This is a genomic window from Mycobacterium sp. GA-2829 (assembly GCF_001499965.1).
In the GTDB taxonomy this organism is placed as follows: domain Bacteria; phylum Actinomycetota; class Actinomycetes; order Mycobacteriales; family Mycobacteriaceae; genus Mycobacterium.
Genome location: NZ_LQIT01000046.1, coordinates 1 through 42,096, shown reverse-complemented (window position 1 = coordinate 42,096; position 42,096 = coordinate 1). Strand labels below are relative to the sequence as shown.

Annotated in this window: 42 protein-coding genes; 25 read left to right on the top strand and 17 right to left on the bottom strand. The window is 68.4% G+C overall.

What is annotated here, in order from left to right:
• On the bottom strand, window positions 1–581 hold a 581-nt coding region (locus tag AU194_RS24320), incomplete at its 3' end, for a DUF222 domain-containing protein (protein WP_157576496.1).
• A gap of 108 nt (window positions 582–689) precedes the next feature.
• On the opposite strand from AU194_RS24320, the gene AU194_RS24315 reads away from it, so the two are divergent.
• From AU194_RS24315 to AU194_RS24265, 11 genes are read left to right on the top strand one after another with little or no spacing between them, the layout of a single operon-like run.
• Complete coding sequence (locus tag AU194_RS24315) at window positions 690–1,532, top strand: alpha/beta fold hydrolase (RefSeq protein WP_059091832.1); 843 nt, start codon at window positions 690–692, stop codon at window positions 1,530–1,532.
• Window positions 1,532–2,362: an SDR family NAD(P)-dependent oxidoreductase gene (locus tag AU194_RS24310; protein ID WP_059091831.1), complete on the top strand. Its 831-nt coding sequence runs from the start codon at window positions 1,532–1,534 to the stop codon at window positions 2,360–2,362. The genes AU194_RS24315 and AU194_RS24310 overlap by 1 nt, the downstream gene beginning before the upstream one ends.
• Complete coding sequence (locus AU194_RS24305; RefSeq protein WP_059091830.1) at window positions 2,359–3,069, top strand: TetR/AcrR family transcriptional regulator; 711 nt, start codon at window positions 2,359–2,361, stop codon at window positions 3,067–3,069. The genes AU194_RS24310 and AU194_RS24305 overlap by 4 nt, the downstream gene beginning before the upstream one ends.
• Window positions 3,066–3,260: a ferredoxin gene (locus AU194_RS24300; protein ID WP_059091829.1), complete on the top strand. Its 195-nt coding sequence runs from the start codon at window positions 3,066–3,068 to the stop codon at window positions 3,258–3,260. Before AU194_RS24305 ends, AU194_RS24300 begins: the two co-directional genes overlap by 4 nt.
• Window position 3,261: 1 nt before the next feature.
• On the top strand, window positions 3,262–4,500 hold the full coding sequence (locus AU194_RS24295) for a cytochrome P450 (protein ID WP_059091828.1): 1,239 nt from the start codon (window positions 3,262–3,264) through the stop codon (window positions 4,498–4,500).
• A 33-nt stretch (window positions 4,501–4,533) separates the two neighbouring features.
• On the top strand, window positions 4,534–5,715 hold the full coding sequence (locus AU194_RS24290; RefSeq protein WP_059091827.1) for an amidohydrolase family protein: 1,182 nt from the start codon (window positions 4,534–4,536) through the stop codon (window positions 5,713–5,715).
• Between the two features lie 8 nt (window positions 5,716–5,723).
• Window positions 5,724–6,953, top strand: coding sequence for a M24 family metallopeptidase (locus AU194_RS24285; RefSeq protein WP_369804209.1), 1,230 nt, complete (start codon window positions 5,724–5,726; stop codon window positions 6,951–6,953).
• Window positions 6,954–6,958: 5 nt separating this feature from the next.
• Window positions 6,959–8,095 (top strand): Xaa-Pro peptidase family protein, encoded by a 1,137-nt coding sequence (locus AU194_RS24280; RefSeq protein ID WP_059091825.1) that lies wholly within the window; start codon window positions 6,959–6,961, stop codon window positions 8,093–8,095.
• A 10-nt stretch (window positions 8,096–8,105) separates the two neighbouring features.
• Window positions 8,106–9,071 carry an enoyl-CoA hydratase/isomerase family protein gene (locus AU194_RS24275; protein WP_059091824.1) on the top strand — a complete coding sequence of 322 codons (966 nt, stop codon included), beginning with the start codon at window positions 8,106–8,108 and terminating at the stop codon, window positions 9,069–9,071.
• Between the two features lie 4 nt (window positions 9,072–9,075).
• Window positions 9,076–11,463 (top strand): CaiB/BaiF CoA-transferase family protein, encoded by a 2,388-nt coding sequence (locus AU194_RS24270; protein WP_059091823.1) that lies wholly within the window; start codon window positions 9,076–9,078, stop codon window positions 11,461–11,463.
• Window positions 11,464–11,465: 2 nt separating this feature from the next.
• Window positions 11,466–12,272, top strand: coding sequence for an SDR family NAD(P)-dependent oxidoreductase (locus AU194_RS24265; RefSeq protein ID WP_059091822.1), 807 nt, complete (start codon window positions 11,466–11,468; stop codon window positions 12,270–12,272).
• Here AU194_RS24265 and AU194_RS24260 read toward each other — a convergent pair.
• Window positions 12,269–13,330: an NAD(P)-dependent oxidoreductase gene (locus AU194_RS24260; protein ID WP_059091821.1), complete on the bottom strand. Its 1,062-nt coding sequence runs from the start codon at window positions 13,328–13,330 to the stop codon at window positions 12,269–12,271. The genes AU194_RS24265 and AU194_RS24260 overlap by 4 nt on opposite strands.
• 109 nt (window positions 13,331–13,439) lie before the next feature.
• Here AU194_RS24260 and AU194_RS24255 point away from each other — a divergent pair, with 109 nt between their 5' ends.
• Complete coding sequence (locus AU194_RS24255; protein ID WP_059091820.1) at window positions 13,440–14,258, top strand: lysophospholipid acyltransferase family protein; 819 nt, start codon at window positions 13,440–13,442, stop codon at window positions 14,256–14,258.
• A 50-nt stretch (window positions 14,259–14,308) separates the two neighbouring features.
• On the top strand, window positions 14,309–15,895 hold the full coding sequence (fadD12, locus tag AU194_RS24250) for an acyl-CoA ligase FadD12 (protein ID WP_369804210.1): 1,587 nt from the start codon (window positions 14,309–14,311) through the stop codon (window positions 15,893–15,895).
• Here fadD12 and AU194_RS24245 read toward each other — a convergent pair.
• The 3 genes from AU194_RS24245 to AU194_RS24235 form a co-directional block, all read right to left on the bottom strand.
• Complete coding sequence (locus AU194_RS24245) at window positions 15,892–17,337, bottom strand: wax ester/triacylglycerol synthase family O-acyltransferase (RefSeq protein ID WP_059091838.1); 1,446 nt, start codon at window positions 17,335–17,337, stop codon at window positions 15,892–15,894. The two genes, fadD12 and AU194_RS24245, sit on opposite strands and share 4 nt — an antisense overlap.
• 139 nt (window positions 17,338–17,476) lie before the next feature.
• Window positions 17,477–18,313, bottom strand: coding sequence for a mycofactocin-coupled SDR family oxidoreductase (locus tag AU194_RS24240; protein ID WP_059091818.1), 837 nt, complete (start codon window positions 18,311–18,313; stop codon window positions 17,477–17,479).
• Between the two features lie 185 nt (window positions 18,314–18,498).
• Window positions 18,499–19,215 carry a TetR/AcrR family transcriptional regulator gene (locus AU194_RS24235; protein WP_082698828.1) on the bottom strand — a complete coding sequence of 239 codons (717 nt, stop codon included), beginning with the start codon at window positions 19,213–19,215 and terminating at the stop codon, window positions 18,499–18,501.
• 121 nt (window positions 19,216–19,336) lie between these two features.
• Here AU194_RS24235 and AU194_RS24230 point away from each other — a divergent pair, with 121 nt between their 5' ends.
• Both AU194_RS24230 and AU194_RS24225 read left to right on the top strand, forming a co-directional pair.
• On the top strand, window positions 19,337–20,515 hold the full coding sequence (locus AU194_RS24230) for an acyl-CoA dehydrogenase family protein (protein ID WP_059091816.1): 1,179 nt from the start codon (window positions 19,337–19,339) through the stop codon (window positions 20,513–20,515).
• Window positions 20,516–20,523: 8 nt separating this feature from the next.
• Window positions 20,524–21,306 (top strand): enoyl-CoA hydratase, encoded by a 783-nt coding sequence (locus tag AU194_RS24225; protein ID WP_059091815.1) that lies wholly within the window; start codon window positions 20,524–20,526, stop codon window positions 21,304–21,306.
• Here the strand turns inward: AU194_RS24225 and AU194_RS24220 are convergent.
• Window positions 21,299–22,483 (bottom strand): MFS transporter, encoded by a 1,185-nt coding sequence (locus AU194_RS24220; protein WP_059091814.1) that lies wholly within the window; start codon window positions 22,481–22,483, stop codon window positions 21,299–21,301. The two genes, AU194_RS24225 and AU194_RS24220, sit on opposite strands and share 8 nt — an antisense overlap.
• A 71-nt stretch (window positions 22,484–22,554) precedes the next feature.
• Here AU194_RS24220 and AU194_RS24215 point away from each other — a divergent pair, with 71 nt between their 5' ends.
• Window positions 22,555–23,472, top strand: a complete 918-nt coding sequence (locus AU194_RS24215; protein WP_059091813.1) for a LysR family transcriptional regulator — start codon at window positions 22,555–22,557, stop codon at window positions 23,470–23,472.
• On the opposite strand, the gene AU194_RS24210 is transcribed toward AU194_RS24215, so the two are convergent.
• The 7 genes from AU194_RS24210 to AU194_RS24180 form a co-directional block, all read right to left on the bottom strand.
• Window positions 23,473–24,252, bottom strand: a complete 780-nt coding sequence (locus AU194_RS24210; RefSeq protein ID WP_197417728.1) for an acyl-CoA dehydrogenase family protein — start codon at window positions 24,250–24,252, stop codon at window positions 23,473–23,475.
• Between the two features lie 23 nt (window positions 24,253–24,275).
• On the bottom strand, window positions 24,276–25,403 hold the full coding sequence (locus AU194_RS24205; RefSeq protein WP_059091811.1) for an acyl-CoA dehydrogenase family protein: 1,128 nt from the start codon (window positions 25,401–25,403) through the stop codon (window positions 24,276–24,278).
• Complete coding sequence (locus AU194_RS24200; RefSeq protein ID WP_059091810.1) at window positions 25,400–25,846, bottom strand: nuclear transport factor 2 family protein; 447 nt, start codon at window positions 25,844–25,846, stop codon at window positions 25,400–25,402. The genes AU194_RS24205 and AU194_RS24200 overlap by 4 nt, the downstream gene beginning before the upstream one ends.
• Window positions 25,830–27,059: an amidohydrolase family protein gene (locus AU194_RS24195; protein ID WP_059091809.1), complete on the bottom strand. Its 1,230-nt coding sequence runs from the start codon at window positions 27,057–27,059 to the stop codon at window positions 25,830–25,832. Before AU194_RS24195 ends, AU194_RS24200 begins: the two co-directional genes overlap by 17 nt.
• An 82-nt stretch (window positions 27,060–27,141) precedes the next feature.
• Complete coding sequence (locus AU194_RS24190; RefSeq protein ID WP_059091808.1) at window positions 27,142–27,471, bottom strand: hypothetical protein; 330 nt, start codon at window positions 27,469–27,471, stop codon at window positions 27,142–27,144.
• The gene (locus AU194_RS24185) at window positions 27,464–28,804 is read right to left on the bottom strand and encodes an SRPBCC family protein (RefSeq protein ID WP_059091807.1); all 1,341 of its coding nucleotides are present in this window, start codon (window positions 28,802–28,804) and stop codon (window positions 27,464–27,466) included. Before AU194_RS24185 ends, AU194_RS24190 begins: the two co-directional genes overlap by 8 nt.
• 5 nt (window positions 28,805–28,809) lie before the next feature.
• The gene (locus AU194_RS24180; RefSeq protein ID WP_059091806.1) at window positions 28,810–29,340 is read right to left on the bottom strand and encodes a carboxymuconolactone decarboxylase family protein; all 531 of its coding nucleotides are present in this window, start codon (window positions 29,338–29,340) and stop codon (window positions 28,810–28,812) included.
• A 224-nt stretch (window positions 29,341–29,564) separates the two neighbouring features.
• On the opposite strand from AU194_RS24180, the gene AU194_RS24175 reads away from it, so the two are divergent.
• From AU194_RS24175 to AU194_RS24140, 8 genes are all read left to right on the top strand, one after another.
• Window positions 29,565–30,863, top strand: a complete 1,299-nt coding sequence (locus AU194_RS24175) for an amidohydrolase family protein (RefSeq protein ID WP_157576490.1) — start codon at window positions 29,565–29,567, stop codon at window positions 30,861–30,863.
• A 102-nt stretch (window positions 30,864–30,965) separates the two neighbouring features.
• Window positions 30,966–32,144 carry an acyl-CoA dehydrogenase family protein gene (locus AU194_RS24170; protein ID WP_059091836.1) on the top strand — a complete coding sequence of 393 codons (1,179 nt, stop codon included), beginning with the start codon at window positions 30,966–30,968 and terminating at the stop codon, window positions 32,142–32,144.
• Window position 32,145: 1 nt separating this feature from the next.
• The gene (locus tag AU194_RS24165) at window positions 32,146–32,913 is read left to right on the top strand and encodes an SDR family NAD(P)-dependent oxidoreductase (protein WP_059091805.1); all 768 of its coding nucleotides are present in this window, start codon (window positions 32,146–32,148) and stop codon (window positions 32,911–32,913) included.
• A complete protein-coding gene (locus AU194_RS24160; protein ID WP_059091835.1) occupies window positions 32,913–34,130 on the top strand; it encodes a CaiB/BaiF CoA-transferase family protein in 1,218 nt (405 codons plus the stop codon). Before AU194_RS24165 ends, AU194_RS24160 begins: the two co-directional genes overlap by 1 nt.
• A 25-nt stretch (window positions 34,131–34,155) precedes the next feature.
• Window positions 34,156–35,307, top strand: coding sequence for a thiolase family protein (locus AU194_RS24155; RefSeq protein ID WP_059091804.1), 1,152 nt, complete (start codon window positions 34,156–34,158; stop codon window positions 35,305–35,307).
• Window positions 35,308–35,329: 22 nt separating this feature from the next.
• Window positions 35,330–36,478: an acyl-CoA dehydrogenase family protein gene (locus tag AU194_RS24150; protein ID WP_059091803.1), complete on the top strand. Its 1,149-nt coding sequence runs from the start codon at window positions 35,330–35,332 to the stop codon at window positions 36,476–36,478.
• A gap of 126 nt (window positions 36,479–36,604) precedes the next feature.
• Entirely contained in the window at window positions 36,605–37,240 is a 636-nt protein-coding gene (locus AU194_RS24145) for a TetR/AcrR family transcriptional regulator (protein ID WP_059091802.1), read from the top strand.
• 14 nt (window positions 37,241–37,254) lie between these two features.
• On the top strand, window positions 37,255–37,767 hold the full coding sequence (locus AU194_RS24140; protein ID WP_059091834.1) for a hypothetical protein: 513 nt from the start codon (window positions 37,255–37,257) through the stop codon (window positions 37,765–37,767).
• Here AU194_RS24140 and AU194_RS24135 read toward each other — a convergent pair whose 3' ends face one another.
• The 4 genes from AU194_RS24135 to AU194_RS24120 are packed head-to-tail and all read right to left on the bottom strand — an operon-like array spanning window position 37,768 to window position 41,719.
• Window positions 37,768–38,736 carry a zinc-binding dehydrogenase gene (locus tag AU194_RS24135; protein WP_059091801.1) on the bottom strand — a complete coding sequence of 323 codons (969 nt, stop codon included), beginning with the start codon at window positions 38,734–38,736 and terminating at the stop codon, window positions 37,768–37,770. It abuts the gene before it with no gap.
• Window positions 38,733–39,716 carry a phosphotransferase family protein gene (locus tag AU194_RS24130; RefSeq protein WP_059091833.1) on the bottom strand — a complete coding sequence of 328 codons (984 nt, stop codon included), beginning with the start codon at window positions 39,714–39,716 and terminating at the stop codon, window positions 38,733–38,735. The genes AU194_RS24135 and AU194_RS24130 overlap by 4 nt, the downstream gene beginning before the upstream one ends.
• A 32-nt stretch (window positions 39,717–39,748) precedes the next feature.
• On the bottom strand, window positions 39,749–41,050 hold the full coding sequence (locus AU194_RS24125; RefSeq protein WP_059091800.1) for an acyl-CoA dehydrogenase family protein: 1,302 nt from the start codon (window positions 41,048–41,050) through the stop codon (window positions 39,749–39,751).
• A gap of 18 nt (window positions 41,051–41,068) precedes the next feature.
• Window positions 41,069–41,719 (bottom strand): TetR/AcrR family transcriptional regulator, encoded by a 651-nt coding sequence (locus AU194_RS24120; protein ID WP_059091799.1) that lies wholly within the window; start codon window positions 41,717–41,719, stop codon window positions 41,069–41,071.
• 75 nt (window positions 41,720–41,794) lie between these two features.
• Here AU194_RS24120 and AU194_RS24115 point away from each other — a divergent pair, with 75 nt between their 5' ends.
• Complete coding sequence (locus AU194_RS24115) at window positions 41,795–42,073, top strand: VOC family protein (RefSeq protein WP_082698825.1); 279 nt, start codon at window positions 41,795–41,797, stop codon at window positions 42,071–42,073.
• Window positions 42,074–42,096 lie beyond the last annotated feature (23 nt).

Sequence of the window (42,096 nt, the reverse complement as noted above, 5' to 3'; positions counted from 1 at the left end):
AGCGCGGCTTCGAATTTCGCCGACTCGGCGTGGGTGAGTTGGATCCGCCAGAAGGTGTACTGGTCATCGGAGGTCTGGGTGATCGCACAGGCAGGTTCGAGCTCCGGTTCTGGCTCGTCCTCATCGACCTCAGGTGCGGGTTCGGGCGTGGGTTTGGGCTTGGGTTCCTGCCGGATCGCGGTGCGGAGTTGGTTGACGCTGGCGCACTTGGCCAACTCGGCGTAATGCTCATCGGATCCGGGGCCGGCTTTGTCGGCGATGACGCCGACCTGATCCAGTGACAGCCGGCCTTCCCGCAAGGCCTGCACGCACAGCGGGAACTCCTCGATGCGGTCGGCGATCGCGGTGATCGCTTTGGCGTTGGTGGTCGAGCAGCCGACCTTCCAGGCCACCAGCGCGGTGACCGACCGCGCCCCGGTGGCACCCCACAGGCGGTCGCCGTCGATTTCGGCGGCGATCTCCACCAACCGCGCATCGATCGCGTTGCGCTGCCCCGCCAACTCCGACATCTCGTCGAACAACGCCTCCAGCTGCGCTTCCCGAGGCGTGCTCGGGATGAAAGACGGTGCGCTGGAGACCATGACCACATACAAACAGAAGGGTCCGACAGGATTGGTCCGACGCCAACTAAGCACTCTGGTGATGAGAATCCGGTTCTCCAATCACGAAAATATCAGTATCGTGAGGGCGTGAGCTTCCACCGGAAGTCGGTCGCCGTCGACGGTTTGACCACCGGCTATCTCGAAGCGGGGCAGGGTGATCCGGTCGTGCTCCTACACGGCGGCGAATTCGGCGCCTCGGCCGAACTGGGCTGGGAGCGGGTCATCGACGCCCTCGCCGAGCGATACCACGTCCTCGCCCCCGACATGCTCGGGTTCGGTCGCTCGGCCAAGGTCGTCGACTTCACCGACGGCCGCGGGATGCGGATCCGCCACGTCGCCCGCTTCTGCGAGGTCCTCGGCGTCCGGTCGGCGCACTTCGTCGGCAATTCGATGGGCGCGATCAACCTGCTCGTCGACGCCACCTCCGGCGCGCCCGTCCTGCCCGCACGCAGTCTGGTCGCGCTGTGCGGCGGCGGCACCATCGAACGCAACGAGCACGCCAACGCTCTCTACGACTACGACGCGACAGTCGACGGTATGCGCCGCATCGTCACCGCACTGTTCGCCGATCCGTCCTATCCGGCCGACGACACCTACGTCCAACGGCGCTACGACTCGAGCATCGCTCCCGGAGCGTGGGAGTCGTTGGCGGCGGCGCGGTTTCGCCGCCCCGGCCTCGAACCGCCACCACCGCCGTCGTCGACCAGGCCCTACGAGCGCATCGACGTCCCCGCGCTGATCGTCGAGGGTGAGCGCGACAAACTCCTGCCGTCGGGCTGGGCCGCCGAGATCGCCGCGCAGATCACCGGCGCGCGCTGGGCCGTCATCGCCGAAGCGGGGCACTGCCCGCAGATCGAACAGCCGGAAGCCGTCATCGATCTGCTGCTCGAGTTCTTCGCCGAGGTCTCCGAACGAGAGGTGTCCGCCTGATGTCCGACGCACTGCGCGGGAAGGTCGCGATCGTCACGGGAGGGGCGTCGGGGATCGGCCGCGGCATGGTCGAACGGTTCGTCGCCGAGGGCGCCAGGGTGGTCATCGCCGACGTCCAGGACGAACTCGGCCAGGCGCTGGCCGAACAGTGCGGCCCGAACGCGGTGTTCCAGCACACCGACGTCGGCGAACAGGCGCAGATGGCTGATCTGATCAACGGGACCGTCGAGCGGTTCGGCGCACTCGACGTGATGGTCAACAACGCCGGCATCTCCAGCCCGCTACGGCGCGGACTGTTCAACGAGGACCTCGAGGAGTTCGACCGCGTCATGCGGGTGAACTTGCTCAGCGTCATGGCGGGCACCCGCGACGCCGGGCTGTACATGTCCGAACACGGTGGCGGGTCGATCATCAACCTGTCCTCGATCGGCGGCATCCAGGCCGGCGGCGGGGTTCCGGTGTATCGCAGCTCCAAGGCGGCCATCCTGCACTTCACGAAGTGCGCGGCAATCGAGTTGGCACACTATGAGATTCGCGTCAACTGCATCGCCCCCGGCAACATCCCGACACCGATCCTGCAGAGCTCGGCCACGGGCGCCGACCGGGAGCGGCTCGAGAATTTCGAGGCCAGGATCCGCACCCAGATGCGCAACGACCGTCCGCTCAAACGCGACGGTACGGCCGACGACGTCGCCGAGGCGGCGCTGTACCTGGCCACCGACCGGTCCCGTTACGTCACCGGCATCGTGCTGACCGTCGACGGCGGCACGGTCGCGGGCAAGGTCATCCCACGCAAACCGGATGCGGAGGTCAACGGGTCGCAGCGATGACGTTAAATCAGTCGCTTGACTTAACCGCGCCGACCGCGTTGACTGTGAGCGTGACCACAGCCAGGGCTGCGCGCGCCGAGCGTGCCAGTAGCACCCAGGAGGCGATCCTGCGGGCCGCTGAGCGGCTCTACGCCGAACACGGCGTGTTCGCGGTCTCCAACCGTCAGGTCAGCGAGGCCGCCGGCCAGGGCAACAACGCCGCGGTGGGCTACCACTTCGGCACCAAGACCGACCTGGTGCGCGCCATCGAGTTCAAGCACCGCGGACCGATCGAACGGCTGCGCGAGAAGATGGTCGCCGATCTGGGCCCCGTCCCCGACATGCGCGACTGGGTCGGGTGTCTGGTCCGGCCGCTGACCGATCACCTGGCCGAACTCGGCAACCCCAGCTGGTACGCGCGATTCGCAGCGCAGGTCATGACCGATCCGGCCTACCACAGCATGATCGTGCGGGACGCGCTGTCGTCGCCGTCGCTGGTCGAGGTGATCAACGGGATCGCCGGCTGCCTGCCGGACCTGCCGCCCTACGTGCGCGCCGAACGCAACGTCATGGGCCGAAACCTGTTGATGCACAGCTGCGCCGAACGTGAACGCGGTCTCGCCGAAGGCGCCGCCGTACCGCGCCCGACGTGGTCGGCTGCCGCGTCGGGGCTCGTCGACGCGATCGTCGGTCTCTGGCAGGCACCCGTCACCGAGGTACGCGGGTGAAGGTCACCGTCGATCAGGACAAGTGCGTGTCGTCGGGGCAGTGCGTGCTCAACGCCTCCGACGTCTTCGACCAGCGGGACGACGACGGGGTCGTCGAACTGCTCGTTCCGCAACCAGCCCCGGACCGGGAGGCAGACGTCCGCAACGCGGCCGCCGCCTGTCCAGCCCTAGCCATCCACCTCGAGGAGTGATGTGTCGGACACGTTGACCGGAACCGCCGAAGTCTCCGCGGACATCCCGGAGTACCCGATGGAACGCGCGGCGGCCTGCCCGTTCGCGCCGCCGCCGCAGATGCTCGAGATGGGTGCGGCCAAACCCCTGTCCCGCGTGCGGATCTGGGACGGCAGCACCCCGTGGCTGATCACCGGCCACGCCGTGGCCCGCGAGTTGTTCGCCGACTCGCGCGTCAGCGTCGACGACCGCAGGCCGGGCTTCCCGCACTGGAACGAGCACATGCTGTCCACGGTGGAGAAGCGGCCGCGTTCGGTGTTCACCTCCGACGCCGAAGAGCACACCCGGTTCCGCCGGATGCTGTCGAAGCCGTTCACGTTCAAGCGCGTCGAAGGCCTGCGGCCGGTGATCCAGCAGGTCACCGACGAGTGCATCGACGAGATCCTGGCCGGCCCGCAGCCCGCCGACATGGTCGCCAAACTCGCACTGCCGGTGCCGACCCGGGTGATCAGCGACATGCTCGGCGTGCCCTACGAAGACCACGAGTTCTTCCAGCACCACGCCAACGTCGGGCTCGCCCGCTACGCCAGCGCCGCGGACGGTCAGAAGGGTGCGATGAGCCTGCACCAGTACCTGATCGACCTCGTCAAGAAAAAGATGGAACACCCCGCCGAGGACGCGGTGTCCGATCTCGCCGAGCGCGTCACCGCGGGTGAGATCAGCGTCAAGGAGGCCGCCCAGCTCGGCACCGGCCTGCTGATCGCCGGGCACGAGACCACGGCCAACATGATCGGCATCGGCATCCTGGCGCTGCTCGAGAACCCCGAGCAGGCCGATTTCCTGCGCGACACCGACGATCCCAAGGCGATCGCCAACGCCGTCGAGGAGTTGATGCGCTACCTGTCGATCATCCAGAACGGACAGCGCCGCATCGCGATCGAGGACATCGAGATCGCGGGGGAGACCATCCGCGCCGGCGAGGGGATCATTCTCGACCTCGCACCCGCCAACTGGGATGCGAACGCCTACCCCGAACCCGACAAGCTGGACCTGCGCCGCGACGCCGGCCAGCAACTGGGCTTCGGCTACGGCCGCCACCAGTGCGTCGGGCAACAACTCGCCCGCGCCGAACTGCAGATCGTGTTCCACACCCTGCTGCGCCGCATCCCGACGATGCGCCTGGCCATCCCGTTCGACGAGGTGCCGTTCAAACACGACCGCCTCGCCTACGGCGTCTACGAACTTCCCGTGACCTGGTAACAGGTTCTCTCCCAGCCCGATTGGAGTGCCACCGTGTCAACGCCTACGTCCAGCCCCACACAGACCCTGTATCCGCCCGAAGGTTTCGGCGCCCCGAAGCACCGGCACGGTCACTCGACCGGTCAGGTGACCGGTTTGCCCGCCGACACCGAGATCTTCTCCGCGGACAACCACATCTCCGTCGCCGACGACATCTTCTACGACCGGTTCCCCGACGAGCTCAAGGGCGCCGCACCGCGGATCTGGTACGAGGACGGCGCCTACATGGTCGGGATGAAGGGCAAGGCCTGGACCGGTGGGGATTTCGGCCGCGTGCTCATGCAGTACGACGACCTCGCCGGTGCGGCGTCGAACAACATCGAGGCCCGCATCCGCGAACTCAAGGAAGACGGTATCGACAAGGAACTCGCCTTCCCCAACGCGGTACTCGCACTGTTCCACTACCCGGACAAGGCGCTGCGCGAGCGGGTCTTCCGTATCTACAACGAGCACATCGCCGATCTCCAGGAGCGGTCCAACGGCCACTTCTACGGTGTCGGGCTGATCAACTGGTGGGATCCGAAAGGCACCCGTAGCACGCTCGAAGAGCTGAAATCGTTGGGGCTCAAGACCTTCCTGCTGCCGCTGAACCCCGGCAAGGATGACGACGGCAACATCTACGACTACGGCAGCACCGCCATGGACGCGGTATGGGACGAGATCGAGGCGTCCGGCATCCCGGTCAGCCACCACATCGGGGAGACCCCGCCCAAGACGCCGTGCCAGAACAACAGCGTCGTGGTCGGCATGATGGTCAACGTCGACAGCTTCCGCGAACAGTTCGCCAAGTACGTGTTCTCCGGGATCCTGGACCGCCACCCGTCGCTCAAGATCGGCTGGTTCGAGGGCGGTATCGCGTGGGTGCCGACGGCGCTGCAGGACGCCGAGCACATGCTGGCCTCCTACCGCCACATGTTCAATCACGAACTGCAGCACGATGTTCGCCACTACTGGACCAACCACATGAGCGCCTCGTTCATGGTGGACCCCCTCGGCCTGCAGCTGATCGACCGGATCGGCGTCGACAACGTGATGTGGTCGAGCGACTATCCGCACAACGAGTCGACGTTCGGGTACTCGGAGAAGTCGCTGGCCACCGTCGTCGACGCGGTCGGACCGGAGGCAGCCGTCAAGATCGTCAGCACCAACGTCAAGAACTTCCTGGGGATCTCGTGACAGCGACGATGACAGCCGGTTCGGCGCTGCTCGACATCCCGGACGTCCCCGACCGCGCCAGGATGTACCGCGAATGCGGTGCGCGGCTGCGTGCGTCGATGCGGGAGAAGGGCGTCGACGCGCTCATCCTGCTCGGCAACGGCAACGTGGTCTACGCGACCGGCGCCAGCTGGCCGCTCCTTGACGCCGGGCTGTCGCACGTCGAGCGTCCGGTGGCGATCGTGCTCGCCGACGACGAGCATCCGCATCTGTACATGCCGTTCCGCGAGGGCAGCGCATTCGACTCCGAGGTCCCCGATGACCACGTGCACGGCCCGCTGTACCTCGAATTCGACGAGGGCGTCGACCATTTCGCGAAGATGCTGGCCGATCTGATCCCGGCGGGCGCCACAGTGGCGGTCGACGAGTTGACCGGGGCGATGCGGCGCGCCGCGGGCCGGTTGTTCCCGGCCGGTCCGCCGTCCGACGCCGCGCAGGTGGTCGGGCCGGCCAAACTCGTGAAGACCATCGACCAGATCGCCGGTGTCCGACGGGCCTGCCGCATCACCGAGCAGGCGCTCCTCGACGTCCAGCCGGCGGTCGCCCCCGGCGTGAGCCAGATGGACCTCTCGGCGCGGTTCGTCCGACGGGCATTCGAACTCGGTGCGACCACGAACATGATCGAGGCGATCTGGCAGGTCATGCCGACGACGCGCAGCAGCGGTGCGGTCTGGACCACCACCGGTGACCTGGCGCTGCCCCTGCTCCCCACGGAGAAGCCCCTGGACAAGGGCGACGTGTTGTGGACCGACATCAGCATCACGTTCGAGGGGTACTGCTCCGACTGGGGCCGCACCTGGGTGGTGGGCGAAGACCCGACACCCGAACAGAACGCGAACTTCGCCAAGTGGCGCGAGATCCTCGACGCCGTACTGGCCGTGACGAAGGCGGGCGCCACGTCGGGAGACCTGGCGCGCGCCGCGATCGCCGCCAACGGGGGCCGCAAACCGTGGCTGCCGCACTTCTACCTCGGCCACGGCATCGGCACCAACGCCGCCGAGATGCCGATGATCGGCACCGATCTCGGCGAGGAGTTCGACGACAACTTCGTGTTCCCGGCCGGCATGCTGCTGGTGCTGGAACCGGTCGTCTGGGAGGACGGCACCGGGGGCTACCGCGCCGAGGAGATCGTGGTCATCACCGAAGACGGCTACCAGTCGATCACCGATTACCCCTACGCCCCCTACAAACTGAGCTGAGCGACATGGCAATCGAAATCGTCTGTGACGACCTCGCCCTCCGCACCGGCAGGCGCGAACGCGCACTGGCCCAGATGGCGGCCCACGACCTCGACGTGCTCGTGCTCGGCCGCCAGGCCAACGTGCGCTACGTGACCGGCGCGCCGCAGCTGTGGGTCGCGGGCACCCGCCCGTTCGCGCCGATCTGCGTGCTGGTCCGGGCCACCGGGGAGATCCACCTCAACAGCACCTGGGACGAGGGCATCCCGGAAGAGATCGGCCACGATCACCTGTACGGGCTGGCGTGGAATCCGATGACCCTGATCGCGGTGCTCAAGGGCATCAAGGGCGCCGCCGAGGCGAAGCGCGTCGGGACCGATGCGATCTCACCGACATTCGCGCAGCTGCTGCCGATGGCGTTCCCGAATGCCGAACTCGTCGACGCCGAGGTCGCGATGAAGGCCGCCCGCCGCACGAAGACCGCCGACGAACTGCGCGTGCTGCGCGGCGCGCTGAGCGTCGCCGAACGCGGCCTGGCCGCGGCCGTGTCCGAACTCGCGGTGGGCGCCACCGAACAGGCGCTCAACGGCGTGCTGATGGAGGCGATGACCGCGGGCGGGTACAGCACCTCGGCCACCCAGGACGGCGCGTGGATCACCTCCCGTGAGCACGCCTGGCGGGTGGGACGGCGCGACCGCCGGATCGCCGAGGGTGACCTCGTGGCGTTCGCGGCGGGGGCGCTGGCCGACGGCTACGTCGGCGAGGTCGGCCGCACCTGGCCGGTCGGTGACGTCCCCTGCGCCGACGCGCTGTTCGGCCGCGCAAATGACCTGTGGGAGCGCCTGATCGACGTGTGCCGCCCGGGCGCGTCGGCGGCCGACCTGCTCAGCGCCTACCAAGCCGCCGGTGAGGCGCTGCCGCCGATCCCGGTGGCGCACGGCCTCGGCCTCGGCTTCGATCCGCCGGTGATCTCGGCGGACCTGCCGCAGACCTCGGCCGACGAGCGCCTCGACCCCGGCACGGTGCTGGCGGTCACGGCGTACGTGTGGGAGCCGGGCGTCGGCGCGGTGTTCCACCGCGACGCCGTGCTGATCGGCGACGACGGACCCGAAGTACTGACATCCAGCCCGGGGTGGGCACCGACAACCGCCGGAATCGGCTGAGAGGACATACGTGTCGGAGAGCAGGCGGCCGTCTCCCGAGGAGATCATCCTCTACGAGAAGGACCCCAGGACCAAGATCGCCACCATCACGTTCAACCGGCCGGAGTTCCTCAACGCGCCGACCTCGCTGGCTCGGCTGCGGTACGCCGACGTGCTGCGGGCGGCCAACGCCGACAACGATGTCAAGGTCGTGGTCATCCGCGGCGTCGGGGACAACCTCGGCAGCGGTGCCGATCTGCCGGAGTTCATGGAGGGCAACGACGATCCCGCGGCGCGGCTCGCGGAGCTGCGCCTGGAGGATGACGGCGTCGGTGAGGTGACCTATCCGCCGAAGGGGACGTTCCGAAACGGGGCCACCATCAGCGCCTGGTACGCCAACTCGCAGGCGGGGAACCGTGCGCTACAGGACTTCAAGAAGATCAGCATCGTCGAGGCCAAGGGGTACTGCTACGGCTGGCACTTCTACCAGTGCGCCGACGCCGATCTGGTGATCTCCTCCAACGACGCCCTGTTCGGGCATCCGTCGTTCCGCTATCACGGCTGGGGTCCGCGGATGTGGACGTGGGTGCAGATGATGGGGCTGCGCAAATTCCAGGAGATGGTGTTCACCGGCCGCCCGTTCACCGCCGCCGAGATGTACGACTGCAACTTCCTCAACAAGGTGGTGGCGCGGGAGGACCTGGAGGCCGAGACCCAGAAGTACGCGCTCGCCTGTGCGCGAAACCGGCCGGTGGACACCGTGTTCCAGCAGAAGATGTTCTTCGAGATCTTCAAACAGCAGCAGGGCGAGTACATGGGCAGCCTGCTCAGTGCGTTCTTCGAGTCGATGGGCAACGGTGTCGCCAACGACAGCGACGAGGACCTGGACATGTTCGAGTCGATCGACTCCGGACTGTCGGCCGCGGTCAACGACAACGACAGCAAGTTCCCGCCGGAGTTCCGGTTGAGTAAGCGCAACCGCGCGAAGACGGACTAGTCGGATGGCCACACCGCCGCTCGAGGGCTTCCGTGTGGTCGAACTGTCGACCGGTATCGCGGGCGCCTACTGCACGAAACTCCTCGCCGACGGTGGCGCCGAGATCGTCAAAGTGGAGACCCCCGACGGTGATCCGCTGCGCCGGTGGTCGGCCTCGGGCGCCGACACCGGTGGCGACGGGGCGCTGTTCGCCTACCTGGCCGGTTCGAAGCACAGCGTGGTGGCCGATCCCGACTTCGCCGACGGGCTGCTGGCCTCGGCCGACGCGGTGGTGTGGTCGCGTGGTTCCGCGATCGCCGAGCACACCGACTTCTCGCCCGCGGCGATCCGCGAGCGGCATCCGCACCTCACCGTCACCGCGATCACCCCGTTCGGCCTCGACGGACCCTGGACCGACCGGCCGGCAACGGAATTCACGCTACAGGCCTGGTCGGGCGGGATCGTCGGGCTGGGCCGCGGCGCCCCGGACCGGGCGCCGGTCTACGTCGGCGGGCAGATCGGCGAATACCTCGCGGGGGCGTACGCGAGCGGGGCGACGCTGGCCGCCCGGATGCGCGGCGGCGCCGAGCTGATCGACCTGTCGATGCTGGAGACGGCCATCCTCGGCCTGACCTACTACCCGGTGAGCTACTTCGAGATGCTCGGCAGGCCGTGGCGCAACGCCCGCAAACTCACCGTCCCCGGAATCGCCCGCGCCAAGGACGGTCTGGTCGACATCGGCTGCGGCACCGCCCAGCAGTGGTTCGACCTGTGCGCGATGACCGGTCACGAGGAGTGGATCGACGAGGACTCGCCGCTGTCGATCACCCAGCAGGCCAACGAGAAGGCCGACGAGCTCTACGCCTGGGTCGCCGAGCAGACCGTCGACGAGATCCGCGACCTGGCCACCGCGTTCCGCATCCCGAACGCGCCGGTGGCCAACGGCGCCAACGTCGCCGACCTCGACCACTACGTCGAACGTGGCTCGTTCACGAAGAACCCGCGCGACGGGTTCACCCAGCCCGCCGCGCCCTATCGCATGTCGCCCCCGCTGCTCCGTCCGCCCGGGCCCGCACCCCGACTCGGTGAGCACACCGAGCTCTACCGCCGAAACCGCATTCCCTGTCGTCAAGGTGACGACTTGACCGCAGGGAATGCGGTTTCGCGGGAAGCGCTCCCGTTCGCGGGCCTGCGGGTGGTCGACATGACGACGTTCTGGGCCGGTCCCAGTTGCACCCATCTGCTGGCCATGCTCGGCGCCGACGTCATCCACGTCGAATCCACCCGCCATCCCGACGGCACCCGGCTGATCGCCGGCATCCCCGTCACCGAGGACACCTGGTGGGAACAGTCGCCGATCTTCTCCGGCCTGAACACCGACAAACGCGGCATCACGCTGAACCTGTCCAGCGACACCGGCCGCGATCTGCTCAAGCAACTGATCGCGACGGCCGACGTCCTCGTGGAGAACTTCACCCCGCGGGTCATCGAGAGCATGGGGCTGACCTACGACACCGTCAGGCAGATCAAACCCGACATCGTGATGGCCCGCATGCCCGGCTTCGGGCTCGACGGCCCGTGGCGCGACAACCCGGCGTTCGCTTACGTCATCGAAGCCGCTGCCGGGATCAGTTGGCTCACCGGCTATCCCGACCTGAACCCCTTCGAGCCCTATTCAGTCGGCGACCCCAACGCCGGCGTGCACGCGTTCAATGCCATCCTGCTCGCGCTCGAGCACCGTCGGCGCACCGGTGAGGGGTCGATGGTGGAGGCCGCGATGGTCGACGCCGCGCTCAGCGTGGCCGCCGAGCAGGTCATCGAGCACTCCGCCTACGGCGCGGTGTTGCAGCGCAACGGCAACCGCGGACCCACCGCGGCGCCGCAGAACCTCTACCTGTCCAACGAGATCGACGAGTTCGGCCGCACCGACAGCTGGGTCGCCGTCGCCGTGGCCACCGACGTGCAGTGGGCGGGTCTGCGCACGGCGCTCGGCGAGCCGGACTGGGCGGCGTCCGACGACCTGGCCACCGCGGCGGGTCGACACGCCCGCCACGACCTCATCGACCGGTATCTGGCGGCGTGGTGTGCCGAGCGCACCCGCGACCAGATCGTCGACGCGTTGTGGGACAACGGCGTTCCCGTCGCCAAGGTGCTGCAACCGCATCGCCAGACCGAGATCCCCCAGCTGGCGACGCGACACTTCTTCGAGACCGTCGAGCATCCGATCAACCCGCCGACCCCGCACAGCACCGTGCCGTTCCGCAGCAGCCGCGGACCGCAGCGCGTGCACACCGCCCCGGCGCCGCTCCTCGGCGAGCACAACCACGACGTGCTGCGCGAACTCGGCCTGGACGACGACGAGATCGCCCGGCTCGAAGCCGACGGTGTCATCGGATCCGAGCCGGCGCGCTGACCATGGCCATCGCACCGTCGGACATCCTGCTCACCGGCCGGGTCGCCGTGGTCACCGGCGGCGGCGCCGGCATCGGCAAGGGAATCGCGCGGGGGCTCGCGGCCTTCGGCGCATCGGTCGCGATCTGGGAACGCGATCCCGACACCTGCGCGGCGGCCGCGTCCGAGATCGGCGCGCTCGGCCTGCCCACCGACGTGCGCGACTCCGGCGCCGTCGACGCGGCCCTCGAACGCACCGAGCGTGAGCTCGGCACCGTGTCGATCCTGGTCAACAACGCAGGCGGCACATTCCGCTCCGGCCTTCTGGAGACCTCGGAGAACGGGTGGGATGCGTTGTACCGCAGCAATCTCCGCCATGTGCTGCTGTACACCCAGCGCGTGGCGCGGCGACTGGTCGACACCGGGCGACCCGGCAGTGTCATCAACGTGACCTCGATCGAAGGCACCAGAGCCGCACCGGGATACGCGGCGTACGCCGCGGCCAAGGCCGGCGTCGTCAACTACACCAGGACCGCATCCTACGAACTGGCCCCGCACGGGATCCGGGTCAACGCGCTCGCCCCGGATCTGACCATGACCGAGGGTCTGCAGCAGCTCGCGATGGGCGACCTCTCCGGAACGCTGGCCCAGATGGTGCCGATGGGACGCGCCGGACATGTCGACGAAATGGCCTCGGCGGCGGTGTTCCTCGCCTCGGACATGGCCACCTACATCACCGGGCAGACCATCCACGTCGACGGCGGCACCCAGGCCGCGGGCGGCTGGTATCCGCACCCGGAGACGGGTGCGGCCACCCTGGGTCCGGCTTAGCGATCGAGGGAGGGGTCGCCCAGGCGCGAGCGGATCGCCGCCCACGGGTCGGCGTATCTGCCGGGTTTGTCGCGGTAGGCGCCCTGGCGGGCGACGAAGAGCCGCGCCAGCGGGGCGAGCACCTGCAGGGGATAGCGCAGCACCCCGATCTGGTTGCTCATCTCGGCGAGCATGTCGGGCCACGAATGGTGCTGGAACTGCAGCGCTTCCTGCGCGCGCGTCGCATCCATCCAGTCCGTGATGAACCAGGCGTCGTCGCGCTCGGGGTCGCCGGGGCGCCCCGGCGGCAGCGCGGCGGCCATCCCTCGGGCGCCGGCCAGTGCGGGTCCGACCTCACCCTGGCGCAGCTTGTGGGTGTCGTCGCCGGCGATGAGCAGGATCTCGCCGACCACGTCGGCGGTGGTGGCCGCGGCGAACGCCCATGCGACGTCGCGCACGTCGACGCTGTGCAGTCGGCCGTCGGTGGGCAGCGCGCTCTCGAAGAACAGCGCATCGGTGGTGAACGGCATCGCCTTCGGATCGGTGCTCAGCACGCCGCCGAGGCGCAGCACCACCCAGTCGAGACTCGACGCGCGCACCAGTTCCTCGGCCTCGAGTTTGTGGCCGCCGTACAGCTCGGTCGGATTCGGCGGCGTGTCGGCCGTGACCGGGCCCGCGTGGCGGTGCGGGTTGCGGGCGCCGTACACCGCATTGCTGGAGGCCTGCACGAACCGGGGCGACGACGGCAGCGCCTCGGCCGCACGCACCAACGTCGCGGTGGCGTCGACGTTGACCTTGCGCGCGACCTTCCGGCTCCGGTAGATCGGCGGAGGGATCACCGCGGCGAGGTGGATGATCGCCGCGGGGGCGACGTCGGTGAGCAGCTCGGAGACCTGGCCGGCATCGGTGAGATCGGCCCACCGGACCTGCACATCGGGGGGCAGCGCCCGCGCCGCTTTCAGGTTGGCGTCGGTCTGCAGATCGGTTGCCACCACCGTCCTGCCGAGTTCGGCCAGCCGGCGCACCGTCTGAGAACCCACCAAACCGAAACCGCCGGTGACGAGCACCGCGTCTGACATGGTTCTCCTTGAGAGCTCAGCACGCACGGGGACGCGGTTATCGTGTTCTCCGTTAGCGAGAGTAACGTATCCGCAACGCTGCGACGAGGCAGCCGCCAGGGGGAAGCCGATGAGCGAGAACGACGACCGGATGTCGCCGGACCGGCCCGAGGTGGCCAAATGGGACCCGGAGTTCACCGCGACGATCGCGAAGACGGCGGGGGCGGCGATCAGGCGCTACTTCCGTTCCGACGTCCGCAACCTCGACGCGATCCCGCCGGCCGGTGGCGCGTTGGTGGTGGCCAACCACTCCGGCGGCATGCTGACCCCCGATGTGCTGATCTTCGCACCGGCCTTCTACGAGAAATTCGGGTACGACCGGCCGGTGTACACGCTGGCGCACTACGGGGTGTTCGTGCCGCCGCTGGGCAGCTTGCTGCGCCGCGCCGGCGTGATCGAGGCCAGCCGCGAGAACGCGGGCAAGGCCCTGCGTTCGGGCGCGGTTGTGCTCGTCTTCCCGGGCGGCGACTACGACTCCTACCGGCCGACGTTCGCCGAGAACAAGATCGACTTCGCCGGTCGCACCGGCTACGTGCGCACCGCGATCGAGTCCGGGGTGCCGATCGTGCCGATGGTGTCGATCGGCGGACAGGAGACCCAACTGTTCCTCGCGCGCGGCGATGCGCTGGCCCGCAGGCTCGGGCTCAAGAAGGTCCGCATGGAGATCCTGCCGATCAGCATCGGCTTCCCGTTCGGGCTGTCGCTGATCTTCCCGCCCAATCTGCCGCTGCCGTCGAAGGTCGTCACCCGCGTGCTCGAACCCATCGACGTGACCGAACAATTCGGCGAGAATCCCGATGTGGCCGAAGTGGACGCGCATGTGCGCGCAGTAATGCAGAAGGCGCTCGACGAACTCGCGCGTGAGCGCCGATTCCCGGTGCTCGGATGATCCCGCTCCTGGGGGACACCGTCGCCAAGCTCGGCGCGAGTGTCGGGCTGATGCAGACGCTCGTGCGGTCGGGGCTCGTTGCCCCGCTGCGGCCGGACCGCTACCTACGGATGGGTGCTGCCGTGCGCCGGGTCGGCATGACCGCGACGGTCGGCTTCGCCACCGCCGCGCAGCGCTGCCCCGACCGGCCGGGGCTCGTCGACGAACGCGGCACCCTGACATTCCGTGAACTCGACGACACCTCCGATGCGCTGGCCGTTGCGCTGCAACGGCTTCCGGGCGGCACCCCCCGGACGGTCGGCATCATGTGCCGCAACCACCGCGGCTTCGTCCAGGCACTGCTGGCCGCCAACCGCATCGGCGCCGACGCGCTGCTGCTCAACACCTCCTTCGCCGGGCCCGCGCTGGCCGAGGTCGCCGAACGCGAAGGCGCCGACGCCATGATCTACGACGAGGAGTTCACCGAGATCGTCGACCGGGCGTTGACCAACCTGCCCGACGCGGTGCGCATCGTCGCCTGGGCCGACCACCGGCACGACGGACGCACCGTCGACAAGCTGATCGACGGGCACCGCGGGCAACGGCCCGGCCCGGCCGAGCGCAGCAGCGAGATCATCCTGCTCACCTCGGGCACCACCGGAACCCCCAAGGGCGCCAAGCGTTCCGCGGGCAGCGGCGGCGCCGGTGACCTCAAGGCGGTCCTGGACCGCACGCCGTGGCGCGCCGAGGAGACCACCGTCATCGTCGCGCCCATGTTCCATGCGTGGGGTTTCTCGCAGCTGCTGTTCGCCGGACTGCTGGCCTGCACGATCGTCACTCGTCGGCGCTTCGACCCGGAGGCCACGCTCGCGCTGGTCGACGAGCACAAGGCCACCGGGCTGATCGTGGTGCCGGTGATGTTCGACCGGATCATGGATCTGCCCGACGAGGTGCGGGCCCGCTACAGCGGCCGTTCGCTGCGGTTCGCGGCGGCGTCGGGGTCACGGATGCGGCCCGACGTCGTCACCGCGTTCATGGACCAGTTCGGCGACGTCATCTACAACAACTACAACGCCACCGAGGCCGGCATGATCGCCACCGCCACCCCGGCGGATCTACGCGCGGCGCCGGACACCGCGGGCACTCCCGCCGACGGCACCGAGATCCGCATCTTCGATCCCGAGTTCCGCCAACTGCCACCCGGGGAGACCGGCAGCATCTTCGTGCGCAGCGGCACCCTGTTCGACGGGTACACCTCGGGGTCGACGAAGGACTTCCACGACGGTTTCATGGCGTCGGGCGACGTCGGCTACCTCGACGAGAACGGCAGGCTGTTCGTCGTCGGCCGCGACGACGAGATGATCGTCTCCGGCGGCGAGAACGTCTACCCGATCGAGGTCGAGAAGACGCTCGCCGCACACCCTTCGGTCGCCGAGGCCGCGGTGCTCGGTGTCGATGACGAGAAGTACGGGCAGCGGCTCGCGGCGTTCGTCGTCCCCGTCGACGGAAAATCGGTCACCGCCGACGAGCTCAAGGACCACGTCCGGGCCAACCTCGCGAATTACAAGGTGCCCCGCGAAATCCTGGTCCTCGACGAACTACCCCGCGGCGGCACCGGCAAGGTGCTGCGCAACGACCTGCTGGCCCGCCTCGACTAGACCGCGGTCGCCGGCGCCATCGCGCTGTCGACCGCGCGCAGATCGGCGGGCAGTCCGGCGGCGCGGCGGATCTCGGTCAGTGCGTGCAGCATCGCATCGGTGGCCTCGTGGATGTCGTCGAACGTCTGGTCGTCGGAGAGCACCGAGATGTCGACCTGGTCGACGTAACTCCACACGGTCATGTTGAACGCGCTCGCGGCGGACAGCACTCCGACAGAGTAGATCTCGGTGACGTCGGCGCCGCCGATGTGGCCGCGTTCGCGTGGGCCGGGCACGCTGGAGATCGCCACGTTCATGATGCGGTTGTGCGCGGCGTGTTCGGACTGCCAGCGGAATGCGGTGGGCGCCACCGGCGGTGGCAGGTACTCCATCATCCGGCCCTGCAGCCGCGGGCCCATCAGATCGTGGATCTCCTTCGCGCGTTTGGTCGCCAGTGCGGTGAGCCGCACCCGCCGCAACGGATCGTCGACGTGGACGGGCAGCGAGACCGCCAGCCCGCTGATCTCGTTGCCGGTGACGCGGTCGGGGGAGCGGTCGGTGGCCACCGGCACCGAGGCCAGCAGCGGCCGGTCGGCGCGGCCGTCGTAGCGCAGCAGCAGCTCCCGTAGTCCACCCGCGCTGACCGAGAGCACCAGATCGTTGAACGTCACGCCGAGTGCCTTCGCCGTCTCCTTCACGTCGGTCAGGGCGACCGAGGCGGTGGCGAACGTCCGCCCCGGCGAGACGACGTGATTGAGGAACGTCGGCGGGGTGCGGAACATCTTGGCCATGTCGTCGGCGCCGCGCATGTCCTGTGCCCGCCGCCGGACCCGGACCGCCCCGCGCACCGCCTCGCCGAGCAGACCGGGGAACTCGGCCACCTTCTGCAGGTGGTCGCGGCCGGCCTCGGCGAGCAACTGCGACCGCGTCGGCGGGCTGCAGGTCGTGTACTCGTCGCGTTCGGTCACCTCGGCGCCGGCCAGATCCATCAGCCGGGCCAGTAGGTTCGCCGACGCCAGACCGTCGGCCAGGGTGTGGTGCACCTTGCCGATCAGCGCGAACCTGTTGTCCGCCATACCTTTTGCGAAGTAGAACTCCCACAGCGGCCTGCTGCGGTCCAACGGTGTGCTCGCGATCTGCCCGATGACCTCGTCGAGTTCGCGGCGTCCGCCCGGTGCGGGCACCGATGCCGTGCGCACGTGGTAGTCGATGTCGACGTCGCAGTTCTCCAACCACATCGGGTGGTGGAAGCGGAACGGGATGTCGACCAGTCGGTAGCGCAGCGGTTCCAGCAGGTACAGGCGGCGGGCGATGGTGCGGCGGAACACCTCGAAGGTGTACGGGGCCCCGTGGGTCTGCTCGTAGGAGGCGCCGTCGATGATCGCGATTTTCAGCGTGTGGGTGTGCAGGTTGGGGGTCTCGCTGTAGAGCAGCATGGCGTCCATGCCGTTGAGTCGCTTCACACCCACCCCCTGTCCCCGCATTCGCGCGAGTCCATGCAACCACCCGGATCCTCCGGTGCGGCGGCTTTCGCGTGATTGCCTTCTACGCGAACCGGGGACCTCACCAGCGGTGAGGTCCCCGGTCTGCGCGGAGTGTGTGCTACTTCAAGCAGCTGCCGCCGTCGACGGGCAGCGTGACACCGGTGATGTAGCGGGCCTCGTCGGAGGCGAGGAACAGCACCGCGTTGGCGATGTCCTCGGGCTCCACCCAGCCGATGGGAAGGGTGTGCATCAGCTGTCCGACGACCTTCATGTCCTCGGGCCCCGGGTTCTCCAGATCGGGGCGGAACAGCTTCATGGTGCCGTCGTTCATGAACAGCGGGGTGTTGACGTTGGTCGGGTGCACGGAGTTGACGCGGATGTTCTGGGCGCCGAGTTCCACCGCGAACGTCCGCATCAGGCCCACCACACCGTGTTTGGCCGCGACGTAGTGGCCGGTGTGCGGGTAGGCCTTGAGCCCGCCGACGGAGCTGGTCAGGATGATCGACCCGCCGCGGCCGCCGGCCAGGATGTGGGGGACACCGGCCTTGACGGTCTTCCACACCCCGCCGAGGTTGACGTCGATCATGTCTTCCCAGTCGCCCTCGCTGGTCTTGTCCAGCGTCTCGCCGCCGTTGCCGATGCCGGCGTTGGCGACGATGATGTCGAGGCGGCCGAGTTGTTCGACGCCGGCGTCGACGGCGGCCTTGAGCGCGTCGAAGTCACGGGTGTCGACCTCGGCCGTGTAGATCCGGCGGTCGAGGTTCTTGACCATGTCCGCGGTCTCAGCGAGATCTTCCGGCGTCGACAGGGGGATCCGGACGCTGTCGATCTGCTTGCAGATGTCGACGGCGATGATGTCGGCACCCTCCTGGGCGAGCCGCACCGCGTGCGCCCGGCCCTGGCCGCGCGCCGCGCCCGTGATGAACGCGACCTTTCCCTCTACCCGTCCTGCCATCGGTTCCTCGATTCTGGTTCGTGGGCTTCGCTGTGCACTTGCTCAGCACCTTCCCACCGGTAATCGATTGTGTCAACGCCACACTCGCTTCGGGCGATTTCGACTATCCGCTTAGAAGAACGGCATTTTCACGAGAATGCGCCGATGCGCCCCGTGGCGACGCCGCGGGGCGGGAAGTGGGTGCGCTAGATCTTGGCGAAACCGTGCGCGACGAAGTCCCAGACCTCGTCGGCGGTGATGGGATGGACGGCGTCGTCAGTGCCGCCGCTGCTCTGCGCGACGAACATGACGGTCTGCATCGTCATCGCGGCCATCCGCTTGGCATTGATGCCGTCACGCAGTTGACCTGCGGCGCTGGCCTCTTCCATCAACTCGGTGAGCAGTACGAGCAGGGGTGCGTGCGCGATCTTGACCTCGGCCGGATGCGAGACCAGCAGGCGGGGTGCGAAGTCGGTGAACAGGGGCCGCTTGGCGGCGGGGTCCGGCCGTGAGGTCTCGAAGAGCAGCTGGATGGCGACCTTGAGGCGTTCGATCGGGTCGGTGTGGCTCGCGGTCGCGGCGCGGATCTGGTCGGCCGAGCGGCTCAGCGCATCCTCGAACAGCGCGAGCAGCAGTTCGTGCTTTCCATCGAACTGCAGGTAGAAGCTGCGCAGCGACTGACGCGAGCGGTCGACGACCTCTTGGACGGTGAAGTCGGTGCTGCCCTTCTCGATGATGATCGCCTGCGCGGCGTCGAGAAAGCGCTGGACGCGTTGCGCGGCGCGCAGTTTGGCGGTCTTGATGGACCGCTCGACGGCGCGCTGCTTCCAGGCAGGCTCTTCGCTGGGGGTGCTCACCGGCAGCTCGGTGCCTGGCCGGTTCGGGAGAACATGCATGAACTGTACCGGAGAACGCCTGGGCATTGCGGTCCGAGCCCCCCTCGCGGCCAACGTGTCGGAGATTGTGCCTTCCTCATGACGAGAATAGTATTCTCGGATTACGCATTAGAGAAGCGTTTCCCCTGAGAACAGACCCGGGAGTGCCGTGCAGCTGACTGTCGACGACGACGTCGAAGCCTTCCGGGACGAATTCGTGGCGTTTCTCGACGCCCACCAGCCCGCCGAGGCCGACGCCAGCGAGCGCCCCCGGTCCTCCGCCGATCTGCCTGAGTGGGCCCGCCGCTGGCAGCGACTGCTGTTCGACAACGGCTGGCTGCTGCCCGGCCACCCGCCCGAGTTCGGCGGTCGCAACGCCACGATCCTGCAGCAGTACGCCTACCAGCTCGAACTGTCGCGGCGCCGGATCTACCACAGCTTCAACCCGCAGGGTGTCGGCATCATCGCCGCCTCGCTGATCTCGTTCGGCACGCCCGAACAACAGCGCACGTGGGCGGTGCCGATCCTGCGCGCCGAGATCACCGCCGCGCTGGGGATGAGCGAACCCGGCGCCGGTTCGGATCTCGCGTCGCTGCGCACCAGGGCCGTGCGCACCGACGCCGGCACCTACGTCGTCAACGGCCAGAAGGTCTGGACGTCGGGCGCCAGCGAGGCCGACGTGATCCTGACGTTCGTGCGGACCGATCCCGACGCGGCCAAACACCGGGGGATCAGCGTGCTGATGATCCCCACCGATTCACCCGGGGTGGTGCGGCGGCCGTTCGCCTCGATCTGCGACGCCGACGAACTCGACTTCAACGAGGTGTTCTTCACCGACGTCGAGGTGCCCGCGGAGAACCTCATCGGCGCCGAGAACGACGGCTGGCGGGTGGCCAACGGATCGTTGGGTCACGAGCGCACGATGCTGTGGCTGAGTTACGCCGACCGGCTGCAGGATCTCGTCGAGGACTTTCCGGCGCGCACCGCGCTGGACCGCGACCGCTACGCGACGATGGCGATGGACTCGGTGGCGGTGCGGCTGCTCGGGTCCGTGGCGTTGGCGCGCGCGGCCAGGGGAGTCGAGGACGCCGGGGCGCTGTCGGTGCTCAAACTGCTCGGCTCCGAAGCCGGGCAGCGCGCCACCGAACACGCACTCGACGCGGTCGGCGCCGACGGTCTGGCGCACCCGACCACCGTCGGCCCGTGGACCCCGCTCAACCTCGACGCCTACTCATGCGGCTGGTTCGAGCGGTACACCCGTACCTTCGCCGGCACCATCGCGGGCGGGACGTCGGAGATCCAGCGCAACATCATCGCCCAGCGCACGCTCGGGCTGCCCAGGAGTTAGGGGAAGACGTGTACATCGACTACGAGGTCGCCGACAAGATCGCGACCATCTCGCTGAACCGGCCCGACGTGGCCAACGCGCAGAACACCGAACTGCTCGACGAGCTCGACGCGGCGTGGACCCGCGCCGCCGAGGACCCCGAGGTGGTGGTGATCGTGTTGCGGGCCAACGGGAAACACTTCTCCGCCGGGCACGACCTGCGGGGCGGCGGGCCCGTCCCGGACAAGATCACGCTCGACTTCATCATCGCCCACGAATCCAAGCGCTACCTCGAGTACACGCTGCGGTGGCGCAACGTGCCCAAACCGTCGATCGCCGCGGTGCAGGGGCGCTGCATCTCCGGCGGGTTGATGCTGTGCTGGCCGTGCGACCTGATCATCGCCGCCGACGATGCGCTGTTCTCCGACCCGGTGGCGCTGATGGGGATCGGCGGCGTCGAATACCACGGCCACACTTGGGAATTGGGGCCGCGTAAGGCCAAGGAGATCCTGTTCACCGGCCGACCGCTGACCGCGGAGGAGGCCGAGCGCACCGGGATGGTCAACCGCGTCGTGCCCCGCGACGACCTCGACGCCGAAACCCGCGCACTGGCCGAGCAGATCGCCACGATGCCGCCGTTCGCGTTGCGCCAGGCCAAGCGGGCGGTCAATCAGACGCTCGACGTGCAGGGGTTCTACGCGGCCATCCAGTCGGTGTTCGACATCCACCAGACCGGACACGGCAACGCGCTCAGCGTCGGCGGCTGGCCGGTGCTGGTCGACCTCGACAAGATGAAGAGCACGGTCAAGTAGCCCGCACGCGCAGGGTCAGCCAGAGCGCGACGGTCCCGAGGCCGACCACCATCGCGGCGACGCCGACCCATCCGGCTGACAGCCACATCAGCCCGCCCAGCCACCCGAACACGCTGGACCCCGCGTAGTAGCTGATGTTGTACAGCGCGCCGGCCTGGGCGCGGCCGCGGTCGGCCCGGGCGGCCACGAGGTGCGTCGCCACGGCATGGCCGAGGAACAACCCCGCGGTGAGCGCCACGACACCGAACGCGACGACGGGCAGCGGTGCGGCGATCGTCGCCGCCGCACCCCCGGCGAGCAACAGACACCCGAGCGTCAGCACGGGGACCGCGCCGAGACGCCGGGTCAGGCGTCCCGCGGCGCGGGACCCGGCAGTGCCGCCGAGGTAGGCGAAGAAGATCAGCGACACCACCGTCGGGCTCAGCGCGTATGGCGGCGCCTCCAGCCGGAAGGGCAGGTAGTTGAAGACCGCGACCATCCCGCCGATCAGGGTGCTGCCGATCGCGAACAACGCCAGCATGCCGGGGTCGCGCAGATGGGCCAGCGTGCTGCCACCCGGGTCGTCGCGCCGGCTGGGGTGCGGGCTCGGGGGCAGCGCGGCGGCCATCACGATCATCAGGACCGCACACGCCGCGGCGAGCGCCATCAGCGACCACCGCCAGCCGAGCTGCTGGGCCAGCGGGACCACCACCAGACGTCCGCTGAGCCCGCCCAGCGAGGTGGCGGCGACGTAGCGTCCCGCGGCGGCCGCCGTGCGGGCGGCCGGCGCGGTCTCGTGGACGAGTGCGATCGCCAGTGCCGGGATCCCGCCCAGCGCGACGCCCTGCAGGAACCGGCCGGCCAGCAGCGCGTCGAAGGTGGGCAGCCACGGCACGGCCACCGCGGTCACGGTGGCGCCCGCCGCCGCGACCCGCATGGCCGTACGGCGACCGATCCGGTCGGACAGCCACGCCCACGGCAGCACCGAGGCCGCGAGCCCCAGCGTCGACGCCGACACCAGCAGCGACACCCGGGACGCGTCGAGGCCGGTGTCGCGCACGATCTCGGTCAACAGCCCCTGCGGGGCGTACATCAACGAGAACGCCGCAAGGCCCGCGCACCACAGCGCCACCGACAGCCGGCGCTCGGCGCCCGAGACGGCGGGGCGCACCGCGGTGGGGGAACCGGACGAGCGCATGGCCCCGACGGTAGGAAGCCCGGAATCATATGTCCAATGCATGTGAGTGCGCTGTCCCATACGCTATCGACATGAGAAACGGCGGGCCCGGCGACACGGTCGGCGCGGTCCTGCCGTATCTGCCGGTCCTCGTCGCCCTCGGCGAGGTCGAACACGTGACGACGGCGGCGGCCATGCTCGGCATGCCGCAGCCGACGGTGAGCCGGATCGTGCGCCGGCTCGAGGACCGGCTCGGCGTACCGCTGGTCGAGACCGCGGGCCGGGGCATCCGGCTCACCGACGCCGCCAGGGCGTTCCTCCCGCATGCGCAGCGCGCGATCGACGCGGTGACCGATGGGGTGGAGGTGCTGCAGGCCCGCCACGAGCTGGCCCGCGCGACGGTGCGGCTGGCGTTCCAGACCTCGTTGGGGGAGCGCTACGTGCCCGAGCTGATCCGGACGGTCCGCCGCACCCACCCCGGCGTGCGGTTCGTGCTGTCCCAGGGCGCCCGGCGGATCTGCCTGGACAAGCTGACCGACGGCGAGACCGACATCGCGCTCGTCTCGCGGCTTCGCCCGCCGCCGAAGGGGCTGCAGGTCCTGCACCTCTTCGACGAACCGCTGTGCGTGCTCGTCGCCGAGGACCACCGCTGGGCGCACCGATCCTCCGTGCGCACAAGCGAACTCGCCGGTGAACCGTTCATCACGATGAAACCGGGCTGGGGTTTGCGCGGAACGGTCGACGAACTGTTCGCCGCCAGTGCGGTGAGCCCGGACATCGCGTTCGAGGGGGAGGATCTGCACACGGTCCGCGGTCTGGTGGCCTCTGGCCTGGGCGTGGCCATCGTGCCGCCCGAGACCACGCCGCCGCAGGGCTGTCGGCAGATCACGCTCGCCGACCCCGCGGCCGTGCGGGACATGGGCGCGGCGGTGCTGCCCGGCGCGGACCGGGCCGGCCCCGCCGTCGCCGTGGTACTGCAGACCCTGCCGACGGTCGGCGGGCGACTCTAGTTAGAGCTCGACCAGGCGAGGGGCCGAACCCCGCGCCCGCAGCCCCGCACCCGCGCGGCGGGTGAGTTCCCGTGAGCTGCCCAGCAACCCGTCGAGCACCAGCGCGCGCTTCACGTGCACGTGCAGGTCGTGCTCCGCGGTGAACCCGATACCGCCGAGCACCTGCTGGCAGTTCTTCGCCGCCGTCAGCGCGGCCTTACCCGCTGCAGCCTTGCCGAGCAGTGCGGTCAGGTCGGGGTTCTCCGAACCCGGCAGCGTCAGTGTCGCCTCGGCGCCCTCGATGGCCACCAGCGTCTCGGCCAACCGGTGCCGCACGGCCTGGAACTGTGCGATCGGCTTGCCGAACTGCACCCGGTCCAGTGCGTGCTGACGTGCCAGTGCGAGCATCGCCCGCGCCGATCCGACCAGCCACCAGCCCACCGCAACCCGGGCCTCGGCGACCCGGATCGGGTAGCCCTCCTCCTCGCGGCGCAGCGGCAGCCCGCCCAGGGTCGGATCGATGCTCTCGGCGCTGATCCTGTCCCACACGACCCACTGGTTGCCCGCGTACGGCAGCGGCAGTTCGACGGTGTCGCCGATCGTGTTACCGGTCGCGTGCAGCACCACGTCCACCAGAACCGATGCATGCGAACCGGTTTCGCCGAGCAGGCGGAAGACCAACGGTACCGCGGTATCGGGCTGCAACGACAGCATCTCGGCCCAGCCCAGTTCGGTCAGCGCGGCGTCGAGTTCGGGTCCCGACGTCGACAGCATGGTCTTGCGCAGCGACGCTTCGAGCATGTCGAGTGACTGCTGGTCCACGATCACTCCTTCCCGAGGTCGAGCAGCCGGCGGGCGATGATGTTGCGCTGCACCTCGGCAGTGCCGCCGTAGATGGTCGCCGCACGCGAATACAGGTACTCGGTGCGCCATTCGGTGTCGTCGAGTTCGATGACACCGGGCAGCAGATCGCGCGCGGTGTCGTAGAGCAGCTGTTCGGCGTTGGCCAGCAGCACCTTGTCGATCGACGTGTCCGGGCCGAGCTTGTGGCCGTCGGCCAACCGGTGCTGGGTGGCCCGGGAGCGGCACCGCAGTGTGTGCAGGGCGAGGTACACGTCGCCCATGTCGGCGTCGACGGCCTGCCCCACGCGCTTGACCTCCTCCACCAGCGCGTCGAACCGCGAGTACAGGTAGGCGATCCGCTGCCAGAAGCACGTCGAGCGTTCGTAGGGCAGCAGATCCATCGCCAGCCGCCAGCCCTCACCGGGTTTGCCGAGCATGCGTGAGGCGTCGACGGCGACGTCGTCGAAGTAGACCTCGCAGAACTCGTCGACGCCGTGCATGGTGCGCAACGGGCGCGCGCTGATCCCGGGGGTGTCGAGGTCGACGAAGAACGCCGTGATCGCCTCGTGGTTCGGGGTGTCGGGGCCGCCGGTGCGGGTGAGCAGGATGCAGCGGTGCGAGTACTGGGCGAAACTCGTCCACACCTTCTGGCCGTTGACGATCCACTGGTCGCCCTGCTGCACCGCGCGGGTGGTCAGCGACGCCAGATCGCTACCCGATCCGGGTTCGGAGAAGCCTTGGCACCATTGCTCTTCGCCGCTGAGCAGTTTGGGCACCATCTCGGCGGCCAGTTCGGGGGAGGCGTAGTCGATCATCGTGGGCGCCAGCACCTCGAGCATCGAGTACGGACCCGGTTCGGCCAACCGGCGGCCGACCACCTCTTCGCCGACGATGGCCCGCAGGATGTCCGGTCCGCCCAGCCCGCCGGCCCGCTCCGGCCAGCCGTAGCGCATCCACCCGGCGTCGTACAGCGCGCGCTGCACCCGGGCGAACTGGCGGATGTGGCCCTCCAGCGAGTGGTCGCCGTCGGGGGAGAGGTCGTTGGCGTCCAGCCAGGCCGCCAGCTGGGACCGGAATTCCGCGGGGGTCGCCTGTGCGAGGTCGGTCATCCGGCTTCGGGCCTTCCGATCGCGTGGGGACGGCCGGAGTCGTGGTCGCCGTTGCGCCGGATGAACGTCATGGCGCGGGTCTTCAACCGCCAGCCGCCGTCGGTGCGCACATACGTGTCGTTGTAGTAGCCGATGCGCATATCGTGCTGCGAGTGCTCGATGAAGCACAACGGCTGTGTGCCCGTGGCCTTGTCGGGATCGTCCGGGTCCAGCGTGACCAGCGAGGTCCCGGTCATGAACAACCCCTTCGGGGCGGCGTCGACGAGTTCGGGGAACCGCGCCAGCGTGTAGGTCGAGCCGAAGGCGCTGTAGGTGCCGTCGGGGGTGAACACCGACACCAGCCCGTCGATGTCACCTTGGGTGATGGTGACTGCGTACTTGGCCAGCAGTTGCTGGATCTCGATGTGGTCGGCGAGGCGCTTCTCGCTAATGGGCGCTGTCATTCTTGAAGACCTTTCCGCCTTTCATGACGAAGTTCACGTCCCGGGTGACGGTGATGTCGGACAACGGATCTCCCGGGACGGCGATGATGTCGGCGAGCAGACCCTCGGCCAGCCGGCCGCGGTCGGTGACGTTGATCAAGTCGGCGGCGACCACGGTGGCCGCTCGCAGCACCGCCGCGGGCGGCATACCCCATTCGACGAGCGTGACGAGTTCATCGGCGTTGCGCCCGTGCGGGATTGCCGGTGCGTCGGTACCGACGGCGATCTTCACCCCGGCCTCGTAGGCGGCCTTGATCGACGTGCGCGCCTTGGGGAACATCTCGGCCGCCTTGGCCTGCAACTCCGGTGGGGCCTTGGAGACGTCCATGTACTCGGCCAGTCGCCGGGTGGTCACCAGGAACCGGTCGTTGTCGACGAGCATCCGAATGGCCTCGTCGTCCATCAGGAAGCCGTGTTCGATGCAGTCGATTCCGCACGCCACCGCGTGCTTGACCGCTTCGGCGCCGTGGGTGTGCGCGGCCACCCGCAGCCCGCGGCGGTGTGCCTCGTCGACGATCGCCCGGAGTTCCTCGTCCGAATAGTGTTGTGCGCCTGCCTCACCGGTCAGCGACATCACGCCGCCGGACACGCACACCTTGATCAGCTGGGCACCGTGCTTGATCTGGTACCGCACCGCCTTGCGGATCTCGTCGACCCCGTTGGCGATGCCCTCCTCGACCGTCAACTCCAGCGCGCCCGGCATGAACGCGGCGAACATCGTCGGATCGAGATGCCCGCCGGTGGGCGTGATCGCATGTCCCGCGGGCACGATGCGGGGTCCGTCGATCCAGCCGGCGTCGATGGCCTTGCCGAGTGCGACGTCGAGCAGATAGCCGCCGGTCTTGACGAACAGCCCGAGGTTGCGCACGGTGGTGAACCCGGCGCGCAGGGTGCGCCTGGCGTTGCCCACCGCGCGCAGCACGCGGGTCGGTGGATCGTCCTGCACCTGGGACAGGCCGGGGTTCTCCCCGCGCCCGCCCATCAGGAGGTTGACCTCCATGTCCATCAGACCGGGCAGCAGGATCGCGTCGCCGAGGTCGATCACCTGATCGTCGGGGCCAACCGCTCCTTTGCCCACACCGACGATCCGGTCGCCCTCGACACGGACGATGCCGGGCCGGACGATCTCGCCGGTGTCGACGTCGACGTAGCCGGCGGCCTTCAGTGTCAGCATGTTCGCGCCGAGCCTACGGTTGTTGACGGTTTCCGTGGGATTTTCGTCAGGTTCCGTAGGCTCGGCGATTCGTCACGCACCGCTAGACCACCGGCTCCTTGACCAGTTGGATGTAGGCCGCGCCGCTGTCGAGCACCCGCGGCTGCTTCCACACCTCGACCGGGAAGCTGACCATGACGATCGACTGTCCCAGGTGCACCAGGGCTTTGGCGTCCTCAGGCATGCTCGACAGCGGGAAACGCGCGTCGACGTAGACCATGATGTCCTCGAGCCGGGCCATGCCTGCGTCGTAGAGCTCCTGCATCTCCTCCATGGTGGAGTTCAGGCGCTTCTGATAGCGCTCCTCCTCGGTGGGCAGGCACCAGTCGGCGAACCGCTCCAGGTCGGCGAATTCCTCGGGCAGCTTAGGCATGTGCGTGATCCTTCTCCGAAGTGGTGGCGGCCTGGCCGTTGGTGCCGGCCCCGTTGGTGCTCGCTAGCGACTCCTTGTACCGGTCGACGTACTTGTGCGCGGTGTGGTGCAGGTGGCGCAGCAGGATCTCCTGATCGCACAGCGGGAAGTCGAGGACCGCCCGGGTGCCGATCTGGGTCTGGGTCGCCTCCAGGGTGTTGGCATCCTGGAATGCGTACTCCTTGAACGTCACCGCGGCCAGCTCCTGGGACAACCGCTCCCGCAGGTTCTTCGGCGGTACGAAGTAGAGATCGGCCTCGAAGATGTGTGAGTCCACCCCGGTGGGCCAGTAGTTGTAGGTGAGGTACCACCCCGGCACCCAGAACAGCAGCGTGAAGTTCGGGAAGAACTCGAAAGAATCCTGGCCCCAGGTCTTGTGGCGTCCGGGGTTGATCGCCGGGGGCAGCTCGTCGGGCAGGATGCCCTTGATGGCCGGGCGGTCCCACGGCCCGAACAGGCCGCTGTGCAGGATGCGCTCGATGGGCTTGACCATCTTGAGGTCCTTCGGCGGGCTCATCCCACCCCAGGACGAGATCATCGAGTGGTCGCCCTTGATGTCGTAGTGCAGCGCCTCGAAGCCGAACTTGGCCAGCTTCTCGGCCTCCTCCTTCTCGGCCTGCTTCATGTGCAGGATCGGCGCGTGGTAGAACTCGACGAACGCGTCGATGAACAGCTTCCAGTTCGCCTTGACCTCGGAGCGGTAGCTGTAGTGCTCGGTCATCTCGTGGAAGGGATAGCCCTTCAGACCCTGGCCGAACTCGCCCAGGTACTCCTCGAGCGAGACCGCGTCGTCGTCGAAGTTGACGAAGATGAAGCCCTCCCACACCTCGCAGCGCACCGGCTTGAGCGGGTAGTCGGCCTTGTCGAGGTCGAAGAACTCGCCCTCCTGCTGGACGAACGTGAGATCGCCCTTGAGGTTGTAGCGCCAGGCGTGGTACTTGCAGACGAACTGGCGGCAGGTGCCGGACGTCTCCTCGCCGGGGTAGTCGTTCCACACCAGCTTGTTGCCGCGGTGGCGGCACATGTTGTAGAACGCCCGGATCTGCTCGCCGTCGTTGACGATGACGATCGAGGTGCCCGGGCCGACCGACGGCAGCTCGCGGGTGATGTAGCTGCCCTTCTTGGGGATCAGCTCGATGCGACCCATCTGCAGCCAGGTCTTGCGAAAGATGGCCTGCTGCTCCAGCTTCCAGTGCTCGGGATCGATCGAGTCCTCGTAGTTGACCGGCGCGGTGCCGAGCTCCGGCCAGTTCTCGGTCCAGCTACCGGCAGCCGGTTTCGGAAAATGTGCCACGGTTGTCAGCCCTCCTGGTCGGGTTCTACGCCGAATGTGTTGATGGCCATGGCCAGAGCGCCATAGCAGCCGATGGTGAAGACGAGGTCCATCCGTTGGCGCTCGTCGAGATGATCGCTGAGTTGGGCCCACGTCTCGTCGGAGATGTTGGCCTTGTCCTGGAGCTGGTCGGTCGCGTCGAGGACCGCCTGGTCGAGTTCGTCACCGCCCTCGCCGCGTGCGGCACCTTCGATCGCGGCGTCGGTGAGCCCTTCTAAGCGGCCCATCGCGACGTGGTGGCGCCACTCGTACTCCGAGTCGAGCAGATGGGCTACGCGCAGGATCGCCAGTTCGCGCAACCGGGCCGGCAGTGTGGACCGGAACAGCAGGTGCACGTTGAACCGCAGGAACGCCCGGGTCAGGCTCGGATGACGGACGAGTGTGGCGAGCAGGTTCCCCGCGCCCTCCGGGTTGTGCCGTTCCTCGGGGAGCATGACCGCCAGTGCGCGCAGCACGTCGTCGTCCCACTCATCTGCCGGCAACGGGGCCAGCCGCACGGGCCTCTCCTCTCGCGGGTGAGAATCAGGTTCTCATTTCTGACTAACAGGTTTCCACACGAGGTGCGTGATGGTCAATACGGGAGTGCGGGGCGTCGCCGGTCAAGGCCGATGCATCTGCGGCAATTGTTCTCCGTCATTGATTCTCCTGAAGTGAGAAGATAGTTTCCTAACTGAGAGAACTTCGCCAGCGCACGGAGCCGTGAGTCGGAAGGACTAGAGCCGTGAAGTACGACGACATGATTCTGATCAGCGTCGATGACCACATCATCGAACCGCCGAACATGTTCAGGAACCACCTGCCCGAGAAGTACATCAACGACGCGCCGCGGCTGGTCCACAACCCCGACGGCTCCGACACCTGGCAGTTCCGCGACACCGTCATCCCCAACGTCGCCCTCAACGCCGTCGCCGGGCGGCCGAAGGAGGAGTACGGCCTCGAACCCCAGGGCCTCGACGAGATCCGCAAGGGCTGCTACGACCCCGACGAGCGCGTCAAGGACATGAACGCAGGCGGCGTGCTGGCGACCATGAACTTCCCGTCGTTCCCCGGTTTCGCCGCGCGCCTGTTCGCCACCGAGGATCCCGATTTCTCGCTGGCACTGGTGCAGGCCTACAACGACTGGCACATCGACGAGTGGTGCGGGAGCAACCCGGGCCGCTTCATCCCGATGGCGATCCCGGCGATCTGGGATCCGCAGTTGTGCGCCGACGAGGTCCGGCGGGTGTCGAAGAAGGGCGTGCACTCGCTGACTTTCACCGAGAACCCCTCGACGCTGGGCTATCCGAGCTTCCACGATCTCGAGCACTGGCGACCGCTGTGGGAGGCGCTGGTCGAGACCGAGACGATCATGAACGTGCACATCGGATCGTCGGGCAAGCTCGCCATCACCGCGCCGGACGCGCCGATGGACGTGATGATCACGCTGCAGCCGATGAACATCGTGCAGGCGGCCGCGGATCTGCTGTGGTCCGCGCCGATCAAGGAGTTCCCGACGCTGAAGATTGCGCTGTCCGAGGGCGGCACTGGCTGGATCCCGTACTTCCTCGACCGGGTGGACCGCACCTACGAGATGCACTCGACGTGGACGCACCAGAACTTCGGCGACAAGCTGCCCTCGGAGGTGTTCCGCGAGCACTTCCTGACCTGCTTCATCTCCGATCCGGTCGGTGTCAAGAACCGCCACATGATCGGCATCGACAACATCTGCTGGGAGATGGACTACCCGCACAGCGATTCCATGTGGCCGGGTGCGCCCGAGGAACTGGGCGCGGTGTTCGACACCTACGAGGTGCCCGACGACGAGATCAACAAGATCACCCACGAGAACGCGATCCGCTGGTACCACTTCGAGCCGTTCAAGCACATCCCGAAGGAGCAGGCGACCGTCGGCGCGCTGCGCAAGGCCGCCGAAGGTCACGACGTGTCGATCCGCGCGCTGAGTGCCCACAAGGAGCGCAGCGGGTCGAGCTTCGCCGACTTCCAGGCCAACGCGAAGGCGGTCAGCGGCGCCCGCGACTGACGTACGGGTGTGTTCACCGGTGCGGCCGCGACTGGCCGCGCCGGTGAACTGCTGTGTGAGAACAGCGATTCGACGACGAAGGAGAACCAAGTGTCGGGCGGTATGAACTTCGAGCTGACCGAGGACCAGCAGCTGATCTACAAGTCGGTCAGCGAGCTCGCCGCGCGGTTCGACGACCAGTACTGGATGGAGAAGGACGCCAACCACGAATTCCCCACCGAGTTCTACGACGCCGTCGCCGGCGGCGGCTGGCTGGGGATGACGATCCCCGAGGAGTACGGCGGACACGGTCTCGGCATCACCGAGGCGACGCTGCTCGCGGAGGCGGTGGCCCGCTCCGGTGGCGGGATGAACGCCGCGAGCTCGATCCACATGTCGATCTTCGGGATGCACCCGGTGGTCAAACACGGCTCCGACGAACTCAAGGCGCGCACCCTGCCGCGGATCGCCAGTGGTGACCTGCACGTCTGCTTCGGTGTCACCGAACCCGGTGCGGGACTGGACACTTCACGGATCACCACGTTCGCGAAACGTAGTCGGGACAGCTCCGGGGAGCATTACATAGTGAACGGCCGCAAGGTGTGGATCTCCAAGGCGCTGGAGTCGGAGAAGATCCTGCTGCTGACCCGCACCACCCCCTACGACGAGGTCACCAAGAAGACCGACGGTATGACGCTGTTCATGACCGACCTCGACCGGGCGCACGTGGACATCCGACCGATCCCCAAGATGGGCCGCAACGCGGTCAGTTCCAACGAACTGTTCATCGACGATCTGCGCATCCCCGTCGAGGACCGCGTCGGCGAGGAGGGGAAGGGGTTCTTCTACATCCTCGACGGCCTCAACCCCGAGCGGATGCTCATCGCCGCCGAGGCACTCGGCATCGGCCGCATCGCACTCGACAAGGCCGTCAAGTACGCCACCGACCGACACGTCTTCGACCGTCCGATCGGCATGAACCAGGGCATCCAGTTCCCACTGGCCGACTCACTGGCCCGTCTGGACGCCGCCGAACTCATGCTGCGCAAGGCCACCTGGCTCTACGACAACGGGAAATCCTGTGGGCGCGAAGCGAATACCGCGAAATATCTGTGCGCCGACGCCGGGTTCACCGCCGCCGACCGGGCACTGCAGACCCACGGCGGGATGGGATACGCCGAGGAGTACCACGTGGCCCGCTTCTTCCGCGAGGCCCGGTTGATGAAGATCGCGCCGGTGAGTCAGGAGATGATCCTGAACTTCCTCGGTTCCCACGTCCTCGGCCTCCCCAGGAGCTACTGACATGAGCAACGGTTACTTCGACCTGACCGGACGCGCCGCGCTGGTCACCGGTGCGGGCGCGGGTGGCGGCATCGGGGCCGCCGTGGCCGCCGCCCTGGCGCAGGCCGGGGCCGCCGTACTGGTCACCGACATCGACGCCGACGCGGCGGCGGCGGTCGCCGAACGCATCCGCGCCGACGGCGGCAAAGCCGACTCCTGCGCACTCGACGTCGCCGACCGCGGGGCCGCCGACGCGGCCGCCGCCCAGGCCGCCGGACTCGGCGGCGGGGCGCTGCACATCCTGGTCAACAACGCCGGTGTCACCGCGCCCGCGATGTTCCCGAAGCTGACCGAGGAGGCGTTCCGGCTGACGTTCGACATCCACGTGATGGGGACGTTCCACTGCACCCAGGCCGCGCTGCCGCACATGCCGACCGACGGCACCGGGCGCATCGTCAACGTGACGTCGTCGGCGGGGATCACCGGAACCCTCGGCCAGGTCAACTACTCGGCGGCCAAGGCCGGCATCATCGGCATCACCAAATCGCTGGCCCGCGAACTGGCGTCGAAGAACATCATGGTCAACGCGCTGGCGCCGCTGGCGGCCACGCCGATGACCGAGACCATCCGCACCAACGAGAAGTTCGCGGCGAACATGATGAACCGGATCCCGCTCAAGCGGTGGGCCGGGCCGGAGGAGGTCGCCGGCGCGTTCGTGTTCATGGCCTCGGACGCCGCGTCCTACATCACCGGTCAGGTACTCCCGGTGGATGGTGGCATGGTGATGTGATGACTTCTGATGCGCCGCTGGCCGGCATCACCGTCGTGACGCTGGAACAGGCGGTGTCGGCCCCCATGTGCACCCGCGTGCTGGCCGACTTCGGCGCCCGCGTCATCAAGATCGAGAACCCCAACGGCGGCGACTTCGCCCGCTACTACGACGATGTCGTCAAGGGGCAGGCCGCGCACTTCGTGTGGGCCAACCGCAACAAGGAGTCGCTGAGCCTCGACCTCAAGTCCCCGGCCGGGATGGCGGTGCTGCACCGCCTGCTCGACGGCGCCGACGTGCTGGTCTCCAACCTCGCCCCCGGCGCGACCGCGCGGATGGGCATCGGCGCCGCCGACCTCAAACACCGTCACCCGCAGGTGATCCCGCTCGAGATCGACGGCTACGGGACGGGCGGGCCGATCTCTCACAAACGCGCCTACGACCTGCTGATCCAGGCCGAATCGGGGGCGTGCGCGGTCACCGGCTACCCGGACATGCCCGCCAAACCCGGTCCGCCCGTCGCCGACATCTCCACCGGGCTGTACGCCGCGTTGTCCATCATGGCGCTGCTCTACGCGCGCAAGGGCTCGGGTGATCAGGGTCCCGATCCCGCGCCCGCGGTCGCGGTCAGCCTGTTCGACACGATGACCGACATCATGGGCTACCAGCTGACCTACACCCAGCACTCCGGTGTGGATCAGCAGCCGCTGGGGATGAGCTCACCCGCGGTGGCGCCCTACGGTGCGTTCCCCACCCGCGACGGGCAGACCGTCGTGCTCGGCACCACCAACGACCGCGAGTGGCAGCGGTTGGCGCGCGAGATCATCGACCGTCCCGACCTGGCCGACGACCCTGCATACGCGACCAACTCCGACCGCTGCGCACACCGCGACGCCCTCAACGAGGCGATCGGATCCTGGTGTGCCGAACACGATCTCGCGCTCATCCAGAAGACGGCCGACGACGCGGGAATCGGGAACTCCCGCTACAACCGCCCCAGCGAGGTCGTGGCACATCCGCATCTGAGCGCCAGGGACCGCTGGCGGCCGGTCGAGACGCCGGGCGGCGAGATCTCGGCGCTGCTGCCGCCGCCGGTGATCGAGGGGTACGAACAGCCGATGGGTGCGGTGCCCGGGCTGGGCCAGCACACGGACGCGATACTGGGCGGGCTGGGCCTGTCCGCCGACGAGATCGCCGCGCTGCGGGAGCAGGGCGCGATCGGTCCGGCCTATTCGTAGTCAGCAGTCGAGGCAGGAGCATCTCATGCGCGAAACCGTCATCGTCGAAGCCGTCCGCACCCCGGTCGGCAAACGCAACGGCGGGCTGTCCGATATGCACGCCGCCGACCTGTCCGCCGTCGTGCTCAACGAACTCGTGCTGCGCGCCGGGATCGAACCCGACGTCATCGACGATGTCATCTGGGGCTGCGTCTCCCAGGTCGGCGACCAGTCGAGCAACATCGGCCGGTTCGCGGTGCTCGCGGCGGGCTGGCCCGAACACATTCCGGGCACCACGGTGAACCGCGCGTGCGGATCGAGCCAGCAGACGCTGGATTTCGCTGTCCACGCGGTGATGTCGGGCCAGCAGGACATCGTCGTCGCCGGCGGGGTGGAGGTGATGAGCCGGGTGCCGCTGGGCTCGGCGCGGTCCACCGGGATGCCCTATGGCCCCAAGGTGCTCGAGCGCTACAAGGACTTCGGGTTCAACCAGGGCATCTCGGCCGAGCTGATCGCCGAGAAGTGGGGCTTGTCGCGGACCCGCCTCGACGAGTACTCCGCCCGTTCCCACGAACTCGCCGCGAAGGCCCAGGACGACAAGGCTTTCGACGTGCAGATCGTGCCGGTCTTCACTGGTGACGACCCGGTGCCGGTGGTCGCCGACGAAGGCGTGCGCCGGGGCACCACGGTGGAGAAGCTGGCGGGGCTCAAACCCGCGTTCCGCGAGGACGGTGTCATCCATGCGGGCAACTCGTCGCAGATCTCCGACGGGGCGGCGGCGCTGCTGGTCATGACCGCCGAGAACGCCGTGGCGCTCGGTCTGACGCCGATCGTGCGCTATCGCGCCGGCGCGGTCTCCGGCGCCGATCCGGTGCTCATGCTCACCGGCCCGATCCCGGCCACCGAGAAGGTGTTGCACAAGGCGGGTATCACCGTCGACGAGATCGGTGTGTTCGAGGTCAACGAGGCGTTCGCGCCGGTGCCGCTGGCCTGGTTGGCCGAAACCGGTGCGGACGAGAGCCGGCTCAACCCGCTCGGCGGGGCCATCGCGCTCGGCCACCCGCTCGGCGCGTCCGGTGCGGTGCTGATGACGCGCATGGTGCATCACATGCGCGACAACGGGATTCGCTACGGATTGCAGACCATGTGCGAGGGTGGCGGTACGGCCAACGCCACCGTCGTCGAACTCATCGCCTGATTCACGACCAGGAGGACACCGCGTGCGCCGAGAACTGTTCACCGAGGACCACGAGGCCTTCCGGGCGCTGGCCCGCGACTTCGTCGAGAAGGAGGTCGTCCCGCAGTACCCGGAGTGGGAGAAGGCCGGGCACATGCCGCGCGACGTCTTCAAGCAGATGGGCGCCCTCGGCATGCTCGGCATGGCGATCCCCGAGGAGTACGGGGGAGCGGGTATCGACGACTACCGCTACAACGTGGTGCTGCAGGAGGAGGCGGCCAGGGCGCTGGTGACGCTGTCGACGGTGCGCACCCAGCTCGAGGTGATCCTGCCGTACTTCCTGCACTACGCGAACGACGAGCAGCGGCAGCGGTGGTTCCCGGGGCTCGCGGCGGGCACGCTGCTGACCGCGGTGGCGATGACCGAACCGGGTACCGGATCGGATCTGGCCGGCGTCCGCACCACCGCGGTGCGGGACGGCGACCACTACATCGTCAACGGCGCCAAGACCTTCATCACCGGCGGGATCCAGGCCGACCTCGTCGTGGTGGTGGCGCGCACGTCGACCGATCCGGAGAACCGCCGCAGGGGGCTGTCGCTGATCGTCGTCGAGGACGGGATGCCGGGCTTCGAACGCGGTCGCGAACTGGAGAAGATGGGCTGCAAGGTCCAGGACACCGCCGAGCTGTCGTTCACCGACGTGCGGGTGCCGGTCGCCAACCTGCTGGGTGAGGAAGGGGAGGCGTTCAGCTACCTCGGCCACAATCTGGCCCAGGAGCGGCTGACGGTGGCGGTGGGCTCGGTGGCTCAGGCCCGCTCGGCGCTGCACGCCACGATCGACTACGTCAAGGACCGCAAGGCGTTCGGTACGCCGGTGGCGTCGTTCCAGAACACCAAATTCGAGCTGGCCGCCGTGTCCACGGAGATCGAGGCGGCCCAGGCGATGCTCGACCGCGCCGTCCTCGACCACGTCGACGGCGTGCTGTCGCGGGAGGACGCCGCGCGGGTGAAACTGTTCTGCACCGAGATGCAGGCCCGGGCGGTGGACCGTTGCCTGCAGCTGTTCGGCGGTTACGGATACATGATGGAGTACCCGATCGCCCGCCTCTACAACGACGCCAGGGTGGCGCGGATCTACGCCGGCACCAGCGAGGTGATGAAGGTGATCATCGCGAAATCGCTCGGACTTTAAGCACTCTGCTGAGCGCCTGACCAGCACTGTGACGCCGGTCCAAACCCGATTTCATTGAGACCCTTGTCACACCGCGCAAACCTACCTACTGTGTGTTCACTAGGTTGGTTTGAACGAAGGAGTTCGGTGTCCGCCCTGGAGTCCGCGAGGCCCTACGCCACGTTGCTGGCAAAGGGTGAGGACCGTCGCCAGCGGATCCTCGCGGTGGCCGAGCGGCTACTGGCCCGCAACGGGTGGCGCAACACGTCGCTGGCGCAGATCGCCAAGGAGGCGGGGGTCACCTCGGCCGGGCTGCTGCACCACTTCGAGTCCAAGGAACAACTCCTCAACGCGGTGCTCGACGCCCGCGACATGGACGACGACACCCACGCCGACTACCACACCGGTGACCTCGCCGAGCAGATCGCCCGGGTCGCCCAGCGGTTCGAGCGCGCCCCCGAGCTCGTCGGGACGTTCACCGTGCTGCTGATCGAGAACATCGCGCCGGACGCCCCGCTGCACGACCGGCTCCTCGAACGCCAGCGGGCCGCGGCGTCGATCGTCGCCGACATCATCCGGCGCGAACAGCGCGCCGGGCGGTACCGCCAAGACCTCAACGCGGCCACCAAGGCCGTGGAGATTCTCGCCTTCGTCAACGGAATGGAGACGCAATGGTTGCTGGACCCGTCGATCCCGCTGGCCGAGGTGTTCAAGGACTACGCCGAGATGTTGGCCCGCGACTTCAGCCCCGTTCCGACGCCGCACGAGGAGATCACCAGATGACCGAAGAATTCGACATGCGCTACCGCCTCGACATCGTCTCTCCGAACGTGCGGGATGCCGTGCGTTTCGCCGGTGGCTGGCTCTACGACCGGTCGATGGCCGGCTGGGACGTCACAGTGCTGCTCGCCGACACCGACGCCGACGTCCGGCCGCTGGAGATCCTCGGGGCCACGGTGCTGCCGCTGCAGCCGGTACTCGAATCGTGGACCGAGCGTCCGCACCCGCAGACCGTCGCGGTGGCAGCCGACCTCATCGACGGCGACGAGCGGGTGCGCCGGCACGTGCGCACCGCACTCGACCACGGCCGCACCGAGGTGACACTGTGGGGTGAGCGCTGTCCGGCCGACCTGGACGACGACGTCGACGCCGTGCACCACGAGCTCAGCGCGGCCGCCCGCGCGTTCAAGGCCCAGGCGCTCGCCGCGGCCGATGACATCGAGGCCGATTTCGTCGGGCACACCGAGACCTTCCGCTGCGGGATGATGGTCGTCCCGTCGGTGGCCGCCGACCTGATCCCGGCCAGCTAGCTAGTCCGACAGGTCGATGACGACCTTGCCGACGGCGCGGCCGTCGGCGACGTGGCGCAGCGCGGCCGCGGTGTCGCCGAGCGGGTAGACGGCGCCGATGTGCGGTCGGATGACGTTGCCCTCTAACAACTCCCGTAGTTCCTGCTCGTTGCGTTCGAACTCGTCGGCGGGGACGTCGCCGAACTGGAAACCGTGTACGGTCACCCCCTTGACCAGCACGAGGTTCAACGGGATCCGCGGGATGACACCCGAGGCGTAACCGACCGTGACGAACCGGCCGCCGCGGCGCAGCGCGCGCAGCGCCGGTTCGGACAGTTCACCGCCCACCGGATCGACCACCGTGGCCGCACCGTCGGGCACCGCCTCACGCAACGCCTCGCGCAGCGGCCCTGCCCGGTGGTCGATCACCGCACTCGCCCCGTGCGCCGTCGCCGCGGCGAGTTTCTCGGCCGACGACGCCACTGCGGTCACCCGGGCGCCGAGGTGCGCGGCGAGCTGCACCGCCGCCAGGCCGACCCCGCCGCCCGCGCCGAGGACGATCACCTCGTCGCCCGCGGCGATCCGTGCCACCGAGCGCAGCGTGTGCCATGCGGTCCGGTGCGCCACCCCGGACGCGGCGGCGGTGTGGTCGTCGACTCCGGCCGCCACCGGGGTCAGGGCCGCGGCGGCCACCGCCACCTCCTCGGCGAATGCGCCGTTGATCGCCGTCCCGGACACCCGGTCGCCGACGGCGAAAGCCGCTGTCTGCGCGCCGATCCGGATCACCGTCCCGGCGAACTCACTGCCCGGGACGAACGGCACGGGCACGTGCACCTGATAGTGACCGGCGATTAGAAGCACGTCGGGGTAGTTGACCGCCGCCGCCGCCACGCGCACCACGACCTCCCCGGGACCCGGTGCGGGGGAGGGCAGTTCCTCGATCCGCACCACCTCCGGCGGCCCGTAGGCCGGACAGACCGCCGCCCTCATCGGTAGTCGCTCGACTCGGCGAGTTCGGCGGCCGACGCCATCAGATCCGTGACCACCGGTCCGAACGCCAGCAGCTTCTCGTCGTCACCGGCGCGCTGGAAACCCTGCTCCAGCACGATCGCCAGCTTCCACTTGGCCAGCACCAGGTAGTAGTCCAGATCGTCGACCTGCCTGCCGGACACCGCCGCGTAGTGGGCGACCACCTCGTCGCGCGACGGCATCCCGCGCATGTCCACGTACGTCATCCCGGATTCGCCGGCATCTCCGGTGGGCCAGGACTGGACCATCCAGCCGAGGTCGAGTTTCGGATCGCCGACGGTGCCCATCTCCCAGTCGACGATCGCGGCGAGCCGGGCCGGGGCGCCGTGGTGGTACATGACGTTGGCGAACTGGTAGTCGCCGTGCATGAGCCCCGGAATGAAGTCGAGCGGTTTGTGGGCGCGCAGCCATGCGGTCGCGGTGTCGAGGCCGGGCAGCTCACGCTGTTTGATCCGCTCCAGGAAACCGATCCACCGGTCCACCTGGCGGTCGTGGAAGCCGTCGGGGCGACCCAGGTCGGCGAGCCCCTTGGCGCGCCAGTCGACCTTGGACAGCAGTGCGATGCCCTCGGCGAGTTGATAACTCAGTTCCGGACGCAGCGCGGGGTCGCTGTCGAATGGTTCGGGCCACCGGCCGTGGGTGTCCATCGGCGACCAGCCGTCGACGAAGCCCATGAGGTAGAACGGCCTGCCGAGGACCTCGGAGTCGGGGCACACCCCGACCGCGGCGGTGTGCGGGACGTCGGTGCCGTCGAGCGCCTCGATGATCCGCCACTCGCGCAGGATGCCCTTGTCGCGGTCCGTCGGCGCACCGGGCGGCGGCGTGCGCAGTACGCAGCGGTGCTCACCGCGGCTGATCTCGTAGATGACGTTCTGGGTGCCGCCGGACAGGAAGCGGGCCGTCAGGGGTTCGCCTTTGCCCGGCAGCGTGGCCTCGTCCATCCACGCGGCCAGGCGGGTGGTGTCGATCTCGCTCACAGGTTGCCCACCTCGTGTTCGAGGTACTGGGCGTACTTGCGTTGCGCGGCTTCGCGTTTGCGGGGCAGCCACTCGGTGGGCCAGACGTCGTCGCTGGGCCGGTGATCACGCAGCACCTGCTTGGCGACGGTGGTCTTGTGCACTTCGGTGGGCCCGTCGGCCAGCCCCATCACCGCCGCACCGGTGACCATGCCCATGAACGGCATCTCATTGGTCACGCCGAGCGCACCGTGCACCTGCATGGCGCGCCAGGCGATGTCGTGCAGCACGGTCGACATGACGACCTTGACCGCGGAGATGTCCTTGCGGACCTTCTTGTAGTCGTTGTGCTTGTCGATCTCCCACGCGGTGTAGAGCACCATCAGCCGGAACTGCAGCAGCTGGGCGTAGGAGTCGGCGATGTACCCCTGGACGAACTGCTTGTCCGACAGCCTGCTGCCCTGCGTCTGGCGGCTGAGCGCGCGTTCGCACATCATGTCCAACGCCTTGCGGGACAGCCCGATCGTGCGCATGGCGTGGTGGATGCGCCCGCCGCCGAGCCGGGTCTGCGCGATCGCGAACGCCTGGCCCTCCCCGCCGAGCAGGGCGCTCGCGGGTACGCGGACGTTGTCGTAGTGGATCAGTGCGTGGCCACCGTGGCCCTCGCGCTCCCCGTAGAGGCCGATGTCGCGCACGATGTTCACACCCGGGGTGTCCGTCGGCACCAGGAACATCGACATCCCCTGGTAGGCGCTGACGTCGGGGTTGGTCACCACCATCACGATGAGGAAGGCCGCCGTTGCGGCGTTGGAGGAGAAGAACTTCTGCCCGTTGATCACCCAGTCGTCACCGTCGCGCACCGCCCGGGTGGTGAACAGCGTGGGGTCGGCGCCTGCGTGCGGTTCGGTCATGGAGTAGGAGGAGAACAGTTCCCCGTCGAGCAGCGGACGCAGGTAGCGCTGCTTCTGCTCCTCGGTGCCGTAGTGCGCGATGATCTCGGCGTTGCCGGTGTCGGGGGCCTGGCAGCCGAACACGATCGGCGCCCACTGCGAGCGGCCGAGGATCTCGTTGAGCAGGGCGAGTTTGAGCTGACCGTAGCCCTGGCCGCCCAACTCCGGTCCGAGGTGGGTGGCCCACAGGCCGCGCCGGCGCACCTCCTCCTTGAGGGGGGCGACGGCGCGGCGTCGCTCGCCGTCGAGGGGGACGAACTGCTGATGCGGCCAGACCATGTCGAGCGGTTCGACCTCCTCCCGGACGAACTCGTCGGCCCAGTCGAGCACCTCCTGGTACTCGGGGTCGGTTTCGAAATCCCACGCCATCGTGACTCCTTCGTCTCGTCAGGGTTCGCGGCTGAAGCCCGCGATCAACGCCTCGATGTCGGCGCCCACCACCTCGGTGAACGACCGGTCACCGAAAGCGCCTGCGGCCCAGTGCCGGGCGCCTTCGCTGACCAACGTATGTGCCAGGTAGGCGAGATGGTCGACGTCGATGTGGGCGGCCAGTTTGCCGTCGCGCTGTGCGCGGTCGAACAGCGCGGTGAACATGCCGCCCGTATCGTCGGCGGCTTCGGCGCCGGCCAGGATGCGGTGCTCGTGGCGGTAACCCTCCAGGATCGCCGCGATCACCAATTCTGGTGGGTTGCGCGCCATCGACCGCTCCAGGTCGGCCAGCGCCGCGGTGATCACGGCTGTGACGTCGTACGGTCTGGCGAGCAGCGCGTCGGCGGCGTGCCGGGCCGAGCGGGTGGACATCACCCCGACCTCGAACAGGACGTCCTCTTTGCGCGGGAAGTAGAAGTAGAACAACGCTTTGGAGACCCCGGCCGCGGTGCAGATGTCGGCGACGGTGGTGTTCGCGTAGCCATTGGTCCGCCACAGCGCCATCGCGGCCTGCACCAACATCCGCTTGGTCGCCCGCGACCGCTCCTGCTGTAGCGACGTCCGGCGCTGACTTCGGTCAGCGCGTATCGGATCGGCGGCGCGGGGCATGGCTGCGACGCTACAGCGCGATTGGCGGGTTGGGAATAGTTGACTCATGACTAACTTTGGGCTTACGGTCGGCCGATGGACACATCGCGGATCGCGGCGCCGTTTCCCGGCGGGGTCCGCCAGTTCGGTTATGTGGTGGCCGATTTCGACGGGGCGCTGCAGGGCTGGCTCGGTGCGGGCGTCGGACCGTGGTTCGTGCTGCGGGGCCTGGCCCAGCGTGGCGACTACCGCGGATCGGCCTGCGAGGTGACGCTGTCGATCGGGATGACCAACGTCGGGGACATGCAGATCGAGGTGATCGCGCAGGAGGACGACACCCCGTCGAACATCTCGGACCGTTCGGTGATCTCGTAGATCGCCGCGGCACCTCCGGCGGG

Coding starts and splice junctions, on each gene's coding strand:
- AU194_RS24310 (WP_059091831.1), top strand. CDS start 1,532: ATGTCCGACGCACTGCGCGGGAAGGTCGCGATCGTCACGGGAGGGGCG.
- AU194_RS24305 (WP_059091830.1), top strand. CDS start 2,359: ATGACGTTAAATCAGTCGCTTGACTTAACCGCGCCGACCGCGTTGACT.
- AU194_RS24285 (WP_369804209.1), top strand. CDS start 5,724: ATGACAGCCGGTTCGGCGCTGCTCGACATCCCGGACGTCCCCGACCGC.
- AU194_RS24280 (WP_059091825.1), top strand. CDS start 6,959: ATGGCAATCGAAATCGTCTGTGACGACCTCGCCCTCCGCACCGGCAGG.
- AU194_RS24270 (WP_059091823.1), top strand. CDS start 9,076: ATGGCCACACCGCCGCTCGAGGGCTTCCGTGTGGTCGAACTGTCGACC.
- AU194_RS24265 (WP_059091822.1), top strand. CDS start 11,466: ATGGCCATCGCACCGTCGGACATCCTGCTCACCGGCCGGGTCGCCGTG.
- AU194_RS24260 (WP_059091821.1), bottom strand. CDS start 13,330: ATGTCAGACGCGGTGCTCGTCACCGGCGGTTTCGGTTTGGTGGGTTCT.
- AU194_RS24255 (WP_059091820.1), top strand. CDS start 13,440: ATGAGCGAGAACGACGACCGGATGTCGCCGGACCGGCCCGAGGTGGCC.
- fadD12 (WP_369804210.1), top strand. CDS start 14,309: ATGCAGACGCTCGTGCGGTCGGGGCTCGTTGCCCCGCTGCGGCCGGAC.
- AU194_RS24240 (WP_059091818.1), bottom strand. CDS start 18,313: ATGGCAGGACGGGTAGAGGGAAAGGTCGCGTTCATCACGGGCGCGGCG.
- AU194_RS24235 (WP_082698828.1), bottom strand. CDS start 19,215: ATGCCCAGGCGTTCTCCGGTACAGTTCATGCATGTTCTCCCGAACCGG.
- AU194_RS24220 (WP_059091814.1), bottom strand. CDS start 22,483: ATGCGCTCGTCCGGTTCCCCCACCGCGGTGCGCCCCGCCGTCTCGGGC.
- AU194_RS24215 (WP_059091813.1), top strand. CDS start 22,555: ATGAGAAACGGCGGGCCCGGCGACACGGTCGGCGCGGTCCTGCCGTAT.
- AU194_RS24210 (WP_197417728.1), bottom strand. CDS start 24,252: ATGCTCGAAGCGTCGCTGCGCAAGACCATGCTGTCGACGTCGGGACCC.
- AU194_RS24205 (WP_059091811.1), bottom strand. CDS start 25,403: ATGACCGACCTCGCACAGGCGACCCCCGCGGAATTCCGGTCCCAGCTG.
- AU194_RS24200 (WP_059091810.1), bottom strand. CDS start 25,846: ATGACAGCGCCCATTAGCGAGAAGCGCCTCGCCGACCACATCGAGATC.
- AU194_RS24195 (WP_059091809.1), bottom strand. CDS start 27,059: ATGCTGACACTGAAGGCCGCCGGCTACGTCGACGTCGACACCGGCGAG.
- AU194_RS24190 (WP_059091808.1), bottom strand. CDS start 27,471: ATGCCTAAGCTGCCCGAGGAATTCGCCGACCTGGAGCGGTTCGCCGAC.
- AU194_RS24170 (WP_059091836.1), top strand. CDS start 30,966: ATGAACTTCGAGCTGACCGAGGACCAGCAGCTGATCTACAAGTCGGTC.
- AU194_RS24165 (WP_059091805.1), top strand. CDS start 32,146: ATGAGCAACGGTTACTTCGACCTGACCGGACGCGCCGCGCTGGTCACC.
- AU194_RS24160 (WP_059091835.1), top strand. CDS start 32,913: ATGACTTCTGATGCGCCGCTGGCCGGCATCACCGTCGTGACGCTGGAA.
- AU194_RS24155 (WP_059091804.1), top strand. CDS start 34,156: ATGCGCGAAACCGTCATCGTCGAAGCCGTCCGCACCCCGGTCGGCAAA.
- AU194_RS24140 (WP_059091834.1), top strand. CDS start 37,255: ATGCGCTACCGCCTCGACATCGTCTCTCCGAACGTGCGGGATGCCGTG.
- AU194_RS24135 (WP_059091801.1), bottom strand. CDS start 38,736: ATGAGGGCGGCGGTCTGTCCGGCCTACGGGCCGCCGGAGGTGGTGCGG.
- AU194_RS24130 (WP_059091833.1), bottom strand. CDS start 39,716: ATGGACGAGGCCACGCTGCCGGGCAAAGGCGAACCCCTGACGGCCCGC.
- AU194_RS24125 (WP_059091800.1), bottom strand. CDS start 41,050: ATGGCGTGGGATTTCGAAACCGACCCCGAGTACCAGGAGGTGCTCGAC.
- AU194_RS24120 (WP_059091799.1), bottom strand. CDS start 41,719: ATGCCCCGCGCCGCCGATCCGATACGCGCTGACCGAAGTCAGCGCCGG.
- AU194_RS24115 (WP_082698825.1), top strand. CDS start 41,795: ATGGACACATCGCGGATCGCGGCGCCGTTTCCCGGCGGGGTCCGCCAG.